This window comes from Escherichia sp. E13S3, from assembly GCF_004212325.1.
Lineage (GTDB): Bacteria > Pseudomonadota > Gammaproteobacteria > Enterobacterales > Enterobacteriaceae > Escherichia.
In genome coordinates this window covers 460,370-518,040 of sequence record NZ_RHJR01000003.1, presented here as the reverse complement: position 1 = coordinate 518,040, position 57,671 = coordinate 460,370, and the positions used below count along the sequence as shown (strand labels likewise).

Annotated in this window: 52 protein-coding genes, 5 tRNA genes and 1 pseudogene (2 of these 58 running past the window's edge); 26 read left to right on the top strand and 32 right to left on the bottom strand. The window is 49.6% G+C overall.

The genetic code is table 11. From position 1 onward, the window contains the following. The 3 genes from adiY to melR all read right to left on the bottom strand — a co-directional run. Nucleotides 1-270, bottom strand: partial view of a DNA-binding transcriptional activator AdiY gene (gene adiY / locus D9597_RS05340; RefSeq protein WP_130221796.1) — the 5' portion only. It extends 492 nt beyond the left edge of the window; the window shows 270 of its 762 coding nt (coding positions 1-270); it begins with the start codon at nt 268-270; the stop codon falls past the left edge of the window. Between the two features lie 333 nt (nt 271-603). Continuing rightward, the gene (gene adiA, locus D9597_RS05335; protein WP_130221806.1) at nt 604-2,871 is read right to left on the bottom strand and encodes an arginine decarboxylase; all 2,268 of its coding nucleotides are present in this window, start codon (nt 2,869-2,871) and stop codon (nt 604-606) included. Nucleotides 2,872-3,069: 198 nt separating this feature from the next. Then, nucleotides 3,070-3,978, bottom strand: a complete 909-nt coding sequence (melR, locus tag D9597_RS05330) for a transcriptional regulator MelR (protein WP_130221795.1) — start codon at nt 3,976-3,978, stop codon at nt 3,070-3,072. Nucleotides 3,979-4,260: 282 nt separating this feature from the next. Here melR and melA point away from each other — a divergent pair, with 282 nt between their 5' ends. After that, on the top strand, nt 4,261-5,616 hold the full coding sequence (gene melA, locus D9597_RS05325) for an alpha-galactosidase (protein ID WP_130205917.1): 1,356 nt from the start codon (nt 4,261-4,263) through the stop codon (nt 5,614-5,616). Here melA and D9597_RS05320 read toward each other — a convergent pair. The 5 genes from D9597_RS05320 to D9597_RS05300 form a co-directional block, all read right to left on the bottom strand. After that, nucleotides 5,613-6,263, bottom strand: coding sequence for a DUF2238 domain-containing protein (locus D9597_RS05320; RefSeq protein ID WP_130221794.1), 651 nt, complete (start codon nt 6,261-6,263; stop codon nt 5,613-5,615). The two genes, melA and D9597_RS05320, sit on opposite strands and share 4 nt — an antisense overlap. A gap of 122 nt (nt 6,264-6,385) precedes the next feature. Next, nucleotides 6,386-8,032 carry a class I fumarate hydratase gene (fumB, locus tag D9597_RS05315; RefSeq protein WP_130221793.1) on the bottom strand — a complete coding sequence of 549 codons (1,647 nt, stop codon included), beginning with the start codon at nt 8,030-8,032 and terminating at the stop codon, nt 6,386-6,388. Nucleotides 8,033-8,109: 77 nt separating this feature from the next. Beyond that, complete coding sequence (gene dcuB / locus D9597_RS05310) at nt 8,110-9,450, bottom strand: anaerobic C4-dicarboxylate transporter DcuB (RefSeq protein ID WP_000899528.1); 1,341 nt, start codon at nt 9,448-9,450, stop codon at nt 8,110-8,112. A gap of 556 nt (nt 9,451-10,006) precedes the next feature. Further along, nucleotides 10,007-10,726: a two-component system response regulator DcuR gene (dcuR, locus tag D9597_RS05305; RefSeq protein ID WP_130205923.1), complete on the bottom strand. Its 720-nt coding sequence runs from the start codon at nt 10,724-10,726 to the stop codon at nt 10,007-10,009. Then, nucleotides 10,723-12,354 carry a sensor histidine kinase gene (locus tag D9597_RS05300; RefSeq protein WP_130221792.1) on the bottom strand — a complete coding sequence of 544 codons (1,632 nt, stop codon included), beginning with the start codon at nt 12,352-12,354 and terminating at the stop codon, nt 10,723-10,725. Before D9597_RS05300 ends, dcuR begins: the two co-directional genes overlap by 4 nt. Before the next feature lie 179 nt (nt 12,355-12,533). Between D9597_RS05300 and yjdI the strand changes: the two genes are divergently transcribed. From yjdI to ghoT, 4 genes are all read left to right on the top strand, one after another. Further along, the gene (gene yjdI / locus D9597_RS05295; protein ID WP_130221791.1) at nt 12,534-12,764 is read left to right on the top strand and encodes a 4Fe-4S mono-cluster protein YjdI; all 231 of its coding nucleotides are present in this window, start codon (nt 12,534-12,536) and stop codon (nt 12,762-12,764) included. Between the two features lie 11 nt (nt 12,765-12,775). Next, complete coding sequence (locus D9597_RS05290) at nt 12,776-13,048, top strand: GNAT family N-acetyltransferase (protein WP_000405647.1); 273 nt, start codon at nt 12,776-12,778, stop codon at nt 13,046-13,048. A gap of 217 nt (nt 13,049-13,265) precedes the next feature. Further along, the gene (gene ghoS / locus D9597_RS05285) at nt 13,266-13,562 is read left to right on the top strand and encodes a type V toxin-antitoxin system endoribonuclease antitoxin GhoS (RefSeq protein WP_130205929.1); all 297 of its coding nucleotides are present in this window, start codon (nt 13,266-13,268) and stop codon (nt 13,560-13,562) included. Nucleotides 13,563-13,589: 27 nt separating this feature from the next. Then, a complete protein-coding gene (gene ghoT, locus D9597_RS05280) occupies nt 13,590-13,763 on the top strand; it encodes a type V toxin-antitoxin system toxin GhoT (RefSeq protein ID WP_064525730.1) in 174 nt (57 codons plus the stop codon). Nucleotides 13,764-13,881: 118 nt separating this feature from the next. Here ghoT and lysS read toward each other — a convergent pair whose 3' ends face one another. From lysS to aspA, 11 genes are all read right to left on the bottom strand, one after another. After that, nucleotides 13,882-15,399 carry a lysine--tRNA ligase gene (gene lysS, locus D9597_RS05275; protein ID WP_130216763.1) on the bottom strand — a complete coding sequence of 506 codons (1,518 nt, stop codon included), beginning with the start codon at nt 15,397-15,399 and terminating at the stop codon, nt 13,882-13,884. A gap of 237 nt (nt 15,400-15,636) precedes the next feature. Beyond that, complete coding sequence (gene dtpC, locus D9597_RS05270) at nt 15,637-17,094, bottom strand: dipeptide/tripeptide permease DtpC (RefSeq protein WP_130205935.1); 1,458 nt, start codon at nt 17,092-17,094, stop codon at nt 15,637-15,639. A 58-nt stretch (nt 17,095-17,152) separates the two neighbouring features. Beyond that, nucleotides 17,153-19,300: a lysine decarboxylase CadA gene (cadA, locus tag D9597_RS05265; protein ID WP_130216761.1), complete on the bottom strand. Its 2,148-nt coding sequence runs from the start codon at nt 19,298-19,300 to the stop codon at nt 17,153-17,155. 79 nt (nt 19,301-19,379) lie between these two features. Then, nucleotides 19,380-20,714 (bottom strand): cadaverine/lysine antiporter, encoded by a 1,335-nt coding sequence (gene cadB / locus D9597_RS05260; RefSeq protein WP_130216759.1) that lies wholly within the window; start codon nt 20,712-20,714, stop codon nt 19,380-19,382. A gap of 362 nt (nt 20,715-21,076) precedes the next feature. After that, a complete protein-coding gene (gene cadC / locus D9597_RS05255; protein ID WP_130221790.1) occupies nt 21,077-22,615 on the bottom strand; it encodes a lysine decarboxylation/transport transcriptional activator CadC in 1,539 nt (512 codons plus the stop codon). Nucleotides 22,616-23,217: 602 nt separating this feature from the next. Continuing rightward, nucleotides 23,218-23,293 (bottom strand) — tRNA-Phe (locus D9597_RS05250). 106 nt (nt 23,294-23,399) lie between these two features. Next, a complete protein-coding gene (locus D9597_RS05245; protein ID WP_001188520.1) occupies nt 23,400-23,975 on the bottom strand; it encodes a transcriptional regulator in 576 nt (191 codons plus the stop codon). A 35-nt stretch (nt 23,976-24,010) separates the two neighbouring features. After that, nucleotides 24,011-25,708 carry a protein-disulfide reductase DsbD gene (dsbD, locus tag D9597_RS05240; RefSeq protein WP_130221789.1) on the bottom strand — a complete coding sequence of 566 codons (1,698 nt, stop codon included), beginning with the start codon at nt 25,706-25,708 and terminating at the stop codon, nt 24,011-24,013. Next, complete coding sequence (cutA, locus tag D9597_RS05235) at nt 25,684-26,022, bottom strand: divalent cation tolerance protein CutA (RefSeq protein ID WP_064525746.1); 339 nt, start codon at nt 26,020-26,022, stop codon at nt 25,684-25,686. The genes dsbD and cutA overlap by 25 nt, the downstream gene beginning before the upstream one ends. Before the next feature lie 115 nt (nt 26,023-26,137). Continuing rightward, nucleotides 26,138-27,439 (bottom strand): anaerobic C4-dicarboxylate transporter DcuA, encoded by a 1,302-nt coding sequence (gene dcuA, locus D9597_RS05230; protein ID WP_130216753.1) that lies wholly within the window; start codon nt 27,437-27,439, stop codon nt 26,138-26,140. Between the two features lie 117 nt (nt 27,440-27,556). Beyond that, nucleotides 27,557-28,993: an aspartate ammonia-lyase gene (gene aspA, locus D9597_RS05225; protein ID WP_130205949.1), complete on the bottom strand. Its 1,437-nt coding sequence runs from the start codon at nt 28,991-28,993 to the stop codon at nt 27,557-27,559. A gap of 336 nt (nt 28,994-29,329) precedes the next feature. Here aspA and D9597_RS05220 point away from each other — a divergent pair, with 336 nt between their 5' ends. Then, nucleotides 29,330-29,806, top strand: coding sequence for an FxsA family protein (locus D9597_RS05220; RefSeq protein WP_130216751.1), 477 nt, complete (start codon nt 29,330-29,332; stop codon nt 29,804-29,806). Between the two features lie 15 nt (nt 29,807-29,821). On the opposite strand, the gene yjeH is transcribed toward D9597_RS05220, so the two are convergent. Next, nucleotides 29,822-31,078: an L-methionine/branched-chain amino acid transporter gene (gene yjeH / locus D9597_RS05215; protein WP_130221788.1), complete on the bottom strand. Its 1,257-nt coding sequence runs from the start codon at nt 31,076-31,078 to the stop codon at nt 29,822-29,824. 275 nt (nt 31,079-31,353) lie between these two features. On the opposite strand from yjeH, the gene D9597_RS05210 reads away from it, so the two are divergent. The 3 genes from D9597_RS05210 (at nt 31,354) to D9597_RS05200 (ending at nt 33,828) form a co-directional block, all read left to right on the top strand. After that, nucleotides 31,354-31,647, top strand: coding sequence for a co-chaperone GroES (locus D9597_RS05210; protein WP_001026276.1), 294 nt, complete (start codon nt 31,354-31,356; stop codon nt 31,645-31,647). A 43-nt stretch (nt 31,648-31,690) separates the two neighbouring features. Beyond that, nucleotides 31,691-33,337: a chaperonin GroEL gene (groL, locus tag D9597_RS05205; RefSeq protein ID WP_000729132.1), complete on the top strand. Its 1,647-nt coding sequence runs from the start codon at nt 31,691-31,693 to the stop codon at nt 33,335-33,337. Nucleotides 33,338-33,474: 137 nt separating this feature from the next. Next, nucleotides 33,475-33,828, top strand: coding sequence for a DUF4156 domain-containing protein (locus tag D9597_RS05200; RefSeq protein ID WP_000558209.1), 354 nt, complete (start codon nt 33,475-33,477; stop codon nt 33,826-33,828). A gap of 202 nt (nt 33,829-34,030) precedes the next feature. Here the strand turns inward: D9597_RS05200 and D9597_RS05195 are convergent, their stop codons facing one another. Both D9597_RS05195 and epmB read right to left on the bottom strand, forming a co-directional pair. Next, entirely contained in the window at nt 34,031-34,900 is an 870-nt protein-coding gene (locus tag D9597_RS05195; protein WP_130221787.1) for a YjeJ family protein, read from the bottom strand. 393 nt (nt 34,901-35,293) lie between these two features. Further along, complete coding sequence (gene epmB / locus D9597_RS05190) at nt 35,294-36,322, bottom strand: EF-P beta-lysylation protein EpmB (protein WP_130221786.1); 1,029 nt, start codon at nt 36,320-36,322, stop codon at nt 35,294-35,296. Nucleotides 36,323-36,363: 41 nt separating this feature from the next. On the opposite strand from epmB, the gene efp reads away from it, so the two are divergent. The 4 genes from efp (at nt 36,364) to sugE (ending at nt 37,857) form a co-directional block, all read left to right on the top strand. Then, a complete protein-coding gene (efp, locus tag D9597_RS05185; protein WP_000257278.1) occupies nt 36,364-36,930 on the top strand; it encodes an elongation factor P in 567 nt (188 codons plus the stop codon). Nucleotides 36,931-36,981: 51 nt separating this feature from the next. Continuing rightward, nucleotides 36,982-37,107 (top strand): lipoprotein antitoxin entericidin A, encoded by a 126-nt coding sequence (gene ecnA, locus D9597_RS05180; protein WP_064525758.1) that lies wholly within the window; start codon nt 36,982-36,984, stop codon nt 37,105-37,107. 110 nt (nt 37,108-37,217) lie between these two features. After that, nucleotides 37,218-37,364: a lipoprotein toxin entericidin B gene (gene ecnB / locus D9597_RS05175; RefSeq protein WP_000239596.1), complete on the top strand. Its 147-nt coding sequence runs from the start codon at nt 37,218-37,220 to the stop codon at nt 37,362-37,364. A 175-nt stretch (nt 37,365-37,539) separates the two neighbouring features. Then, complete coding sequence (gene sugE, locus D9597_RS05170) at nt 37,540-37,857, top strand: quaternary ammonium compound efflux SMR transporter SugE (RefSeq protein WP_130205961.1); 318 nt, start codon at nt 37,540-37,542, stop codon at nt 37,855-37,857. On the opposite strand, the gene blc is transcribed toward sugE, so the two are convergent. From blc to frdA, 6 genes are all read right to left on the bottom strand, one after another. Further along, nucleotides 37,854-38,387: a lipocalin Blc gene (gene blc / locus D9597_RS05165; protein ID WP_130216743.1), complete on the bottom strand. Its 534-nt coding sequence runs from the start codon at nt 38,385-38,387 to the stop codon at nt 37,854-37,856. The genes sugE and blc overlap by 4 nt on opposite strands. An 87-nt stretch (nt 38,388-38,474) precedes the next feature. After that, nucleotides 38,475-39,617, bottom strand: coding sequence for a BlaEC family class C beta-lactamase (locus tag D9597_RS05160; RefSeq protein ID WP_130221785.1), 1,143 nt, complete (start codon nt 39,615-39,617; stop codon nt 38,475-38,477). Nucleotides 39,618-39,679: 62 nt separating this feature from the next. Beyond that, nucleotides 39,680-40,039, bottom strand: coding sequence for a fumarate reductase subunit FrdD (gene frdD, locus D9597_RS05155; protein WP_001299198.1), 360 nt, complete (start codon nt 40,037-40,039; stop codon nt 39,680-39,682). Between the two features lie 10 nt (nt 40,040-40,049). Beyond that, on the bottom strand, nt 40,050-40,445 hold the full coding sequence (gene frdC, locus D9597_RS05150; protein WP_001568431.1) for a fumarate reductase subunit FrdC: 396 nt from the start codon (nt 40,443-40,445) through the stop codon (nt 40,050-40,052). A gap of 10 nt (nt 40,446-40,455) precedes the next feature. Further along, nucleotides 40,456-41,190: a fumarate reductase iron-sulfur protein gene (frdB, locus tag D9597_RS05145; protein WP_064525766.1), complete on the bottom strand. Its 735-nt coding sequence runs from the start codon at nt 41,188-41,190 to the stop codon at nt 40,456-40,458. Further along, complete coding sequence (gene frdA, locus D9597_RS05140) at nt 41,183-42,991, bottom strand: fumarate reductase (quinol) flavoprotein subunit (protein ID WP_130205969.1); 1,809 nt, start codon at nt 42,989-42,991, stop codon at nt 41,183-41,185. The genes frdB and frdA overlap by 8 nt, the downstream gene beginning before the upstream one ends. A 324-nt stretch (nt 42,992-43,315) precedes the next feature. Here frdA and epmA point away from each other — a divergent pair, with 324 nt between their 5' ends. The 6 genes and pseudogenes from epmA (at nt 43,316) to D9597_RS05110 (ending at nt 48,623) form a co-directional block, all read left to right on the top strand. Beyond that, a complete protein-coding gene (gene epmA, locus D9597_RS05135; RefSeq protein WP_071702033.1) occupies nt 43,316-44,293 on the top strand; it encodes an elongation factor P--(R)-beta-lysine ligase in 978 nt (325 codons plus the stop codon). A gap of 218 nt (nt 44,294-44,511) precedes the next feature. Then, complete coding sequence (gene yjeM, locus D9597_RS05130; RefSeq protein WP_130221784.1) at nt 44,512-46,014, top strand: glutamate/gamma-aminobutyrate family transporter YjeM; 1,503 nt, start codon at nt 44,512-44,514, stop codon at nt 46,012-46,014. 97 nt (nt 46,015-46,111) lie between these two features. Further along, nucleotides 46,112-46,426, top strand: coding sequence for a YjeO family protein (locus tag D9597_RS05125; RefSeq protein WP_130221783.1), 315 nt, complete (start codon nt 46,112-46,114; stop codon nt 46,424-46,426). 233 nt (nt 46,427-46,659) lie between these two features. Continuing rightward, nucleotides 46,660-47,453, top strand: a pseudogene (locus tag D9597_RS05120) (IS630 family transposase). Between the two features lie 142 nt (nt 47,454-47,595). Continuing rightward, a complete protein-coding gene (locus D9597_RS05115) occupies nt 47,596-48,309 on the top strand; it encodes a hypothetical protein (protein ID WP_130221782.1) in 714 nt (237 codons plus the stop codon). Continuing rightward, nucleotides 48,309-48,623, top strand: coding sequence for a YjeO family protein (locus tag D9597_RS05110; RefSeq protein ID WP_165383531.1), 315 nt, complete (start codon nt 48,309-48,311; stop codon nt 48,621-48,623). The genes D9597_RS05115 and D9597_RS05110 overlap by 1 nt, the downstream gene beginning before the upstream one ends. Before the next feature lie 30 nt (nt 48,624-48,653). On the opposite strand, the gene mscM is transcribed toward D9597_RS05110, so the two are convergent. From mscM to rsgA, 3 genes are all read right to left on the bottom strand, one after another. Then, nucleotides 48,654-51,977 (bottom strand): miniconductance mechanosensitive channel MscM, encoded by a 3,324-nt coding sequence (gene mscM, locus D9597_RS05105; protein WP_130221780.1) that lies wholly within the window; start codon nt 51,975-51,977, stop codon nt 48,654-48,656. A 21-nt stretch (nt 51,978-51,998) separates the two neighbouring features. Next, on the bottom strand, nt 51,999-52,967 hold the full coding sequence (gene asd / locus D9597_RS05100) for an archaetidylserine decarboxylase (protein ID WP_130221779.1): 969 nt from the start codon (nt 52,965-52,967) through the stop codon (nt 51,999-52,001). Nucleotides 52,968-53,063: 96 nt separating this feature from the next. Further along, complete coding sequence (gene rsgA, locus D9597_RS05095) at nt 53,064-54,116, bottom strand: small ribosomal subunit biogenesis GTPase RsgA (protein ID WP_130205979.1); 1,053 nt, start codon at nt 54,114-54,116, stop codon at nt 53,064-53,066. Nucleotides 54,117-54,210: 94 nt separating this feature from the next. Between rsgA and orn the strand changes: the two genes are divergently transcribed. The 6 genes from orn (at nt 54,211) to D9597_RS05065 (ending at nt 55,645) form a co-directional block, all read left to right on the top strand. Then, nucleotides 54,211-54,756, top strand: coding sequence for an oligoribonuclease (orn, locus tag D9597_RS05090; protein ID WP_064525781.1), 546 nt, complete (start codon nt 54,211-54,213; stop codon nt 54,754-54,756). A 210-nt stretch (nt 54,757-54,966) separates the two neighbouring features. Beyond that, nucleotides 54,967-55,042, top strand: a tRNA-Gly gene (locus D9597_RS05085). Between the two features lie 36 nt (nt 55,043-55,078). Continuing rightward, a tRNA-Gly gene (locus D9597_RS05080) sits at nt 55,079-55,154 on the top strand. Nucleotides 55,155-55,171: 17 nt separating this feature from the next. After that, nucleotides 55,172-55,247: transfer RNA gene (locus D9597_RS05075), tRNA-Gly, on the top strand. Nucleotides 55,248-55,282: 35 nt separating this feature from the next. Continuing rightward, nucleotides 55,283-55,358 (top strand) — tRNA-Gly (locus tag D9597_RS05070). A gap of 233 nt (nt 55,359-55,591) precedes the next feature. Continuing rightward, a complete protein-coding gene (locus D9597_RS05065) occupies nt 55,592-55,645 on the top strand; it encodes a hypothetical protein (protein ID WP_100699686.1) in 54 nt (17 codons plus the stop codon). Here D9597_RS05065 and queG read toward each other — a convergent pair. Then, on the bottom strand, nt 55,628-56,767 hold the full coding sequence (gene queG, locus D9597_RS05060) for a tRNA epoxyqueuosine(34) reductase QueG (protein WP_130221778.1): 1,140 nt from the start codon (nt 56,765-56,767) through the stop codon (nt 55,628-55,630). The two genes, D9597_RS05065 and queG, sit on opposite strands and share 18 nt — an antisense overlap. On the opposite strand from queG, the gene nnr reads away from it, so the two are divergent. Further along, nucleotides 56,766-57,671, top strand: partial view of a bifunctional ADP-dependent NAD(P)H-hydrate dehydratase/NAD(P)H-hydrate epimerase gene (nnr, locus tag D9597_RS05055; RefSeq protein WP_130221777.1) — the 5' portion only. 642 nt of this gene lie beyond the right edge of the window; only the first 906 of its 1,548 coding nucleotides appear in the window; the start codon lies at nt 56,766-56,768; the stop codon falls past the right edge of the window. The two genes, queG and nnr, sit on opposite strands and share 2 nt — an antisense overlap.

Below are 57,671 nucleotides of genomic sequence, written 5' to 3'. Positions count from 1 at the left end.
TAAGGCCAGGACTGGGGTGGCGCTTCGTTGCCAGACGGGTATTTTTGAGAGATCTTTATTCAGAAAACGGAGGTAATCTTTGATGATGTTATGACTAATATGCGCAACCAAAGTGTTATTAAGTGAGGAGACATCAATAATATTATTTTCACAACTTAATAACGCCATGTGGTTAGCCTTCAGGCTTATAGGTTCTTTCCCATTCACCCTTAACCAGACATCTTTTTCAGTCAATAAAACAATACAAGGTTGGTCGCTGCAAATCCTCATACATGTACTCCTGAATGCAAATAAAAGACCCGTTTTCGCCAGGAAGAGCGATACGGGGAAATGGTTATATAATTGTATGACGAATCAAAACATGCATAAAAATAACGTGTTTTACTAATATTACAAATTTTTATAGTAATTTCTCATGTACAAAAAATTTTACATGCTGAAAAAGTGTAAATAACAGGCAAAAAAAAGCGCGGGGTGGGACCGCGCAAAAAGTATGGCATTTTTGTTTGCAGCAATTTTTATGAAAACGTTGCCATACTCAAAAGGCCTCAGGCCAGGCGGCGTAATGTTATTAAAACAATTACGCCTTCAGCGGAATAGTGGTTACGCTTTCACACACATCACATGGTAAATACCGTCAATAATTTCGGTACCTTCAGTTTCGTGTTCGAAACCAGGGAAATGATGATCCCAGGATTGTAGTGAGCGTAAATAGCTTACCTGCGGACTGTTTTTATCGCCGAAGTTTTCGCCAGAGAGCAGCATTGGGATTCCTGGCGGATACGGGATGACAGAGTTCGCCGCAATACGTCCCGGCAGGTTTTCAATGGATACCAGTTCGACGTTGTTATCGACAATCGCGTTGTAGGCTTCACGCGGGGTGATTTCAGCCACCGGCAGGCCAGAATAGGCTTCGTTCAACCGTGCGCCTGGGTTGTTTTCTTTCAGCCAGGCAAACATTTTGTCACCCAGATCGTGAATCCCCATATTCGCGTAAGTGTCAGGATATTGTTCAGCAAGTTCCGGCATCACCTGCGCCAGCGGTGTATTAGCGTCGTAGTGGCGTTTGAAAGAGCAAAGTGTGTTAACCAGAGTTCCCCATTTCCCACGGGTTACGCCCATAGAGAACAGGAACATAATCTGGAAGTCAGTGGTGCGGGTTGGCACAATGCCGTGACGACCAAGCCAGGCGGTGACCAGCGCCGCCGGAACACCGGTTTCTTCCAGTTCACCGTCTTCTCCCATCCCCGGTGCGAGGATGCTGACTTTAATCGGGTCGAGCATGCTCCAGTTGTCCGGAATATCTTTGAAGCCGTGCCAGCTTTCGCCTGGATGCATTACCCAGCAGTCCTGAACGGTGGTCAGCAGTTTGCTCGGCGCGTCGGCAAAGTCATAGGTTTTGCCAGTTTCCGGGTCGGTAACCACTTCTTTATTCCACGGTTTGAAGAACCAGCTACCGTCAGCGGTGAACTCTTTATACAGCCGCGCCATCGCCTGACGGAAATCAACCGCTTCGTCGATCACTTCCTGCGTCAGAGACTGGCCGCTGTTGCCGTCCATCATCGATACTGCCACATCGTTTGATGCGCAGATGGCATACAACGGGGAAGTGGTGGCATGCATCATATATGCCTGATTAAAGCGGGAGAAGTTAATCGCTCCACGACCTTCACGCACATGAATGTAAGACGCCTGCGACAGCGCATTCAGCAGTTTGTGAGTGGAGTGGGTAGCAAAAACGGTTGGGCCGTTATGATCGCCAGGTTCACCGCGCATGGCATAGTGATCGGCATAGATCGGATTAAAGCGCGCATAACCGTACCAGGCTTCGTCGAAGTGCAGACGATCGGAGGTTTTTTCCAGCAGATCCTGCGCTTCTTTGGCGTTGTAGCATACGCCGTCGTAGGTGCAGTTGGTTACCACGCAGTAAGAGGGTTTTTGCCCAATTTTATCTTTGGTCAGCGGGCTTTCGCTGATTTTCTTCTGTAAAGTTTCAGGCTGCATTTCCTGCGGGTAGATTGGCCCGATAATGCCGTAGCGGTTGCGGCTTGGCACCATGTAGACGGGTTTCGCGCCAGTCAGCATTAAGCCTTGTTCGATGGATTTGTGGCAGTTACGGTCAACGACCACCACATCGTTATCGGTCATGCAAGCCTGCATGATGGTGCGGTTAGAGCCGGAAGTTCCGACGACGACTGACCAGGAACGATCGGCGCCAAATACGCGCGCGGCATATTTTTCACTTTCGCCAAATGCGCCAGTATGGTCAAGTAAAGAACCGAGGGAAGTTCTTTCGATGCCCATGTCGGTACGGAACAGATTTTCACCATAATAGTCATGGTAGAAACGCCCGGCTGGCGTTTTGGTGAAGCCAACGCCGCCCTGGTGGCCCGGTGCAGCCCAGGAATACTCGTGGATGTCGCTATATTTCATCAGCGCGCTGAACAGTGGCGGCAACAGTTGCTGGCGGTAGCGGGTCATCGCGGCAACGGCGCGTCCGGCGATAAAGTCGGCGGTATCTTCCAGAATCCAGGCGAATTCATCGACAAGCTCCAGCAGGTCGCGATCCATTGCGGCGAGGGCTTTTTCCCGATCGCCCAACAGGAAGACCGGCACATTTTGCTGGCGTTCGTGAAGCTTACCGATCAATTCTCTGACGTTTTGATGTTCGTCCGGATGTTTCATTTGATAGCTGAACATCAGACAATCAATGGCCTCATTTGAAGAGAGAATGGCAAAGCCGTCATCAAATGAGGTTGATTTAATGACAGTGACATTTTGCTGGCTTAAGGCATTCGCCAGACGCTCAACGGCGTTACCGACCCAGGTGTCCTGATGGAGAAACTCGCTTTCAACAATTAATACTTTCATCATTGCTTACCCGGTTATGAAGGAATCTTCGTTGCGGGCAAGTATCTTCTGGGTATTTCAGGCTGTAAAGCGAGTAAAAAACAGTCGCTTTTGTTTTTTTTATTTTTATAAACAAACAATTACATTGATTTCTAAAGTTGTTTTCACTGCTTATTATCGACAGCTAAACTATTTTTTTGGCTGATACTGATATCATCTTTATCCGGGAAGTGTCTGGCGGTGTTGTTGGCTAAGTTTGCGGTATTTTTGCGGCGACATGCCGACATATTTGCCGAACGTACTGTAAAAGCGACTGCTCGAACGAAAGCCTGCTGTCAGGGCAATATCGAGAATACTTTTATCGGTATCGCTCAGTAACGCGCGAACGTGGTTGATGCGCATCGCCGTAATGTACTGTTTCATCGTCAATTGCATGACCCGCTGGAAGATCCCCATCGCATAGTTGGCGTTAAGTTTGACGTGCTCGGCCACGTCGTTGATGGTTAGCGCTTGATCATAGTTTTCTGCAATAAAGCCCAACATCTGGCTGACATAAAACTGTGCATGACGCGAGACGCTGTTTTTGTGCGTACGCGAGGTTTTATTGACCAGAATCGGCTCCCAGCCAGAGAGACTAAATCGCTTGAGCATCAGGCCAATTTCATCAATAGCAAGTTGGCGAATTTGCTCGTTTGGGCTGTTGAGTTCCTGCTGCCAGCGACGCACTTCAAACGGACTAAGCTGCTGTGTCGCCAGTGATTTGATTACCATACCGTGAGTGACGTGGTTTATAAGGTCTTTATCCAGCGGCCAGGAGAGAAACAGATGCATCGGCAGATTAAAAATCGCCATGCTCTGACAGGTTCCGGTATCTGTTAGTTGGTGCGGTGTACAGGCCCAGAACAGCGTGATATGCCCCTGGTTGATCTTCACTTTTTCATTGTTGATCAGATATTCCACATCGCCATCGAAAGGCACATTCACTTCGACCTGACCATGCCAGTGGCTGGTGGACATGATATGCGGTGCGCGAAACTCAATCTCCATACGCTGATATTCTGAGTACAGTGATAGCGGGCTGCGGGTCTGCTTTTCATCGCTGCTACACATAAAGTTATCAGTATTCATGGATGGCTCTCTTTCCTGGATTATCAGAATTATGGCATGAGTGGGGGAGGATGACTGCGAATGGGAGCACGGTTTTCACCCTCTTCCCAGAGGGACGCGGGGACCGTCCGAGCATAAGGAGGCCGAAATATCTGCTTTTCAGTTAATTTATTCCCATAAACTCAGATTTACTGATGCTTCACTCAGGATCTGAGTTTATGGGAATGCTCGACGGGGAAGCCGGAAGTTTTCTGTGGTATCGCCTGCCATGATGAAGACATTCAAGCAAGCCTGGAGATCTGAATGATGTCTGCACCCAAAATTACATTTATCGGCGCTGGTTCGACAATTTTCGTTAAAAATATTCTTGGTGATGTGTTTCACCGTGAGGCGCTGAAAACGGCGCATATCGCTCTGATGGACATTGATCCCACACGGCTGGAAGAGTCGCACATTGTGGTGCGCAAGCTAATGGATTCAGCAGGGGCCAGCGGCAAAATCACCTGCCACAGCGAACAGAAAGAAGCCTTACAGGGCGCCGATTTTGTGGTGGTGGCGTTTCAGATTGGCGGTTATGAACCCTGCACGGTGACTGATTTTGAGGTCTGTAAGCGCCACGGTCTGGAACAAACCATTGCCGATACGCTGGGGCCGGGCGGCATTATGCGTGCGCTACGTACCATTCCACATTTGTGGCAGATTTGCGAGGATATGACGGAAGTTTGCCCCGATGCCACTATGCTCAATTACGTTAACCCGATGGCGATGAATACCTGGGCGATGTATGCCCGCTATCCGCATATCAAACAGGTGGGGCTATGCCACTCGGTGCAGGGAACGGCGGAAGAGCTGGCCCGCGACCTGAATATCGATCCGTCCACGCTGCGTTATCGTTGCGCAGGTATCAACCATATGGCGTTCTACCTGGAGCTGGAGCGCAAAACCGCAGACGGCAGTTACGTGAATCTCTACCCGGAACTGCTGGCAGCGTATGACGCAGGCCAGGCACCGAAACCGAATATTCATGGTAATACTCGCTGCCAGAATATTGTGCGCTATGAAATGTTCAAAAAGCTGGGCTACTTCGTCACGGAGTCGTCAGAACATTTTGCCGAATATACGCCGTGGTTTATTAAGCCAGGTCGTGAGGATTTGATTGAGCGTTATAAAGTGCCGCTGGATGAGTACCCGAAACGCTGTGTTGAACAGTTGGCGAACTGGCATAAAGAGCTGGAAGAGTATAAAAACGCCTCCCGGATTGATATTAAACCGTCACGGGAATATGCCAGCACGATTATGAACGCTATCTGGACCGGCGAGCCGAGTGTGATTTACGGCAACGTCCGTAACGATGGATTGATTGATAACCTGCCACAAGGATGTTGCGTGGAAGTAGCCTGTCTGGTTGACGCCAATGGTATTCAGCCAACCAAAGTTGGTGCACTGCCTTCGCATCTGGCTGCCCTGATGCAAACCAACATCAACGTACAAACGCTGCTGACCGAAGCCATTCTCACCGAAAATCGTGACCGTGTTTACCACGCCGCAATGATGGACCCGCACACCGCCGCCGTGCTGGGCATTGACGAAATTTATGCCCTGGTTGACGACCTGATTACCGCTCACGGCGACTGGCTACCTGGCTGGTTGCACCGCTAAGGTGTAATCGCTTCCGGCGCTCTGGTGATTAAGCCATAGCGCCGTAACTGGCGGCAGTGAAGACGAGCGAGCAATATCACTGTCGTTAATGCGCCAAGCAACGCACAGAACATATCGGATTGCGTGTCCCACTGGTCGCCCTGCGTACCGAGAAAATCATCCGCTCCCTGGCCCATCGCCAGTGCCGCCCACCACTCGATCAACTCATACATGGCGCTTATCGCCAGCGCTACGCAGCAGACCAGGAACGCCACCATTTTACGTCCGCGCACGTACATCCCGCGCACGAGAATTTCTCGTGCCACCAGTGCAGGCACCAGCCCCTGGAAAAAATGCCCCAGCTTGTCATACGGATTACGGCTCAACCCTAACCATTCCTGCACCTCAAAACCGATGGGGACTTTCGCATAGGTGTACTGCCCGCCGACCATCAGGATGATGGCGTGAAAGAAGATGAGCGTATAGAGCAGCGGCGTTAACGGGTAACGTCTGGCGGTGGCAAGCAGTAGCGGCACGACGATAATCACCGGTGTCACTTCCATCAGCCAGGTGAGTTTGTCATGGGCCGAAATGCCGGTATAAATCAGGATTAACGTTAGCGCCAGCGCGCCGGTGTTAAGAATTAACGGCTTGAGTGTGCGGATCATGGTGAGTTCGCAAGTCAGGGAAAATACTGACTATTCACCAGCAAGCGTGAAATTACAATCGCAAAAGAGGTGGCCCAGGGGGATCACCTGGCAGCATGCTGCCAGGCGCTGGGCCGAAGAGGTTACTTAGTGCAGTTCGCGCACTGTTTGTTGACGATCTGCTGGAAGAAGTCGTTGCCTTTGTCATCGACCAGGATAAACGCCGGGAAATCTTCTACTTCGATTTTCCAGATTGCTTCCATACCCAGCTCCGGATAAGCGACACATTCCAGATGCTTGATGCTCTGCTGCGCCAGTACCGCCGCCGGGCCGCCGATGCTACCGAGGTAGAAGCCGCCGTGTTTATGACACGCGTCGGTAACCTGCTGACTGCGGTTACCTTTCGCCAGCATGATCATGCTGCCGCCGTGGGATTGCAGCAGATCCACGTAGGAGTCCATACGACCTGCGGTGGTTGGGCCAAGTGAACCAGATGGATAACCGGCAGGCGTTTTCGCCGGACCCGCGTAGTAGATCGGGTGATCTTTGATGTACTGCGGCAGTTCTTTACCGGCGTCAATCAGCTCTTTCAGCTTGGCGTGCGCAATATCGCGACCCACGATAATGGTGCCGGTGAGCGACAAACGAGTGGAAACCGGATATTGCGAAAGCTGGGCGAGGATCTCTTTCATCGGGCGGTTAAGGTCAACTTTCACCGCTTCGCCTTCACCCGCCTGGCGCAGTTCTTGTGGAATGTACTGGCCTGGGTTGTGTTCCAGTTTTTCGATCCAGATACCTTCGCGGTTGATTTTCGCTTTGATGTTACGGTCAGCGGAACAGGAAACGCCCATACCGACCGGGCAGGAAGCGCCGTGACGCGGCAGGCGGATTACGCGGATATCGTGAGCAAAATATTTACCGCCAAATTGCGCGCCGAGGCCGAGTTTCTGGGCTTCTTCCAGCAGTTCCTGTTCCAGCTGGACATCGCGGAACGCCTGACCATGTTCGTTCCCTTCCGTCGGCAGTTCATCGTAATAGTGAGCGCTTGCTAACTTGACGGTTTTCAGGTTGGTTTCCGCAGAAGTGCCGCCAATCACAAACGCGATATGGTACGGCGGGCAGGCTGCGGTACCGAGGGTGCGCATTTTCTCGACGAGGAAGTTTTTCAGTTTACCCGGAGTCAGCAGGGCTTTGGTTTCCTGGTAGAGATACGTTTTGTTGGCAGAACCGCCGCCTTTGGCGACGCAGAGGAATTTATATTCATCGCCATCTACCGCGTACAGGTCGATTTGCGCAGGCAGGTTAGTGCCAGTGTTGACCTCTTTGTACATGTCCAGCGGCGCGTTCTGTGAATAGCGCAGGTTATCTTCGATATAGGTGTTATAGACACCTTTCGACAGTGCTTCTTCATCACCGCCACCGGTCCACACGCGCTGACCTTTTTTACCGACGATGATCGCGGTGCCGGTATCCTGGCAGGTCGGCAGCACGCCTTTGGCGGCGATTTCGGAGTTTCTCAAGAATTGCAGCGCCACGTACTTGTCGTTTTCGCTGGCTTCTGGATCGTGAAGAATAGCCGCAACCTGTTTCTGATGTGCCGGGCGGAGCATGAAAGAGGCGTCGTGGAAGGCTTGCTGCGCCAGCAGGGTCAGGGCTTCTGGTTCCACTTTCAGGATGGTTTCGCCATTGAATTCGGCAACGCTAACGTAATCGGAAGTGAGCAGATAGTATTCGGTGTTGTCTTTCCCCATCGGGAAAGGCGCCTGGTAGATAAAGGGTTTGTTTGACATAGCTTCCAGCCTGTAACTCTGTATTTGTTATACGAAAATGGCGTGCCGCACAGCGACGGGCGGCACGCAAAGTGCATTTATAAGAACCCGTACATCGCGGCGAAGATCCAGCCAAAGACGCAAGATACGCTCACGCCAATCAACCCTGGCAGAATAAAGCTGTGGTTGATGACGAAGCGACCGATGTGGGTGGTGCCGGAACGGTCAAACTGAATCGCTGCCAGATCGCTTGGATAGGTCGGCAGGATGTAATAACCGTAGCAAGCCGGTGCTGACGCCACGATGTAAGCCGGGTCAACGCCAATCGCCAGTGCGACAGGAACAATCGCCGCCAGCGCCGCGGCCTGGGAGTTTACAAACTTGGAAACCAGCAGCAGAACAATGGCATAGGCCCACGGATACTCTTTCACCATTTCGCCCAGTACGCCCTGAATTTCAGACATATGCGCACCGAACATGGTTTCTGCCATCCATGCGATACCGTACACCGCCACGATGGCGATCATACCGGAACGAAAGACTTCGTTTTTTGAGATAGACGCGGGATTGGTTTTGGTCAGGATAATAATCAGCGCCCCGGTCAGCAGCATAAACATCTGAATAACCAGCACCATCGACAGCGGTTTGCCGCCGAAGGACGGACGCAGGTCCGAATCAGCACCGAGAAGTGCGACCACGGCAATTGCCCCGAGGAAGATCCACATTGCCAGCCAGTTGCTTTTCGGCAGCTTTTTATCCAGCAGCGTCGCGGTGTCACCGTAAACGTACTCACGGTTTTCCGGTACGGAGATGAATTTCTGGAACTCTTCGTCTTTATCCAGATCTTTACCGCGGAACCAACTGAAAATACCAATCGCCAGGATACCGAGTAACGTCGATGGAATGGTGATTGCCAGCAGGTCGAGGAACTCAAGGTGACGACCATCAAAGGTAACGTTACCCAGCATTGCGACCAGTGATACTACCGCAACCGACACCGGACTGGCGATAATCCCCATCTGTGCACCGATAGAACTTGCCGCCATCGGACGTTCCGGACGGATATTGTTCTTAATTGCCACGTCGTAGATGATTGGCAGGATGGTGTAAACCACGTGACCTGTACCGCAAAGAATGGTCAGCGTACAGGTAACAAACGGCGCGACAATGGAGACATATTTCGGATTGCGGCGCAGCAGTTTCTCGGCAATTTGCAGCATGACGTCAAGGCCGCCCGAGGCTTGCAACGTGGCCGATGCCGCCACCACCGCGATGATAACCAGCATAACATCAACCGGTGGTTTACCTGGCTGAAGATGGAAGACGAATACCAGAATGACGAGGCCGATACCGCCTAATAAACCTAGCGCGATACCGCCCTTTCTGGCGCCATAGAACAGACATATCAATATTATGATAAGTTGGATAGTAAATAACATTTGTGAACCCTCGCGATAATCCCATTTAAATTTCTACTGAATAGAACGCAGTCTCGTTCTGTTTGTATGAACTTTTTTCAGAGCCTGACTAATATCCTTTTGGTCGTTACTGGCCTGAGTAATTACTTCACAGTGAATATTGGCTGATTCAGGCAGCAATAAATTAATACACTGTGATAAGCGACTTTTTCAGAGAAAAATACTCTCTGGCGATGGGGTTATAGTTTGTGCTGCGCAGATGTTAATAGTTTGTTTTCTGCTATCTTATTGATATTTATTGGTATATTTTTTGTTCTAATGACGGTTATAGATTATTCTGATCTACCCATTTATGGGTAAAAATACACATAATGCGGGTGACATAATAGTTAATTAACTTTTGTTAGCGTTTTGAAATTAAAAACACTATTTATCCTAAAGAATATTAAATCGATGAAATGAGAAGGGGATAATTATATTTGATCTGGCACAAGTTTTACTGATGGACGATGTAACTTGTGCCAGTGCTCTTTTGCATTACTGCAATAATTGTTACTTGCGGATAACCAATGGTGCGTTATTGGCAATATTGTTTCAGTAATGAGTAATGTTCCGCTTGAATACGGTAACGGTAAACCGGACGACCCGTGACGCCATAATGGATGCTGGTAAATAAGATGTGGCAGTTGACCAGCCAGATCAGATACTTGCGGCAGGAAACGCGCGAGATGTTCACCTCGTTGGCCAACTCGTCGGTTGAAAACTCATAGTCCTGATGCGCGTCAATCCACTGGCACAGCGTGCGTAACGTCTGCGGCGTTAAGCCTTTTGGCAAGCGACGAGGATCCTGCTCGTTGGCGCTGCTGCCGTGGATTAGCTGATCCAGCTCGGCCTGGTCATAATACTGATGTTTTTCCAGCGCCATTTTCTTTTGTCGCCAGCCGGTGAGTGCCTCTTCAAAGCGTGATGCCTGGAAGGGTTTTATCAGGTAATCAACAACGCCGTAATGCAGCGAATCTTTAATCGTCGCGGCATCGGCGGCGGAAGAGATGACTATCACATCGCTTTTGCAGCGAGCGTTATGCAGTACCGGAAGTAAATCGAGCCCGTTCTCCTTCTGCATATAGATATCGAGCAATATCAGGTCAATAGACGTGTCGCTGTTGAAAATTATCTCTTTGGCTTTTTCCAGTGTCGAGGCCGTTCCGCAGCATTGAAAGCCCGGGATCTGCGCCACGTATCGGCGATTCAGCTCCGCCACCATTGCGTCGTCATCGATAATTAATACATTGATCATTTGCTCGACTTCTCCCCGTCCCAGGGTATCTGGACAAAAAATTGTGTGAAAATCCCGGGTTCCGATTCTACGGCGATACTGCCGTCGAGATTTTCTACCTGTTGTTTGACAAGAGCTAAACCGACGCCTCGTTCGCTTCCTTTTGTCGAGACACCTTTGTCAAAAATGTGATCGATTTTGTCGGGTGCGATCCCCGGTCCATCATCGTTAACTTCACAGTGCAGCCAGCCGTGACGGTAGTGCAATGTTACGCTAATTTCGCCTCCGGGTTCCGGCCCTAATGCCTCCAGCGCGTTTTCTATCAGATTTCCCAACGTGGTAATCAGCGTCGCGACCTGGTCTTCACTGCCGCTGTCGGGCAACTGGCTTTCGCTGTTTAAAATCAGCGTATGGCCTAAATCGGTCGCGCGGTTAATCTTGCTGATTAAAAAACCAGCGATAACCGGCGATTTGATCTTGCCCAACAGAGAGCCAATCTCTTCCTGATAGTTATTGGCTGTTTTGAGAATGTAATCTTCCAACTGCTTATAACTCTTCAGATGCAATAATCCGAGAATCACGTGCAATTTATTCATAAATTCGTGGGATCGTTCACGAAGTGCGTCAGCATAGTTGACCAGACCATCCAGTCGCTGCATCAGTTTACGTACTTCAGTTTTATCCCTGAAGGTTGAAATGGCACCGATGATAACGCCATTACTGCGCACCGGAACGGTGTTGATCAGTAATAGCCGATCTTTGACGGTAATCTCTTCGTCGCGGCGCGGCGTACCGTCGCGTAACACTTCCGAAACATCTACTACCTGTGACCACGAGTGGCTTAGCGTCGACAGTTTCTCATCGTCCTGCGACTTACGGTAATTCAGCAATTCTTGTGCGGCATCGTTGATCAGCGTGACCTCGCCGCGATCGTCCACGGCAACGACGCCCTCTTTGATAGATTGCAACATGGCCTGGCGTTGCTCAAACAGCGTGGATATTTCGTAGGGTTCCAGGCCGAAAAGGATTTTTTTCAGCACCTTAACCAGAATACAGGTGCCGATGAGGCCGACCAGCATGCCAAATAACACCGACCAGATAATGCTCCAGCGACTGTCATTGATCTGTTGGGTCACGCGGCTTAACTCAAGGCCGATCGCCACCACGCCAATCTGTTTATTATTCTCATCATAGATGGGGGTAAATACGCGTAAAGCCTGCGCCAGAAAACCGCGATTGATAGCGACATTTTCTTCGCCATTCAGCGCTTTAAGGATGTCATCACCTTTAAATGGCTGACCAATACGTTGGGCTTCTGGATGCGAGTAGCGAAGACTTTGCATATCGGTAACGACAATAAACAGCAGATCGTTACGTTTGCGCACGGCTTCCGCGATGGCCTGGATCCCGCTCTCCTGCGGTTTTTTCTGCAAGCCCTGACGGATTTCCGGCGAATCGGCAAGGGTACGCGCCACCGCCAGCGCCTTGTTGGCCAGTCCGTCACGCGTCATATCACTGATTTGCGAGAAGTAAATCAGATGCACCACCAACAGCACCGAGAACAGCACCGCGCTGACCATTAAGATCACTGTGGTACTCAATTTCATCGGACGTTTGCGTAACTTGCGGTAGGGCAATGAATGTCTCATCAGCTTCCTTGTGTGACAAATTTCTTAAGCATTATCTCTGATGAGGCAGGTAATTCAAAGGGAGTAAGAATAATTGGCTATATAGGGGAAGAGGCTCTGGAAACTGAAACTGCCGGTGCTGTATGAAGATTTCGGGCTATGCTTATTGCGAAAACCATACTGATGAGAGAGGGAAGGTCATGGATCAGGATCTACTGGACGGTGGTTATCGCTGCTATACCGGCGAAAAGATCGATGTCTGGTTCAACACTGCAATATGTCAGCATTCTGGCAATTGCGTACGTGGCAACGGCAAGTTATTTAATCTCAAACGTAAGCCGTGGATCATGCAAGATGAAGTGGACGTCGCCACCGTAGTGAAAGTGATTGATACGTGCCCGAGCGGCGCACTGAAATACCGTCATAAATAAGCGAGGGAAAAATGGAAATACGTGAAGGCCACAATAAATTTTACATCAATGACGAGCAGGGTAAGCAAATCGCTGAAATTGTCTTTGTGCCGACTGGAGAGAATTTAGCGATTATCGAACATACCGATGTTGATGAAAGCCTGAAAGGGCAAGGGATTGGTAAACAGTTGGTTGCGAAAGTCGTGGAAAAAATGCGCCGGGAAAAACGAAAAATTATCCCACTGTGCCCATTTGCGAAACACGAATTTGATAAAACGCGTGAGTATGATGATATTCGCAGTTGATGAGTAACGATATTTTTCATGCTCTGCGTAATGCGATGCAGGGGAGTATCTGAAGGGTCGGGGGATGCACAAAGAATGGTCAGAGAGAGCTTTTTCTTGTCCCAAGTCATCCCCTTTAGTGAGCAAAAAAAAAAGAATATCTCCTATATGAGAATCATCAATCGGGGTTAATAAACTTTGCATCCCCAGGGCATTTAATATTGATAGGAGTCTTATTATGGAAGGTAAAAAAAAGTTCAATACTTATGTCGTTTCTTTTGATTATCCATCATCTTATTCCTCAGTTTTCTTAAGGTTAAGATCATTGATGCATGATATGAACTTCTCCTCTATAGTGGCTGATGAATATGGAATACCACGACAATTGAATGAGAATTCTTTCGCAATAACGACATCATTAGCCGCAAGTGAAATTGAAGATTTAATCAGGATCAAATGCTTAGACTTGCCAGATATTGATTTTGACCTCAACATTATGATAGTTGATGACTATTTCCGTCAGTTTTACAAGTAGCCAGGAAGGATAAGAAGAACATAAAAAATGACACTATTCTCTAAAATATTAATTTTTTATGTGATTGGTGTGAACATATCCTTTGTCATTATCTGGTTTATCTCACATGAGAAAACACATATTCGTTTACTTAGTGCATTCCTGGTAGGAATAACCTGGCCAATGAGTCTGCCTGTGGCATTACTTTTTTCTCTCTTTTAGGAGCTGTGGTTGAGTGGATCCGCTGGTTATCTTGAAACGAAGCGTCTCTCCTCAAAACTTGATTTGCGGAACGACGAACGAAGCAGTCGCCTGGCTGCTTCGTTCATTAAAGTGAAACTTATTTCTGTGGACGCATCGCCGGGAAGAGAATAACGTCGCGAATAGTATGACTGTTAGTAAACAGCATAATCATTCGGTCGATACCAATTCCCAGACCTGCGGTTGGCGGCAGACCATATTCCAACGCAGTCACGTAATCTTCGTCGTAGAACATCGCTTCGTCGTCACCTGCAGCTTTGGCGTTAACCTGTTCCTGGAAACGTTCAGCCTGATCTTCTGCGTCGTTTAATTCGCTAAAACCATTACCGATTTCACGACCACCGATGAAGAATTCAAAACGGTCGGTGATTTCCGGGTTAACATCATTACGGCGCGCCAGCGGTGACACTTCTGCCGGATACTCAGTAATAAAGGTTGGCTGAATCAGATGTGCTTCTGCAACTTCATCAAAGATTTCGGTGACAATACGTCCCAGCCCCCAGCTTTTCTCTACTGTAATACCGATAGATTCAGCTAATGCTTTAGCGGCATCAAAATTATCCAGGTCGGCCATCTCAGTTTCTGGACGATATTTTTTGATTGCTTCACGCATGGTGAGTTTTTCAAACGGTTTGCCGAAATCAAACACATGCTCGCCATAAGTGACTTTAGTGGTACCCAGTACCTCTTGTGCCAGGGTGCGGAACAGTGACTCTGTCAGTTCAATCAAATCGTGGTAATCCGCATACGCCATGTAGAGTTCCATCATCGTGAACTCAGGGTTATGACGAACAGAAATACCTTCATTACGGAAGTTACGGTTGATTTCGAATACCCGTTCAAAACCACCTACAACCAGACGTTTCAGATACAGCTCCGGTGCGATACGCAGATACATATCTAAATCCAGAGCATTATGATGGGTAATAAACGGGCGAGCAGATGCCCCACCTGGAATTACCTGCATCATCGGGGTTTCTACTTCCATAAAGCCGCGTGCGACCATGAACTGGCGGATAGCGGCCAGAATTTTTGAACGGACAACAAACGTTTGACGGGATTTATCGTTAGCGATGAGATCCAGATAACGTTGACGATAACGGACTTCCTGATCCTGCAGACCATGGAATTTATCTGGTAAAGGACGTAGTGCTTTAGTCAGCAGGCGTAACTCAGTACAGTGAATGGAAAGCTCACCAGTTTGCGTCTTAAACAGCGTACCGCGGGCACCGATAATGTCACCCAGGTCCCATTTTTTAAACTGATCGTTATAAACACCTTCTGGCAGGCTATCTCGTGCAACGTACAGTTGAATACGGCCACCGACATCCTGCAATGTTACAAAGGAGGCTTTCCCCATGATTCGACGGGTCATCATTCGGCCAGCAATCGAGACTTCAATGTTTAAGGATTCCAGTTCCTGGTTATCCTTCGCATCAAACTCTTCGTGCAACTGGTCAGAAGTATGGTCGCGGCGAAAATCATTGGGAAACGCCACGCCTTGCTGACGCAGCGCTGCCAGTTTTTCGCGACGATTTCTCATTTCATCGTTAAAATCAATAGCCTCATTGGCTCCCTGTGTTTCTTGTTCAGACATTTTGGTTCCTCTTAATCCAGCTTTCAATTTAGCGTAGATAAAGAGACAGATCGGTACACTGTATTATCTGCCTCGACTATTAGTAACTCAGTTCATCTTATCTAAACCAACGCTTACCTCAAGTTGATATCACTAATAAATAACCATAAAAATGGTTTAAATATCTTATTAATCTGGGATTTGCTAGTGTGATTAACTGAAAGTAAATTGATTCATAACTAATTGTTTTTACGGAAGTTAATCGTTGCTTTCCTGTATCATATTCGTCGGAGTGCTAAACAGAAATCGGGTAGCAAAGGCCAATGCCACGATGATCGCGACACAAGCCAACGTCCACTCTCCCATCTGGGAAAAGAATCGCTGGTAAGCTGCAATTGCCATACCGCTAATTTGCGACTCTGTCGTCTGTTGTGCCACTACGCCTGCCAGCCAGTTGGCGACCGCGCCTGTTGCCAGCATATAAATACCGGTTAATACGCCAGACATTTTCAGACGCGTGATTTGTGCAATCGCCACCGGGTCAATAAAGAGTTCGGCAAAGCCCATTAGCGCCAGCCCGGATATCATCACACCCATTGACGCTTGACCGCCAGCCGCTGCATGTCGGGCATCAAATGCCAGCAACATAAAGCCACAAGCCATCAGCAGTAAGCCAAAGGCAAACTTCAGCCAGACGCGCAATGTTGAATTGCCGTGGCTTTCTGGCGACGCCAGCCAGGCCAGAACAACCCCAGCGAGCATCACCGCAATTGCATTCACCGACTGGAATAGCGCAGTAGGTACTTCAATATTGAATGCCTGACGATTCACAAAGCGATCGATAAACAAGCTGATGGTACTGCCGCCCTGTTGTGCCAGTACCCAGAACAACGTCCCGACAAACATCAACAATACAATTTGCCAAAGAGCACGGCGGTGTTCGGGGAATTTGATCATCATGCGGGCAATGATTTGTGCAGCAATAAGGCAAACAATCGCCAGCAAATATCCGGACCAGTCGTTCTCCAGCAGCAAGGTAAAAAATACTGGGGCTAAACAGAGCATCACCACTAACCAGCTCCATACCGGTAAGGCAAACTTCACGCGAGTGAGCGCTTTTTTATCCATACTACGCGTGGACTGGAAATGACGATGACCGCTTAAGAAAATCAACAAACCGATAAACATGCCGCCACCCGCAAGGGCAAAGCCAACATGCCATCCATACCACTGAGCAGCCAGGCCGCAGGCGATGGGGGCTGCGATAGAACCGATATTGCCCGCAGCATACAGCAGCGAAAAACCGCCATCACGTCGATGATCGTTCTCGTCGTAGAGCTCGCCAAGCAAACAGCTGATGTTTGATTTGAATAAACCGTAGCCACAAATAATGATTGCCAGCGCCAGATACAGGCTAAAGGTTGAATTTGTATCAATGCCCAGCACCACATGGCCAAGGGTCATTAACAGCGCGCCGGCAATCACCGCAGTGCGGTTGCCGAGCAGGCGGTCGGCAAGCCAGCCGCCGAGAATAGGGGTAACGTAAACCAAAGAAGCGTATGCGCTGAACAGGCTGATGGCATGGTTATCATCAAAACCAAGCTGATGGGTGAGATAGAGAATGAGTAAGGCACGCATGCCGTAAAAACTGAAGTACTCCCAGATCTGGATCGCCACGATATAGTATATCGCGCGCGGCTGTGAGGGTGTTTTCATGTGTTCTCCTTATGAGCAAAAAAGGGAAGTGGCAAGCCACTTCCCTTGTACTAGCTAATTATTTTTTGCCTTCTTCTTTCAATACCTTAACGGTATAGCGGCCATCAGCCTGACGGTATGCACCGTGAATATCGGTTTCAAAGCCCGGATAGTGAGCGCCGATTTCACACAGCATCTGCAGGAACTCCAGAACCGGACGGCTTTCTTCGGTGATCATTTCACCCGGCATCACCAGAGGAACTCCCGGCGGATACGGAAGGATCATATTGGCGTTAATACGACCTACCATTTCGTCGAGGTAAACTTCTTCGGTCATACCGTGCAGCTCTTTCTGGAACGCAGCATACGGAGTCATTACCATAGTCGGCAGCACTTCAAATGCGCGATACATCAGATCCGGCAGATTGTGGTGAACAATCAGTTTGTGGATATTCTGAGCCAGTTCCTGAATACGCATGTTTTCATAGAATTCAGGGTCTTCACGATACAGAGACGGCAGCATGTTTTTCACACGCAGGTTCAGGTCGAACGCACGTTTGAAGTCAGTCAGAGCACGCAGCAGGCTCAGTGCTTTGGTCTTATCAATACCGATGCTGAACAGGAACAGCAGGTTATACGGACCGGTCTTCTCAACAACGATGCCATGTTCGTCGAGGTATTTCGCCACGATGCTGGCCGGAATACCAAAGTCGCTCATGGTGCCGTCTTTTTCCATCCCCGGAGTCAGCAGAGTGACTTTGATCGGGTCAAGATACATGTGCTCGTTATCGATGTTTTTGAAGCCGTGCCAGGTGCTGTCAGAACGCAGCGGCCAGCATTCAGTAGTATCGATATGATCCGGCTGCCATACATCAAAGAACCAGCCATCAGATTCCGTTCTCAGACGTTTGATCTCTTTACGGAACTTGATCGCACGTTCAATGGAACCGTCGATCAGGCGTTTACCGGCATTACCTTTCATCATCGCCGCAGCGGTTTCAGTGGACGCCACGATACCGTAGTGCGGAGAAGTGGTGGTGTGCATCATGTAGGCTTCGTTAAAGGTTTCTTCGTTTACGTCACCTTTAACGTGGATCATGGAAGCCTGAGAGAATGCCGCCAGCAGTTTGTGAGTGGACTGGGTTTCGTAAATCACTTTCCCTTCGACACGGCCACCGCTCATACCGCATTTACCTTCGTAAATCGGTGAGAAGTTGGTGTAAGGCACCCACGCGGAGTCAAAGTGGATGGATTTCACATCCAGCGTTTTCTTGATGAAGTCGGTGTTGTACAGCAGACCATCATAGGTAGAGTTGGTAATTACGGCATGTACCGGCCAGGTTGCGTTTGGTGTTTCCTTCACGCGCTTAGCAATGGTTGCGTGCTGGAATTCACTCTGTGGGATACCGCCAAGAATACCGTAAGCGTTACGGGTCGGGCGGAAATAGATTGGCGTAACATCGCTCATCATCATCAGATGGGTCAGCGATTTGTGGCAGTTACGGTCAATCAGAATGGTGCTGCCTGCCGGAGCAGAGTACATACCAACAATTTTGTTCGCAGTGGAAGTACCGTTGGTCACCATGTAGCTGCGGTCTGCGTTAAAGACGCGAGCGATATACTGTTCTGCTTCTTTGTGTGGACCGCTGTGATCCAGCAGGGAACCCAGTTCAGATACTGAAATGGAAATATCAGATTTCATGGTGTTCGGACCAAAGAAATCATAGAACAGGCTACCTACCGGGCTTTTCTGGAATGCAGTACCGCCCATGTGACCAGGAGTACAGAAAGTATATTTACCTTCACGAACATATTTAAACAGCGCTTTGGTCAGCGGAGGCAGAATAGTGTTGATATATTCGTCAGTGGTCTGCTTGATCTTGTTAGCAATATCATCAGCAGCACCCAGCGCATATTCAAAGAAGCTAATCTGTAAACGCAGATCGTTCAGGCTTACATCGAGTGTGGAATATGTATTAGCGAACGCGTACAACGGCAGGTTCTCGTTCATTTTGCTAATTTCTTCGCACAACTCGAGATTATATTTATCCCAGTCAAAAATAACGCCGCACAGACGCGCATTGTTTTCGATCAGTTTTAATAAGTCGTCACGGTCGTTCGGGTAAACAATCTGGAAGTTCAGACGTTCAAGCGCGCGATGAAGTTCACGGATGGGTTCTTCTTTAAAATAAACCCCCATGTGATTCAATATTGCAATAACGTTCATAGTCATATCTCCAGGTAAAAAAGGCCCCTCCCAACACATGGGACAAAATGAAAGGAGGAGCCTCGGAAAATACTTTTAATTAATGTGCGTTAGATGCTGTGTGGTTATCCATTGAGTGGCTCTGGCGCTCGTGCATTTTGCGAGCGTAGAACATCAGGATAATCAGGCTGACGATGAAGGTACCTGCCAGCTCGAAGGAGCTTGCGCCCATCAGAGCGATGAAGCAGAACACGCAACCCAGTACAGAGCAGATCAGGCTGACAAAGTTGCGGATGTTAACGCCTTCAAAACGAATCAGGTCAACGCAAGAGTAGAAGTACGGCAGCATAGTCAGCAGTACTGCGATACCGGTCAGTTCACCGAACAGGTCAGATGCTTTACCACCGGCAGAGTTCATCAGAGTGATGAGGATCATCAGGGCAGTCATTTTCACTGCAGCCAGCAGCAGACCTTTTTTCGGAATACCGTTGCTGTCGACTTCACCATAAATTTTCGGGAAGTTACCGTCGTTAGCGGCACGTACACCTGCCTGGCCTACCAGCATCATCCAGGAGCCCAGAGAAGTCAGGCACGCAAAGGCGGTGAATGCAGAAACCAGCGGCGCAGCCCAGTTACCGAGGATAGTTGAAGCACTGATTGCAAACGGAGCACCGGAAGCTGCCATTACAGAAGACGGATACATACCGGAAAGCACCTGAGTCGCAGCAATGTAAACAATACCTGCTAAACCAGTACCCAGCATGGTTGCCAGTGGAACGGTACGTTTCGGGTTTTTAACCATACCAGTACTTACAGCTGCGGATTCAACACCCACGAAGGCCCACAGGCAGAGCAGAATACTTTTAATGATCGCATGACCATCAGTGGTACCCGCAGTATTCCAGTTAGCTGCATAAGTTGCAGCATCAAACCAATGCCAGCCAACAATAGCAGTCATAACCACAGGAATAAGAACCAGCACCAGACCAATAGTGGTTAAACGGCTTACCCAGGTACCGCCGAGCATATTTACAAAGGTAAATACCCAGACGATAGCAATACAGGCGATACCCGCCGGAACAGGATCATTTAATACTGGGAAGAAGGTGGAAAGATAAGATACAGCGGTAATACCAATCGCCAGGTTACCAATCCAGTTAGCATGGTAATAAAGAACACCTGTCTGAAAACCAAATGCAGGGGAAATTTCTCCAGCATAAGCAATTGGGCCACCTTGTTGCGGGTTCTTTGTTGCCAGTCGGGCATATACATAAGCCAGCGACATTGCACCAATAATAGAGATGATCCAACCCCAGATAGCAATACCACCGATACTTGCAAGGTTCGCAGGTAATAATGCAATACCGCTCCCCATCATATTACCGGCAACAACACCGGTACAGGCAAATAGCCCAATCTTCTTGGCAGAACTCATGCTCTTCTCCTAATTTCATTTTAGAATTTGGAGTCCGGGTCATGATGTATAACTATTTACTGACCAGACCAAACTGGCGACAAGACTACTCAAAAAAAAAGATTAATCCTAAAGATTAGGTGAAATAATACAAAAGTTTATGTCAGTGAGGATTTTAGCTCTTCATTAACAGATCAGAATCGCAAGTTGATATCATGAAAAGATAAACATTCAATATTTACAATGAATTACGAGAAAGTTGCTGGTTAAATTTATGTAATAAAAAATTATGCAGCAAATAAATTGCTGCAACATGTTGTGTCAATAAATATACAAGCGTTTAACGCTAAAAATCCCCGCGAATGAATCAACCCAGGATTCGTTTATTCTGAAGCGAGAAATTTGTCGAGATAAGGAACAACATAAGAAACAGAAGTCTGGAATATGCCATTTTCAATCCAGTAAAGGGTGTTTGCTCCTGGGCGTAAATTAAAGGCGGTGAGATATGCATCAGCAGCTTCTCGGTTCATCCCCTTCATCTCATAAACTTTGCCAAGCAACACATAATTTAGCCAGGACATTTCAAGGTCAATGCCAGTATTTATCGCCTGATAAGATTCGTCAGTTTTTCCTTTTGTCAGAGCACTGACCGCTTTTATTTGATAGAGAATGGCCAGATTATTCATTCCTGGCAGTGTAGCAATGTTATCAATTTCTGTGTTCAGTGCTGCTAATTGTTTTTCATCTAAAGGATGCTGAGAATGACGTACTATATCAACTAATGCTTTCTCTGCTCTCGCGTAGGTAAATTCGGGAGATGATTGAACAATCTCACCTAATAACTCACTGGCACGGTTCAATGATTTATCATCACCATGCATTAAATAATCATGTGCCTGATAAAAATTAGTTAATAACACACCACGATGAGGCAAAATTTGTTGGAGCATCTCCTGCATTCGTTGTGGCCACGGTTGATTTAACGCTTTTGACAAACTCTCCAGTAAATCATTTTGAATCGCCAGCTGATTACCGTTAGTGATGACATAACGTTTATCCAGCATGGTCGAACCATCTGCATTGTCTACCAATTTCACCGACATAAAGCACTGTTGAGCGCGGTATTGGCGTTGATTAACAAACGCAATAGATAATGTTTTACCGGAACTGCTCGGTTCATCAATGTTGTAGTTGATTTTGTCATGAACCATAAAAGTGGAGAAGGTATTAAGTGACGTAGCCACCAAATCACCCACGCCTATCGCGTAAGAGAGCTGATACGGGGAAGTCCAGCTGTTACAACTCTTATTCACCATATTAATGTCAATATCGCGTGGATTGAGCAAAATACGCGATTTACTCATAGGAAGACGCGTTTCAAGACTGGAAAACGCCACCAGTGCTACGCAGATACCTAACGACAACAGGAAAAAAAACCATACCCAAAAGGTAGTGAATCGTTTGCTTTTAACTGGGGATTGTTCAGGTGGCGTTGCGGTGTTTTGAATGTTAAGACTGTGGGAAGGGGAATCTGTGTCAGGAATCGCCTCTGGTATAGGGGGAGGCGAAGATTGCATTATTTCTTCTCCCTCCTCTTCGCTGTACCAGATAACCGGCACCATTAATTTATAACCGCGCTTTGGTACAGTAGCGATATAGACAAGACTATCTTCATCATTATCTTTTAATGACTTACGCAGTTCTGAGATACTCTGCGTTACAACGTGATTGGTAACAATACTTCTCTTCCAGACATTATCGATAAGTTCATCTCTGCTAAGTACTTCGCCACTGTGTTGAGCAAAGAAAACCAGAAGATCGATTAGTCTCGGTTCAAGGGTAAGTTGACGCCCATTGCGACTAATTTGGTTTATGGACGGAGTAACAAGCCACTCGCCAACGCGAACTACAGGTTGTTGCATAATAAAAACTCATTCGAAAAAGGAATGGTGCAATGATAATTGCCATAACCTATTTTTACCATCTATAGATGGGTGCGTTTACATATTACAGGTGAATGTGAGACGTTATTTTTACCACCCGTAAACCTCTTGATTACATCGCCTTACGAAATGACTTTAATGAGAATCAGAAGTAATTTGCCTTACCACCAAGATTGATTATCTTTGCCAAAGAAAACGTTCAGAAAATAATCCCCGGAAAATTGCCTGGAACGCTTACTATTTTAATGGATTGTTAGTCTTTGCATGATCAAACGGACTGATACATTTCTCTTTGTTCGCATCCAAAAAATCTCATCAGTCGGCGTTCTGTTTATGGATGCGTTACGCTCCTGATGACGTCATTTGACGTTCAACAGCATTACGGGGCCGCACGACATTTTGCGTCAGTCAGTGTCATAGCTCCGGGACAAATTTTCTCAAACAGGGGGATACCCGCAAAATGCTGGTGATGTGGGGAGAATTTGGTTGAGTTTGGTGGGAGTGATTTGGAGGAAGAACGGTTAAATCGTCGCGTCCTGAAACGAAAAACGGACCTCCGTGGAGGTCCGTTCATATGAATTTGGTGCCCGGACTCGGAATCGAACCAAGGACACGGGGATTTTCAATCCCCTGCTCTACCGACTGAGCTATCCGGGCAACGGGGCGCATTAAACCGTAATCTGCACATCTCGTCAACCTAATTTCAGTAAAAGCGATTCAACTGCTTAAGATTGCGGCAAATCGCTTCTTTTCTGTGTTTCTGTCAGGTCAGTGCGCCACCCTGGCGGCAGCGAGCGAAGCGCAGGATATCTTCCGCCAGCCGATGTGCGGTATCGACATCCGCCTGGCTACGATTCACCAGCATTCGGCTTAAACAACCTTCCAGCACCAGTTCCATCTGCTTTGCTACCATCGCCGGATCGTCCACTTCCAGCGTGGTTAACAGTTCGTGGGTAAAGTCGTAGGCCGCGCTTTTTTGCTGATCGGCCAATTGATGAATAGGGTGGCCAGGATCGGGATAAAACGTACAGGCAGCGATAAACAGACAGCCCGGGTAGCGGTTGTTTTTAACGCACTCCGATAGCGCCTGATAACGCGCCAGCAGCTTTTGTTCGGCGGTTTGCGTTTCGTCCAGCATCAGCTGACGACGCCAGACATCTATCTGTTGGCTAAGATAGCGCAGGGCATCGTAGAGGATCGCCTCTTTGTCTGGCCAGAAGCGGCGCAGCTCGTCCAGTGGATAATCCACACGTTCAGCAACCATCTCCAGCGTGGTGTTGGCAATCCCTTGTAATTCTAATAATTTCAGGGCTTCTCCCAGTACATCTTCACGTTGCACGCTATTTTCCTCCGTCTTTCCCACTGAAGTGTCGTTCACGGTTGGCGATCGCGCAAATGTGCGCTGAAGGTTTCTGCATCCATAAAGCCCGTGACGCGCGCTTGTGGATGCTCCTGGCCTTGTCCGTCAAAAAAGAGAATTGTCGGTAAGCCAAGGACATTAAGATGCTTTAACAGCGCCACATCTTGTGCGTTGTTGGCTGTGACGTTGGCCTGAAGTAAGACCGTGTCTGCTAACGCTTTTTGCACCTGCGGGTCGCTGAAGGTGTATTTCTCAAACTCTTTACAGGCGACGCACCAGTCGGCATAGAGATCTAACATCACCGGTTTGCCTTTGGCTTCAGCGAGCGCCTGATTTAACTCATCTACCGTTTTGATTTGTGTAAAGTTGAGATGCGCCTGAGTTTGCGTGGTATGCGTCGCGCCAAATGCCCAATCCTGGAGTGGGCGCACGCTAACCAATGCTGCCGCTAGCAGGATAATTTGCACAATACGCATCCAGCCGCGTTTGGCCTGTAAGCTGGTGATAAAGGCCCAGCCAAAGAACGCGACACCCAGCGCCGACCACAAGCGTAATCCCCATATATCACCAATCACTCGCTCCAGCAGGAAGACCGGCAGTGCGAGGATCACAAAACCAAATGCGGTTTTGACCTGTTCCATCCACGGGCCGCTTTTCGGCAGCAGGCGGTTACCAAAGACGGTAATTAGAATCAGCGGCAGGCCCATGCCCAGCGCATAGAGATAAAGCGTGCCGCCGCCCAGCCACATGTTTCCGCTTTGGGCGATATACAGCAGAATCGCGCTAAGCGGTGCGGTGGTGCATGGCGAACAGATCAGCCCGGCAATCGCCCCCATCACAAACACACCGCCGGGCGAGCCACCTTGTTGGCGATTGCTCATTAGCGTGAGGCGCGTTTGCAGCGAAGAGGGGAGTTGCAGGGTAAACAAGCCAAACATCGACATCGCCAGCAAGGTAAAGACGATAGCGAGGCCGATAAGCACGTAAGGATGCTGTAGCGCTGCCTGGAACTGTAACCCTGCGGCGGCAACCACCAGACCCAGCGCCGTGTAGGTGAGCGCCATCCCCTGCACATAAATAAAAGTCAGCAACAATGCTCTGGCGGTCGATAGCCGCTGTTTACCACCCAGCACGATACCGGAAATTAGAGGGTACATCGGCAGTACACATGGCGTGAAGGCGATACCGATACCAATCAACAACGCCCAGAGCGCGGAAAAGGGCAATTGCGCGACGGGCTGCTCTTGCTGCGGAACTGATGCAGACGGTGGCGTCGCGTTGTTAGTAACCACTTCGCTTAACGGAACGGTTTTGGTTTCTGGCGGATAACAAAAACCGGCGTCAGCACAGCCCTGGTAGGTGACAGTCAATGTCGCACCCGCACTTGCCTGGTTGATGGTCACAGGAAGCGTCAGCCGCTCGCGGTAAATCTCGCTTTTGCCGTAAAACTCATCTTCATGCCAGACGCCCTGGGGCAGCTGCACGTCGGTAATTTTCGCGTGTTCCGGCGTAATGCGGATCTGTTTACGGTAAAGATAGTAACCGTCTTTGATCTGCCAGCTCAGATTAAGCTCATGTTGGTTTTGCTGAAAATCAAAAGCAAAGGCTTGATCCGCGGGGACAAATTGTGAGCGTCCCGGCGCGTCGAATAATCCGGCAAAAACGGAAGTGCTGCAAAGTAGCAGGATCAGCGTAAAGATGCGTTGAGCCATGAGAGGTAATCTGTGTCTCCGTGTGTAACAGGTAAAACCAGAAGCTCCGGGGTTTGATACGGATGATGAGACTTCAGGCATTCCAGCAGTGCCTGCTGGTGAGATACGGTGGTTTTTAAAATCATCTGCACTTCGTATTCCTGTTCCAGTTTACCTTCCCAGTAATAGAGAGAGGTAGCGCCAGGAATCAAGGTCGCACAGGCCGCCAGTTTTTCCGCCAACACTTTGGCGGCTAATTCCTGGGCCGTCGCTTCATCCGGCGCGGTGCACAACACCACGACGGACGCGGTATTCGAACTTTTTTCATCAAGCATAAACACCTCGCAAGAACAGATGGAACCGCAAGAGAGAGGTCACTATACAACGGACGGGGAAAGGATGTTAGTCGGCGGGAAAGAAAGCGGGGCGTGAACGCCCCGCGATTTGTCATTACAGCATCACGCTGCCCAGCAAGAAGCCGAAGCAAACGGCCAGGGCAACACCCAGAGTACCTGGGATAAAGAACGGATGGTTGAAGACGAATTTACCGATACGAGTGGTACCCGTGTCATCCATCTGTACCGCAGCAACCAGCGTCGGGTAGGTCGGCAGAATGAACAGACCAGACACGGCTGCGAAAGAAGCTACAGCGGTCAGTGGAGAAACGTTCAGCGCCAGAGCCATCGGCATCAGTGCTTTTGCAGTTGCAGCCTGAGAGTACAGCAGAGCAGAAGCAAAGAAGAAGATAACAGCCAGCAGCCACGGATGACCCTGAATGACTTCACCAGCGGTATCTTTGATCCAGTCGATGTTGTTGGAAACGAAAGTATCGCCCAGCCATGCAACACCCAGGATACAAATACAGGCGCTCATACCTGCTTTGAAGGTGCTGGAGTTGAGGATGTTGTCGGTGTCCACTTTGCAAAGAACAGTGGTCAGGGTTGCAACGCTCAACATGATAATCAGGATAGCGTTAGTGGTGTTCATCAGCGGTTTTTCAACCAGGCCCATGCTCGGGCTGTTGATAATCGCGTAGATAACCACGCCAACTACGCCCAGCAGGAACAGCCAGACGGACGTTTTTGCACCGGATTTGATTTCAATCTGCTTCTCACCGCGCAGTTCAACCAGACCTTCTTCCAGACGCTTGCGATAAATCGGATCGTCAGACAGTTTTGAGTTGAAAAGCATGGTTACCAGGAAGGACATCACCAGAACTGCCAGCAGGGTAGACGGGATGACCACAGAGAGCAGATGCAGGTAGCTGATGCCATGACCTTCCATCACGGAAGACATGTAAACCACCGCCGCAGAGATTGGTGATGCGGTGATCGCAATCTGCGCGGATACCACTGCAGTAGACAGCGGACGGCAAGGTTTAACGCCTTGTTCCTTCGCAACTTCAGCGATAACTGGCAGTGTTGCCAGAGAGATGTTGCCGGTACCAGCAAAGATGGTCAGGAAATAGGTTACGATCGGTGCAAGGATCGTGATGTATTTCGGGTTACGGCGCAGCAGCTTTTCTGTCTGGTGAACCAGATAGTCCAGACCGCCAGCAACCTGCATAGCAGAAATAGCAGCGATAACCGCCATGATAATGGAAATGACATCGAATGGGATGTTACCAGGCTTGACGCCGATAGCGGCAAGAACCAGCACCCCCAATCCACCTGCAAAACCAATACCAATTCCCCCTAATCTGGCGCCCAAGAAGATCGCCAGCAAAACGATGATGAGTTCTACAACTAGCATATTAGCCTTCCTTGTTTTTTAACAAGTTGATATCAGGTTGTTGTTTTTAAGTTACTACTCACAAGAAAAAAGGCACGTCGTCTGACGTGCCTCTTTTATTTGTACTACCCTGTACGATTACTGTTCGCTTTCATCAGTATAGCGTTTTGCTTTGTAAGCCGGATGCATCAGGTTCTGTACGGAGAAAATATCGTCTAGTTCTGCTTCAGTCAACAGACCGCGCTCCAGAACGACTTCACGTACGCTCTTACCGGTTTCGGCACAGATTTTACCCACGATGTCACCGTTGTGGTGGCCGATGAATGGGTTCAGGTAAGTGACGATACCGATAGAGTTGTAAACGTAACCTTCGCACACTTCTTTGTTAGCAGTGATGCCGTTAACGCATTTTTCCAGCAGGTTGTAGCAAGCGTTGGTCAGAATGTGAACGGATTCAAACATGGCCTGGCCAATGACCGGCTCCATAACGTTCAGCTGCAGCTGACCCGCTTCTGCTGCCATGGTAACAGTGATGTCGTTACCGATGACTTTGAAGCAAACCTGGTTAACCACTTCCGGAACAACTGGGTTTACTTTAGCTGGCATGATGGAAGAGCCCGCCTGCAGTTCCGGCAGGTTGATCTCGTTCAGGCCGGCACGTGGGCCAGAAGAGAGCAAGCGCAGGTCGTTACAGATTTTGGACATCTTCACAGCCATGCGTTTCAGCGCGCCATGCACCATAACGTATGCGCCGCAGTCAGAGGTCGCTTCGATCAGGTCTTCAGCAGGTACGCATGGGAAGCCAGTGACTTCAGCCAGTTTTTTCACTGCCAGCGGAGAGTACTCTTTCGGCGTGTTCAGGCCAGTACCGATTGCAGTTGCGCCGAGGTTAACTTCCAGCAGCAGTTCAGCGGTACGTTCGATGTTTTTCACTTCTTCTTTCAGCAGGATGCTGAAAGCGCGGAATTCCTGACCGAGGGTCATCGGTACTGCGTCCTGCAGCTGGGTACGACCCATTTTCAGGATGTCCTGGAATTCGACAGCTTTACGTTCAAAGCCTTCACGCAGTTGGTTAATAGCATCTACCAGTTTAATCAGAGAAGAGTAAACTGCGATGCGGAAACCGGTCGGGTAGGCGTCGTTAGTGGACTGGCATTTGTTAACGTGGTCGTTCGGGTTCAGGTACTGATATTCACCTTTCTGGTGACCCATCAGTTCCAGACCGATATTGGCCAGCACTTCGTTGGTGTTCATGTTTACGGAAGTACCTGCGCCGCCCTGGTAGACGTCTACCGGGAACTGATCCATGCATTTTCCGTTGTTCAGGACTTCATCACATGCGGCAATGATTGCATTCGCTACACTTTTAGGAATGGTTTGCAGCTCTTTGTTTGCCATAGCTGCGGCTTTTTTAACCATTACCATACCGCGAACAAATTCAGGAATATCGCTGATTTTGTTGTTGCTGATATAGAAGTTTTCAATCGCTCTCAGAGTGTGAACACCATAGTAGGCATCAGCTGGAACTTCCCTGGTACCCAACAGATCTTCTTCGATACGAATGTTGTTTGACATGTGAACCTTCTTTTTCAAGCTGCCAATGATTTGCTGTAAACACACAGAATATATGTGGTTTCGAATGTTTTTCGACCGACGATTATCCCCTGCATCGGCCGAATACCTGGGATCATATGCTGCTTGAGGATTTCTACCGTAATCTGGATCACTTTAAGTGTCGGTTTTTACCCCTTAATTATTAATTTGTGAAATAGATCACCGCTTTGGGATTACTACCAAAAATAGTTGCGCAAACATCTTGAAATTTTGCTAATGACCACAATATAAGCTGAACGCGATTCGCAACCCATTCAGGCGACCAGATTTAACTGGTTGCTATTACAGGAGAAACCTTTGCGCTGGTTACCTTTTATTGCCGTTTTCCTTTATGTCTATATTGAGATTTCAATCTTTATTCAGGTTGCTCATGTCCTGGGAGTATTGCTGACCCTCGTGCTGGTTATATTCACCTCAGTTATTGGTATGTCACTGGTACGTAATCAGGGCTTTAAGAATTTTGTGCTGATGCAACAAAAAATGGCGGCGGGAGAAAACCCAGCGGCGGAAATGATTAAAAGTGTTTCGTTGATCATTGCCGGTTTGCTGCTTTTATTACCGGGCTTTTTTACCGATTTCCTCGGTCTTCTTCTTTTATTACCGCCAGTGCAAAAGCATCTGACAGTGAAGCTGATGCCGCATTTGCGCTTTTCCCGTATGCCGGGCGGCGGATTTAGCGCCGGGACTGGTGGCGGTAATACTTTTGATGGTGAGTATCAACGAAAGGATGATGACCGCGACCGCCTTGATCATAAAGACGATCGCCAGGATTAATGACGAAACGCCGGATTATGTGGTTATGCCATTTTCCGGCGTTTTTCGTTTTGGCAGAAATAGCCATAACCCCGCCAGCATGATCAGGGCATATAAACTTTTCCAGCCGACCATCGCCAGTAACAGAACACATAACAGCCCGCCAATTACCGCCAGTAGTCGATAACGTCCTTGCAATAATTTACAGCCTGCCAGCATGCATAACAGGTAAATCATAATAAAGATGCCATTGGCATAGATGATAAGTGCGTCCAGATTGATCTCTAACATATGGATCGCCAACGTGCTCACCACGCAACAGCCGAGTACGGCATTAAGGGCATTAGTCGGGATATGACGAGAAGAGAGGCGTGCCAGGCAGTGGTCAGGATTGTGTTGCGCCTGCGACCAGACTAATCGGGCGAAGCTCTGTATATAAATGTTGAGACTGGCAAAGCAGGCCAGATAGCCAATCACGCAGGCAATCCACAACGCTCCTACACCGAACAGCTGCACCACAATTTTTGGAAGCGATGCTGCCGCCGCCATTTTTTCACCATAGGCGTCGAAGTGTAAGACGACAACCGTACAGCCCCAATAGACTAATCCTGCCAGCAACAGACCAATCATCAGAGCGCGGGGAAAATCACGCTCTGGATTTTTAAATTCCGAGGCGAGATGGGCAAATGCCTCCAGACCGACAAAACACCAGAACATCACCGATAACGCAGCAAACAACCCGGAAAGTTCGATATTACCAGGTGCCGGGAAGGGGATATTCGCAGGTTTGATATCGCCCGCCCACCAGATAGCGACAATCAGCGCGACGATAAGCCCGGCAATCACCGTTTGTAGATTGGCACTGGAACTGGCTCCGCGAGTGCCGATGTACCACACCAGCGCCAGCGTACCAAGTTCTGCCAACAACAGTTGCCAACTATGCCAGCCAAACATTGCCTGGCCAAAGCCGGCGGCAATTTGTAGTGCAGCGGGCAGGCCTACGGGAATGACCGATAAAAATAGCCAGCCAGTGACTCGCTCAAGCCGCGAGCCAAACGCTATGCCAACGAAGTGTGCGACGCCGCCCGCACTGGGATAGTGGCGTCCCAGCAGCGCAAAGACGATTGCAATCGGGAACACTAAGATAATCAAAACGGGCCACGCCCACAGGCTGGTATTGCCCGCTACCAGTGCAGCTAACGCAGGAACGGCAAACACGCCAGTGCCTAATAATGAGGTTGATAACAGGCCGATCCCCTGGGCCAGTCCCAGTTCTTGTTTGAGTCCACTCATGGGTTAATGTCCAATTGTGCCCAAAATTTGGGCAACTGCGCAGGATCTCGATGGTAGCACAATCAGATTCGCGTATGGCGGCGATGGAGAAATTGCGATGAAATGTGATGTGAATCAGGATTTTTACCCGATTTTGTACTGATCAGAATTTTTTTTCATTTGCCCCCTTGAAGGGGGAGAAGCCCATCCCCATTTCACTGGTCACCAGCCGGGAAACCACGTAAGGTCCGGCGTCACCCATAACAGATACGGACTTTCTCAAAGGAGAGTTATCAATGAATATTCGTCCATTGCATGATCGCGTGATCGTCAAGCGTAAAGAAGTTGAAACTAAATCTGCTGGCGGCATCGTTCTGACCGGCTCTGCAGCGGCTAAATCTACCCGTGGCGAAGTGCTGGCTGTTGGCAATGGCCGCATCCTTGAAAATGGCGAAGTGAAGCCGCTGGACGTGAAAGTTGGCGACATCGTAATTTTCAATGATGGCTACGGTGTGAAGTCTGAGAAGATCGACAATGAAGAAGTGTTGATCATGTCCGAAAGCGACATTCTGGCAATTGTTGAAGCGTAATCCGCGCACGACACTGAACATACGAATTTAAGGAATAAAGATAATGGCAGCTAAAGACGTAAAATTCGGTAACGACGCTCGTGTGAAAATGCTGCGCGGCGTAAACGTACTGGCAGATGCAGTGAAAGTTACCCTCGGTCCGAAAGGCCGTAACGTAGTTCTGGATAAATCTTTCGGTGCACCGACCATCACCAAAGATGGTGTTTCCGTTGCTCGTGAAATCGAACTGGAAGACAAGTTCGAAAACATGGGTGCGCAGATGGTGAAAGAAGTTGCCTCTAAAGCGAACGACACTGCAGGCGACGGTACCACCACCGCAACCGTACTGGCTCAGGCTATCATTACTGAAGGCCTGAAAGCTGTTGCCGCGGGCATGAACCCGATGGACCTGAAACGTGGTATCGACAAAGCCGTTACTGCTGCAGTTGAAGAACTGAAAGCACTGTCCGTACCGTGCTCCGACTCTAAAGCGATTGCTCAGGTTGGTACTATCTCCGCTAACTCCGACGAAACCGTAGGTAAACTGATCGCTGAAGCGATGGACAAAGTCGGTAAAGAAGGCGTTATCACCGTTGAAGACGGTACTGGTCTGCAGGACGAACTGGACGTGGTTGAAGGTATGCAGTTCGACCGTGGCTACCTGTCTCCTTACTTCATCAACAAGCCGGAAACTGGCGCAGTAGAACTGGAAAGCCCGTTCATCCTGCTGGCTGACAAGAAAATCTCCAACATCCGCGAAATGCTGCCGGTTCTGGAAGCCGTTGCAAAAGCAGGCAAACCGCTGCTGATCATCGCTGAAGATGTTGAAGGCGAAGCGCTGGCAACTCTGGTTGTTAACACCATGCGTGGCATTGTGAAAGTCGCTGCGGTTAAAGCTCCGGGCTTCGGCGATCGCCGTAAAGCTATGCTGCAGGATATCGCAACCCTGACTGGCGGTACCGTAATCTCTGAAGAGATTGGTATGGAGCTGGAAAAAGCAACTCTGGAAGATCTGGGTCAGGCTAAACGTGTTGTGATCAACAAAGACACCACCACCATCATCGATGGCGTGGGTGAAGAAGCGGCAATTCAGGGCCGTGTTGCTCAGATCCGTCAGCAGATTGAAGAAGCAACTTCTGACTACGACCGTGAAAAACTGCAGGAGCGCGTAGCGAAACTGGCAGGCGGCGTTGCAGTTATCAAAGTTGGTGCTGCTACCGAAGTTGAAATGAAAGAGAAAAAAGCACGCGTTGAAGACGCCCTGCACGCGACCCGTGCTGCGGTAGAAGAAGGCGTGGTTGCTGGTGGTGGTGTTGCGCTGATCCGCGTAGCGTCTAAACTGGCTGACCTGCGTGGTCAGAACGAAGAGCAGAACGTGGGTATCAAAGTTGCACTGCGTGCAATGGAAGCTCCGCTGCGTCAGATCGTACTGAACTGCGGTGAAGAACCGTCTGTTGTTGCTAACACCGTTAAAGCTGGCGACGGCAACTACGGCTACAACGCAGCAACCGAAGAATACGGCAACATGATCGACATGGGTATCCTGGATCCAACCAAAGTAACTCGTTCTGCTCTGCAGTACGCAGCTTCTGTGGCTGGCCTGATGATCACCACCGAGTGCATGGTTACCGACCTGCCGAAAAACGATGCAGCTGACTTAGGTGCTGCTGGCGGTATGGGCGGCATGGGTGGCATGGGTGGCATGATGTAATTGCCCTGCACCTCGCAGAAATAAAGAAACCCCCGGGCAGAAATGTCTGGGGGTTTTTCTTTTGGTCATCTTTCTAGTATAAGATTCAGACACGGACGACGCGAGTTGCGTCCAGCTCATTGATTATGGGGAATAACATGCACGTAAAATACTTAGCAGGGATTGTCGGTGCCGCGCTACTGATGGCGGGTTGTAGCTCCAGCAACGAATTGAGCGCTGCCGGACAGAGCGTTCGCATCGTGGACGAGCAACCAGGTGCAGAGTGCCAGCTGATTGGTACTGCTACCGGTAAGCAAAGTAACTGGCTTTCCGGGCAACACGGTGAAGAGGGCGGTTCTATGCGCGGTGCGGCAAACGATCTGCGCAACCAGGCGGCAGCAATGGGTGGTAACGTGATTTATGGTATCAGCAGCCCGTCGCAGGGCATGTTGTCCAGCTTTGTCCCGACTGACAGCCAGATTATCGGTCAGGTATATAAGTGCCCGAACTGATGGGATTCAGAGGCTGGGTGACAAACGTATAATTGCCTGATGCGCTTCGCTTATCAGGCCTACATCAGGCATTGCAACTGATTGAATGCTTGAGAATTTGTAGGCCGGATAAGGCGTTTACGCCGCATCCGGCATGATCAACGATCACGTTATCAGTCATTTCAGGCTGGATGGCTCCAGCCTCGCATTAGCAAAGACGGGATTATTTCGCCTGTGGTGCAGTTTTGCTGATGGATTGAACGCGTAGGTGATGTAGTGCGCGTAGGCATTGATCCTGGGTTAGTGGTTGGGCGTTATTGGCTGCCACAGTACGAACGTAGACCTGACACGGCACTCCAGCGAGCTTTTTCAGTCGAGGACTGAAACCAAGCATCCGGCGTGTAATAGCCTCAACTTCTTTACCCGCAGTCGCTTCACGCGTTTTTACTACTGCACCACTAAATTGCTCCTTGCCACCTTCATCTTTAAAGCGATAAAGTACGGCCAGATAATGACTAAACAGATTATGTTTCCATTCCGGCTGAGAATAGGTGTCGTATTCCAGATTGCCATTGTCCTGGCAGTCGACGTCATATAACGGCAGAAAATCTAATAGCGATGTAATACGTAATGCTAGCTCACGCATTTCAGCATTATTAATTGCATGAATGATTGCCCGCGCCAGCATTTCAATTTGCAGCTCATTGACCACTAATTCGCATTTGCTGCCATCATGGAGCGTTAATGCGAAATTAAGATTTTCGTCCTGGTTATCGGTAAGTTCCAGCGTGTTAACCCGGCGATTAATATCGGCATTTTTAAGCTCATCAACCAGAATTTCCGGGATGTTTTCTGCCATTTTCTTAATGACTTTATCGCGAGCTTGCTCATACTGAAGGCGTGCATCAGCATCCAGTTTATGCTTTTGATGCAGACGACTTTCCAGCGCAATCAACAGATCTCGCAGTTCCATGACAGACATAAAGAACAACGATTCTTTATTGCGAGGCTCTTTAATTTTCAGCGCCAGTGCAATGAAATTATTACTCTTGCGAATAACACCGGTATTAACACCCTTGATGCTTATGGCCATGTAGGTTCTCCCTAACCATTTCTCAATTAAATAATTAATTTTAATTTATAAGCCAGATAAATGGGCTTGGTAGTAATAGTTGTTAAAATAACATAAATAGCCGTGCTCACTCTATATAAACAGAAAAGAAAGGTTAATTATTGGTGTTGGCTATATAAAGAGTAAAAATAGCAATGTATATGAATAATTAAAGGTTATGCAACGGGCAAAGATTAAACTTCCCTGTAAAATGACAGGTCGCTGTACTGCGTTTGTTGCTCTTACCGGATGCGGCGTAAACTCCTTATCCGGCCTACAGTTCATTGAAAATTCATTCAATTTCAATGCACGATGTAGGCCTGATAAGCGTAGCGCATCAGGCAATTTTAATGTTTAACTTCCCTGTTTAATCAGTTACTGCTGGCGTAGTTGGAGATCCAGCGGCGTTTTGCTGGGTTCGCCACCAATCTCGCGCGCCAGTTTTGGCACCAGATATCCCGATACTAACGTCAGCAACTCACGCATAATCTGCCGCGCTTCATCATCGCTCACCATGAAATGCGCCGCGCCCTGCACTTTATCGAGCACATGCAGGTAATAGGGCATCACACCGGCGTCAAACAGTGCATTACTCAGATTTGCCAGCGTTTGCGCGTTATCGTTCACGCCACGTAACAGAACGCTTTGGTTAAGCAGGGTGACGCCGACACGGCGCAATTTAGCCATCGCCTGACGGAACGTTTCATCTACCTCATTGGCATGGTTGATGTGATTCACCAGCAAGATTTGCAGCGTAGAACGGGCAAAGCGTTCAACCAGCGCCTCGGTGATACGTGCCGGGATCACAATCGGCAGACGGCTGTGAATCCGCAGACGTTTGATATGTGGGATGGCTTCCAGTTGCGTTAACAACCAGTCCAGTTCGTGATCTTTCGCCATCAGCGGATCGCCGCCGGAGAAAATAATCTCGTCCAGTTCCGGATGCGCAGCAACATACTCAAGTGCCGTCTTCCAGTTTCGCTTGTTGCCCTGATTTTCGGCATACGGGAAGTGGCGACGGAAGCAATAGCGGCAATTTACCGCGCAGCCGCCTTTGACCAGCAAAAGCGCCCGGTTGTGGTATTTATGCAACAAACCAGGCACTACGCTGTGCTGTTCTTCCAGCGGGTCGGTGGAGAATCCGGGCGCGACGACAAACTCATCTTGCGAGGTAAGTACCTGACGCAAAAGTGGATCGTCTGGATTGCCTTTCTCCATGCGATCGATAAATGAGCGGGGCACGCGCAGGGCAAACAGCTTTTTGGCGCTGCGTCCGGCCAACAGTTTTTCGTCCGCGTCTATATTCAAAAGACGCAGAAGTTCATCAGGATCGGTCACAACATCGGCAAGTTGCGCTAACCAATCTTCTCTGGATGGGGTATTTAGGGTTACAATATGCGCCATTTTGTGGCTTAGCTACCAATTAATAAATTTCAGAGGGCCTTATGGCAACGTACTATAGCAACGATTTTCGTGCTGGTCTTAAAATCATGTTAGATGGCGAACCTTACGCGGTTGAAGCCAGTGAATTCGTGAAACCGGGTAAAGGTCAGGCATTCGCTCGCGTTAAACTGCGCCGTCTACTGACTGGCACTCGCGTAGAAAAAACCTTCAAATCTACCGATTCCGCTGAAGGCGCTGATGTTGTCGATATGAACCTGACTTACCTGTACAACGACGGTGAGTTCTGGCACTTCATGAACAACGAAACTTTCGAGCAGCTGTCTGCTGATGCAAAAGCAATTGGCGACAATGCTAAATGGCTGCTGGATCAGGCAGAGTGCATCGTAACTCTGTGGAATGGTCAGCCGATCTCCGTTACTCCGCCGAACTTCGTTGAACTGGAAATCGTTGATACCGATCCGGGTCTGAAAGGTGATACCGCAGGTACTGGCGGCAAACCGGCTACCCTGTCTACTGGCGCTGTGGTTAAAGTTCCGCTGTTCGTACAGATCGGCGAAGTCATCAAAGTGGATACCCGCTCTGGTGAATACGTATCTCGCGTGAAGTAATGCGGTTGTGGTGCGGCCTGTGGGCTGCACCATCACTTTTTCAGGTCAGAGATGATGAAACGCCTTATCCTTCTTGTTTTGCTTGCCAGTGCGCTGCTCACGGGCTGTAACACCGCACGCGGTTTTGGTGAAGACATTAAACATCTCGGTAATTCCATCTCCCGCGCAGCCAGCTAATTTTTCTTCTCTTCGTAAAAATCGTCAGATTTCCGTCATTTTCGGTGGTGTTGTCTATTATTAATTTGCTATAGGCAAACACAAATAACATTACCTAAAAGGAAGACGTTATGGTGAAGAAGACAATTGCAGCGATCTTTTCTGTTCTGGTGCTTTCAACAGTATTGACTGCCTGCAACACCACGCGTGGCGTTGGTGAAGATATCTCCGACGGCGGTAACGCGATTTCTGGCGCAGCGACGAAAGCGCAGCAATAAGCAATAACGGTACGACAAGTTTGTCGTGCCGTTTATTTTTTCAGCGATAGTCACTAAGGTAATAGTTGAAATTCCCCTGCCACCAGGCAAAATATCCGTTCAACCATCAGCTTTGCAGGACGACCTGCAAACGCTTCTTTTCACCGGGGACGGCCCCATTTCTCCGGAGTTTTATATGTCCTGGATTATCTTATTTATTGCTGGGTTGCTGGAAGTCGTCTGGGCTGTTGGCCTGAAATATACCCACGGCTTTAGTCGTTTGACGCCAAGTGTTATTACCGTGACGGCGATGATTGTCAGTATGGCGCTGCTCGCCTGGGCGATGAAGTCATTACCTGTAGGGACGGCTTATGCTGTCTGGACGGGGATTGGCGCAGTCGGCGCGGCTATCACCGGCATTGTGCTGCTCGGCGAGTCCGCTAACCCGATGCGCCTGGCAAGTCTGGCGTTAATTGTGGTGGGAATTATTGGTCTGAAACTCAGCACTCACTAACTACCGGGCTGCTGTATCCAAATAAACTTACTAACATCAAACCCTTCCCGGGTTGCGACTGCCAGCATCTCCTGTTTAACTTCGTCAGAAATGGTTGGCGTGCGAGAGAGTATCCACAGGTAGTCGCGGTCCGGGCCGCAAACCAGCGCGTGGCGGTACTCCCGGTCGAGCGCGATGACGTTATAACCGCCGTAGAATGGCCCAAAGAACGACACTTTCAGGGCTGCGCGACGCGGATCTCCAGTAAAGTAGGCTTTTCCTTCACTCTGCTGCCACATCTCTCTGTCCGGGTTATAGCCTTTATTAATGACATTCAGGCCGCCGTCATCCCGCAGGCTATACGTCGCGGTCACTTTCTCCAGTCCGCGTTCAAAGCGGTGATCAAAACGGGCAATCTCATACCATGTACCCAAATAGCGTTTGGTATCGAAATTATTTACCACGGTCACGCCACGCGGTGGTGTGGGAGAACTACAGGCAACCACCAGAAATGCAGCTGTCGCTGCGGCAACGAGAGGGAGCAGGCGCATAAATGTTTCCTTACTGGTTTTTTCTAAGTGTAGATGACAGCAAGGAAATGCGAAGAAAAGGTCCGAAAATTCGGACCCGATGAAATTTTACTGTAGAGCGTTGAGAATCTGCCAGGCGGCGGTAACTCTCGCTGGATTGGGATAATTTTTGTTAGCCAGCATCACAATACCCAGCTCTTTTTCTGGGATAAACGCGACATAGCTACCAAATCCGCCGGTCGCACCTGTTTTATGCACCCATGATGACCGCACAGCAGGAGCAGGGGGCGTAATTGCTTTTACTGGGCTTGTCGCCAGCGCAATTTTACTGTCGCTGCCATTGATGATGCTGTCAGGATTTACCGGCCAGTCCAGCATTTCCCAGCCCAGGCCCTGATACATATCGCCGGTTTGCCAGTAGCGAGATTGCGCCAGTTGTATCCCTTGCTGAAGTGTTTTGTCGTTGATATCACGGGGATTCATATTGCTTCGTACCCAGCGGGCCATATCTTCAATCGTCGATTTTACACCGTAAGCTTCAGCATCCAGCGCCCCTGGCGAAACATGCACTGCCTTACCTTCGCGATATCCCCAGGCGTAGTTCTTTTCTTCTGCGGGCGGCACATTAATCCACGTATGGTTGAGTTTGAGTGGCTGGAAAACACGATTTTGCATCGCCTGTTCAAAGCTCAAACCAGACGGCTTCACAGCCAGTGCGCCGAACAAACCGATACTGGAGTTTGCATACAGACGTTGTGTTCCTGGCGCCCATGCAGGCTGCCAGTTTTGATAGAAGCGCAGCAAGTCGCTTGAGGATTTCACCTCATCCGGCACCTGTAACGGCAGGCCGCCAGCGGTGTAGGTTGCGAGATGTAATAGTGTGATCCCATTCCACTGTTTAGCGGTAAGTTCAGGCCAGTATTTTGTGACGGGATCGTTTAGATTGATTTCCCCTCGAGCAATAGCGTCGCCACCAAGCACGCCCGTAAATGTTTTACTGACCGAGCCTAACTCAAACAACGTTTGCTGCGTGACGGGCCGCTTTTTTGCCGCATCCGCGTAGCCCCAGGTAAAGTAATAAGGCTTACCCTGATAAATCACTGCAACGGCCATGCCGGGGATGTTTTGTTGCTCAACAAGTGGGGTAATAGTGTGATGCACAATATCGTTGATTTGTTGTTCGCTGTGGGGCGCGGCAAGAGTGGAGCAAGAGACGGTAATCAGTAAGGCGCAAAGCGTCGTTTTGAGCATAAGGTCTGGTTTCCATACAAAACGGCCCGCCATAGGCGGGCCGGATTTACATTGGCGATACGTTAGATTGTAACGATACCAATCAGCGTGACAACTGTCAGGATAGCAGCCAGACCGTAGAAAACCCATTTGCCCGCAGGCACGTGAATTTTCAGGTCGTGCATCGCGTGGTGCATACGGTGTAAACCACACCACAGCGGCAGGACGATCATCAGGAACAGGAATACGCGACCAATGAAGCTTTGCGCGAACGCCAGAACGCGTTCGTAGCTCAGTGCGTCACCCGGGAACAGACCCAGCGGCAGCAGAATGCCAACCAGCAGGATCATTACCGGCGCAATGATCGCACTCCACATACCACCGGCCCCGAAGAGGCCCCAGAATACCGGTTCGTCAGAACGCTTTGGATTTGGATTAATCATCTCAGGCTCCTTACCAGTACAGGGCAACAAACAGGATTACGATGGTGGCAACCACGGTTACCGCCCAGAGACTTTTGATAATTGGCTCTGGTCCCATTTTTTCGTCTTTTACAATGATATTGGCCGCTTTCGGTGCCAGTTCAAACCAGGTTTTGGTGTGCAGCAGGGCTGCCGCCAGAGTAATCAGGTTAATGATCACGATAACCGGGTTTTGTAAAAAGTCGACGAATCCCGCCCAGGTTTCCGGGCCATTTTTCAGGGCAAACAGCCCGAAAATCAGTTCAATGCTGAACCACACAGCCGGAACCGCTGTGCCTTCGCGCAGCATGTAAAAGCGATAAAACGGCAATTTTTTCCACCAGGTGGACGTCATTGGCCGTACATACGGTTTACGTTTAGTCGTCATGTTGCACTCCTTAGCGTGGTTTCAGGGTCGCGATAAGAAAGTCTTTTGAACTTTCTACTTTGCCCTGCTGAATGGCCGCAGCCGGATCGACGTGTTTCGGGCAGACTTCGGAGCAGTAGCCCACGAAAGTACAGCTCCATACGCCGTTCTGGCTGTTTAACTGCGCCATACGCTCCTTCTTACCGTGGTCGCGGCTATCTTCGTTATAACGATGTGCCAGCGTAATGGCAGCCGGACCGATGAACTCTGGGTTCAGGCCGAACTGCGGGCATGCGGCATAGCACAGACCACAGTTGATGCAACCGGAGAACTGGTGATACTTCGCCATCTGCGCCGGGGTCTGGATGTTAGTACCCTGATCCGCGGTGCGGGAGTTGCCGATGATGTACGGTTTGATTGCTTCCAGACTTTCGATGAAGTGGGTCATATCGACCACCAGATCGCGTTCGATCGGGAAGTTAGCTAACGCTTCAACCTTCATGCCGTTGGTGTAGTCTCGCAGGAAGGTTTTACATGCCAGTTTCGGCACGTTGTTAACCATCATGCCGCAGGAGCCACAAATCGCCATACGGCAGGACCAGCGGTAGCTCAGGTCCGGCGCAAGGTTGTCTTTGATATAGCCCAGCGCATCCAGCAATGAGGTGGTTTCATCATAAGGCACTTCATAGAATGCGCTATGTGGTGCGGTATCGACTTCCGGGTTATAACGCACCACCTCAATTTTCAGGTTTTTCATCTCAGCCATTCGCCTTCTCCTTCTTATTGGCTGCTTCCGCCTTATCGGCTGCATCCGCTTCGCCACCGTACATGCGTTTGGCCGGCGGCAGCTTAGTAATTTTCACGTCGCTGTACTCCAGGCGAGTAGTGCCATCAGCATCGCGGAAGGCGAGGGTGTGTTTGAGGAAGTTGATGTCGTCACGTTCAGTGCAACCTTCGTCCAGACGCTGGTGCGCGCCGCGGGACTCTTTACGTGCCATTGCAGAGTGCGCCATACATTCGGCAACGTTCAGACCGTGGCCCAACTCAATGGTGTAAAGCAGGTCGGTGTTGAACACGCTGGACGTGTCGGTGATGCGAACGCGCTTGAAGCGTTCCTGCAGTTCCGCCAGCTTGTCGATGGTTTTCTGCATCAGTTCCGGCGTACGGTAGATACCGCAGCCTTCTTCCATGGCCAGGCCCATTTCGTCGCGGATCTTCGCCCAGTTTTCGCCGCCGTCCTGGTTAACCAGATCTTTCAGACGCTGTTCAACGCCAGCAACCTGGGCATTGATCGCGGCATCGTTGCCATTACCGGCAGTAGATGCGCGCTCCATTGCTTGCTCACCAGCCAGACGACCAAAGACCACCAGTTCCGCCAGGGAGTTGGAGCCCAGACGGTTTGCGCCGTGCAGACCTACAGAGGAACATTCGCCCACGGCGAACAGGCCCTTAATGCGGGTTTCGCAGTTCTGATCGGTTTCGATACCACCCATGGTGTAGTGCGCGGTCGGACGTACCGGAATCGGTTCTTTAACCGGATCGACGCCAACATAAGCTTTCGCCAGTTCACAGATGAACGGCAGACGTTCGTGCAGTTTTTTCTCGCCCAGGTGACGCAGGTCGAGGTAAACCACATCGCCACGCGGCGTGGAGATGGTGTTGCCTTTACGCCATTCGTGCCAGAAGGCCTGAGAAACTTTGTCGCGTGGACCCAGTTCCATGTATTTGTTTTTCGGCTCGCCCAGCGGAGTTTCTGGACCCATGCCGTAGTCTTGCAGATAACGGTAGCCATTTTTGTTGACCAGTATACCGCCTTCGCCACGGCAACCTTCGGTCATCAGGATACCGGAACCCGGTAGGCCAGTCGGGTGATACTGAACGAACTCCATATCACGCAGCGGAACACCGTGGCTCAGCGCCATACCCATACCGTCGCCAGTAACGATGCCGCCGTTGGTGTTGTAACGATAAACACGGCCAGCGCCTCCGGTTGCCATCACCACTGCGTTAGCACGGATCTGAACCAGCGTACCTTCCATCATGTTCATTGCCACCAGGCCGCGAACATGACCATCATCAACCAGAATATCCAGCACGAAATGTTCGTCAAAACGCTGGATCTGCGGGAATTGCAGAGAGGTCTGGAACAGAGTGTGAAGCATATGGAAGCCGGTCTTATCTGCGGCGAACCAGGTACGCTCGATTTTCATGCCGCCGAAGCGACGTACGTTCACGCTACCATCCGGGCGACGGCTCCATGGGCATCCCCACAGTTCCAGTTGGGTCATTTCGGTTGGGCAGTGGTGGACGAAATAATCCACAACATCCTGCTCACATAACCAGTCGCCACCCGCTACTGTATCGTTAAAGTGATAATCGAAGCTGTCATGATCCTGCGCGACAGCGGCGGAGCCCCCTTCTGCAGCAACGGTATGGCTGCGCATTGGGTATACTTTTGAGATTAGTGCGATTTTTGCATTCGGATTTGCCTGCGCGGCAGCAATTGCAGCACGTAATCCCGCGCCACCGGCACCTACAATGGCAAGATCGGCTTGAAAGGTTTGCACGACATTCCTCCAGATTGTTTTTATCCCACATCCACGTACTTCAGGGTAAGTGCCTGAAAGTTACGGTCTGCGAACGCTATTCCACTGCTCCTTTATAGGTACAACAGTATAGTCTGATGGATAAGTCTGAAATTTGACGAGATCGATTTTTTTAGTGCGCAAGCGGGCTAAATTATCACTGAAGATGATTAATTTAATTACTAAACCATCAGATTGTGGTTTTTTTAGTCACCCCCCCTTACTGAATGATTCCTGCGTAAAATTTGTCTCGCCGTCGCGTTGCGAGTAGACTTCGTGCCCTTGTTAAAAACTGGAGATTTCACTATGAGCGAAACGGCATCCTGGCAGCCGAGCGCATCCATTCCTAACTTATTAAAACGCGCGGCGATTATGGCGGAGATCCGTCGTTTCTTTGCCGATCGTGGAGTGCTGGAGGTGGAGACGCCTTGTATGAGCCAGGCGACGGTAACCGATATTCATTTGGTCCCGTTTGAGACACGTTTCGTTGGCCCCGGACACTCTCAGGGGATGAATCTCTGGTTAATGACCAGCCCTGAATATCATATGAAACGCCTGCTGGTTGCCGGTTGTGGCCCAGTATTCCAGCTGTGCCGCAGCTTCCGTAATGAAGAGATGGGGCGTTATCACAACCCTGAGTTCACGATGCTGGAGTGGTATCGGCCGCATTATGATATGTACCGGTTGATGAACGAAGTTGACGATCTTCTGCAGCAAGTACTGGATTGCCCGGCTGCAGAAAGCCTTTCTTATCAGCAAGCCTTCTTACGTTATCTGGAAATTGATCCGCTCTCAGCTGATAAAACGCAGCTGCGGGAAGTGGCGGCGAAACTGGATCTTAGCAACGTTGCCGATACCGAAGAAGATCGCGATACACTGTTGCAGTTGCTGTTTACTTTTGGTGTGGAACCGAACATTGGTAAAGAAAAACCGACCTTTGTTTATCATTTCCCTGCCAGTCAGGCATCACTGGCGCAAATCAGTACCGAAGATCATCGGGTCGCAGAGCGCTTCGAGGTTTACTACAAAGGTATTGAGCTGGCGAATGGTTTCCACGAATTAACGGACGCCCGTGAACAGCAACAACGCTTTGAGCAGGATAACCGCAAACGTGTGGCGCGTGGTTTACCGCAGCATCCAATTGACCAAAACCTCATAGAAGCTCTGAAAGTCGGTATGCCTGACTGCTCCGGCGTGGCTCTGGGCGTTGATCGTCTGGTGATGTTGGCGCTGGGCGCGGAGACGCTTGCGGAAGTGATTGCCTTTAGCGTTGACCGGGCATAATTCTGAAAAATCATCTAATTAACCGCACAGAATGGCGTTGTAACGCCATTCTGTAGCAGATGTTTTCATTTTTCTGCTGAAGGCCACAATTTAAGACTGGATATTTGCTATCATCCAGGTATCAATTCTGTATGGTTTTTTATTGCGGCCCGTCAATCGATGGGTAGTGCAGTTCAGTGCGCGCGTTTTATACATGTGCTAACACGAAGGATAATTTCATGCCTCACACGATAAAAAAGATGAGTCTGATAGGGCTCATATTGATGATCTTTACTTCAGTATTTGGGTTTGCCAATAGCCCGGCAGCTTATTATTTAATGGGGTATAGTGCGATTCCCTTTTATATATTTTCTGCATTATTATTTTTTATACCATTTGCCTTAATGATGGCAGAGATGGGCGCGGCGTATCGCAAAGAAGAAGGCGGCATCTATTCCTGGATGAATAATAGTGTCGGACCACGTTTCGCCTTTATCGGCACATTTATGTGGTTTTCCTCTTATATCATCTGGATGGTGAGTACCTCAGCTAAAGTCTGGGTACCATTTTCTACGTTCCTCTACGGTACCGACATGACTCAGCACTGGCGCATTGCTGGCCTGGAGCCAACGCAGGTAGTGGGTCTGCTGGCGGTGGCATGGATGATCCTGGTTACCGTGGTTGCCTCAAAAGGGATTAATAAAATTGCTCGTATTACTGCAGTAGGTGGTATTGCAGTAATGTGTCTTAATTTAGTATTACTGTTAGTGAGCGTTGCCATTTTGTTATTAAATGGTGGCCATTTTGCACAGGATATTAATTTCGTGGTATCGCCGAATCCAGGATATCAATCCGGTCTGGCGATGTTATCGTTTGTGGTATTTGCCATTTTCGCTTACGGCGGAATTGAAGCGGTTGGTGGTCTGGTAGATAAAACAGAAAACCCAGAAAAGAACTTTGCCAAAGGTATTGTTTTTGCCGCTATTGTTATTTCAATCGGTTATTCGCTGGCGATATTTTTATGGGGCGTCAGCACTAACTGGCAGCAGGTATTAAGTAATGGTTCCGTTAACCTTGGCAATATCACCTATGTACTGATGAAAAGCCTGGGGATGACGCTGGGTAACGTGCTGCATTTGTCACCTGAGGCGTCATTGTCGCTGGGCGTATGGTTTGCGCGTATTACCGGGCTTTCGATGTTCCTGGCTTACACCGGCGCGTTCTTTACACTTTGCTACTCGCCACTAAAAGCGATCATCCAGGGTACGCCGAAAGCGTTATGGCCGGAACCGATGACGCGCCTGAACGCCATGGGCATGCCGTCTATCGCCATGTGGATGCAGTGCGGGCTGGTTACTGTCTTCATCCTGCTGGTTTCGTTTGGCGGTGGTACCGCATCAGCGTTCTTTAACAAGCTGACGCTGATGGCGAACGTTTCCATGACGCTTCCCTATCTGTTCCTCGCGCTGGCTTTCCCATTCTTTAAAGCACGTCAGGATCTCGACAGACCATTTGTGATTTTCAAAACACACATGTCGGCAACGATCGCGACAGTGGTGGTGGTACTGGTGGTGACGTTTGCGAACGTTTTCACCATTATCCAGCCAGTGGTTGAAGCCGGAGACTGGGATAGCACATTGTGGATGGTTGGCGGCCCTGTCTTCTTCTCGCTGTTAGCGATGGCGATTTACCAGAACTATTGCAGCAGAGTGGCAAAAAATCCGCAGTGGGTGGCTGAGTAATCAGATGCCCTATCGTCGGCCTGACGATAGGGCGTAATGACAGGGAATGAGTGGGATTTCGTATGCGCTATAGCGAAATTAAACTACGGGTTACCTCATGAGTGCGCGCATGTTTGTCTTGTGCTGCATCTGGTTTGTTATTGCGATCCCCTGGATACTCATCACTTCCACGCTGGACAAAGAGTGGATGATTGATGAAGGCGGGGTTAAAAACATCTGCGATGTGCTGGAGTATCTGGAAAATGACGATACCCGTGATGTCGGTGTGATATTGACGTTGCCGCTCTTTTTCCCTTTTCTCTGGTTCGCGCTGCGGCGAAAAAAAGGCGGCTGGTTTATGTACGTCACCGCACTTGCGATCTTCGGCTATTGGCTGTGGCAGTTTTTCCTGCGCTATCAGTTTTGTTTGTAGCCGGATGAGACAATCCGGCTACAAAACCTTATATACCGCCGTCCTGGCGCGCTTTAGCCGCAGAGGTCAGCGTTCACCCCGTTTGCTTACCGTTCTGAAGTATGACGAGTATATTATCCAGCTTGCAGTCACTCTGTAAGTTGGGCAAGCGATTTTTATATTAAAAACAATAAATATTCACCTTATATACCCGTGAACATTGAAGATGCTTGATTTTTCAGCAACAGAAGATCATGCTGTCCAACATGAAAATATTCATTACTGAGCAACAAAAAGCTGAACTTGAACGCCTTCATGATTCCAGTCGTGACGGGCGAGTCAGAGATCGTATTAAAGCCATTCTTCTGGCTTCCGAAGGTTGGAGTTCTGCCATGATTGCTCAGGCTTTACGCCTGCATCAGACAACGATTGATCACCATATCAGCGAATTCCTGAATAAAGGAAAACTGAAGCCCGAAAAAGGCGGCTCAGACAGCAAACTCAGTGCTGAACAAACGGCCTTTTAATCAGCCAGTTATGCGATAATTTATTTCACCATACCCGCGATGTTATTGCGTTTATCACCCGGACATGGAACATCATTTTCAGCATTCCGGGGATGAATAAGTGGCTGCATCGTAATGGTTTCACCTACAAAAAACCGTCAGGCGTCCCCCATAAATTCAGTGAAGAGAAACAAAGGCAATTCATTGAATATTATGAGGAACTGAAAACAACTGTGGGTGATGAACCGGTTCTTTTTATTGATGGAGTCCATCCGACTCAGGCCACTAAAATCAGCTATGGCTGGATATGTAAAGGCCAGAAAAAAGCAGTAAAAACAACAGGATGCCGCACACGCCTGAATATCATGGGGGCGCTGAATCTGAAAGCACTGACGTCACCGCTAATCTGCGAATATAAAACCATTCATGAATATAATGTATCCCGTTTTTCTGTCTTTTTTAACCAGACGCTGCCGGATATAGCGGACTCACTGACATCCCGAATTAACGATCACTTTCAGGTGCTCACACCCGCATCTTGAGGTTTATTGGGTATATATGTTTTATCTTGATTATCTTAAGCCGAACTCTTTTTTATATTTTTTGTCTGTCCCATCACAAATCAGTTTTTCTGATGATAGTACTATTCTTCATTCTGGGAATGATTTTAATAAAGGACTTTAAATGAATAATCTTATTTTTTGCGAAGTTGATGAATTAGGCTTTCCTAAATGGAATGGCATTGATTATTTTCGATGGCGTTTTCTTCCGACTAATTGGACATTCAGCACGGGGACTGCACACTTATGGTTATATAAAACATCATGGTTGATTTATCACCGTGATATGTTGTGGCAATATGCCAAAGAGGCGCAAATCCCGTTATTATTACTTGCGGGCGTTGCGGCTGCTGAGGTTGGCGGAATGCCAGAAAGATTTAAACCAGTGGGGGTGCTGCAATTAAAAATAATCCTAGAGGCCGTTTCAAAGAGAGGAGGCAATACCTACTCAAACTCTACTTCAGTCGGTTCTATCGCAATACAGTTAGGCGTTGCAGCCAGGACTATAGGGATACATCCAGATCTTTTGTCATCCTTTGAGCAGTTCCAACTTTCCCAGTGCTTACTAAATGACCGCTTCAACATTAGAGTGGTAGCATTTCATTTACGAGACCTTATACATTATGACTATCCGGAAATAGGTGACACCACTAATTTAACGGATGAGCAGTTAATTGTAGTCGGCTCCCGATACAACCGTGGTATTGAAAGAAATAAACAAGATATTATAGACTCCATTGCAGCACCGAAAGGATCCCATCAGAGAGAATACAGTGAATATGGTCGGCGTATTCTTGAAAAGAAAACTGCTTTAATGAAAATAATGAATAATCTATGATGAACTGGAAATCATTTTCCCTTAACCTTATCTGGTTTGTTATAAGCATATTTTGGATAGATTTTTTATCTGTTCAAGACAAAGAGTGGTTTATCGACGGTAGAGGAATTAATAATATTTGTGATGTTATGACATATCTTGAGAATGATGATATTCGCCCAGTTGGTATTATAATGACCTTACCATTATTCATCCCATATATTTATGCTGTTATTTGGAAGAAACAGCACTCTCTTTGGCAATATTTTGTTATTTCAATAATGCTCTTCTATTGGCTGTGGCAATTTTTCCTGCGCTATCAGTTTTGTTTGTGAGCCGGAGTGGTTCATCCGGCCACAAAGACCTTACAAACTTCCCGCCTGACGACCTTTGCCCGCAGAAGTTAATGTTCTCCCCGTTTGTTTACCATTCAGGCTTTCCAGACGCATCTGGAAGGGCGGGAATGGCATATCAATACCGTGGGCGTGGAAGCCCGCCAGAATCAGTTGATGGATTTCATGGCGCAGCGGCATGCGGTGACCCATTTCTGCGGCGTAAATACGCAGCTCGAAAATCTGGATCCCTTGCTGTAGATCCACCAGGAAGACTTCCGGTGCCGGATTGTCGATCACCAGCGAGCAGCGACGCGCTGCGGTGAGTAGGATTTCCGTCACTTCTTCACTGTTGGCATCGGCAGGGGCCGGAATTGTTAGCACCACGCGCGTGACCGAGTCAGAGAGCGACCAGTTGATAAACTGCTCAGTAATAAACGCCTTGTTCGGCACGATAATCTCTTTACGGTCCCAGTCGCTGATGGTGGTGGCGCGGGTGTTAATTTTCGTCACGCTACCGGTAAGATCGCGGATCGTTACCGTATCGCCAATGCGAATCGGTTTTTCGAACAGGATAATCAGGCCAGAGATAAAGTTGGCGAAAATCTCCTGCAAACCAAAACCGAGACCAACACCGAGCGCGGCGACCAGCCACTGCAATTTCGACCACTCAATACCAATCATTGAGAAGCCGACCAGCCCGCCAATCAGCATCAGCAGATATTTGGTGATGGTGGTGATGGCGTAGCCCGTACCCGGCGTTAAATCGAGATGCTGCAAAATCGCCAGTTCCAGCAGCGCGGGCAGGTTGCGCACCAGCTGCGTGGTGATGATAAACACCAGAATGGCAATCAGCACCGCGCCGAGGGTGATCGGCTCCAGGCTTTCTACGCCCTGTACCGTGGACGTAACATCCCACAGCGAAATATTTTCGAGGAAGCCGAAAGCGGAATGGATTTCTGACCACAGCACAATGACCGAAAGCAAGGCGATCAACATCAAAATTGAGCGCACCAGCCGCAAGGATTGTGCACTGATAGCATCGAGATCGACTTCGCTTTCATCGACTTCAATTGCCCCTTCCGGGCTACTGTGATGATGCGCTTCCTCTTCGCCACGCGCTCGCTGCGCTAACATCTCTGCCCGGCGATGCTTCGCCCGGTCAAACGCCAGTCTGCGTCGCTGGATTAGCATCCAGCGGCGGATAACGTGATAAACCACCAACAGCAGGAACCAGATGGCGACCGAGGTTTCAAGCCTTGCTAACAGCGCCTGTGCCGTTGCCAGGTAACCGACTGCCGCCGCCAGAATAGCGACCAACGGCGCGCCAATCATCATGTTCCACAGCATATGGTTGGTAATGTTGTCGCCGCTGCCTTCTTTGTTGAGATACAGCGGAATCCCGGCCTTTTTCAGGCTGAGGGTGACCACTGCCAGTGCACCGCAAATGAGGATGAAGCAAAGACGTCCCAGCGAACCGGAAAACTCGCGGTCGTCGAGATTATCGAACATCATCAGCGCCATAATCAGTGGCACAATAAGCCCGATGCTCATCAGGTAGTAGCGCATCCCGCGGGAAACACGTTCGCGCGGCCAGCCAAAATGGGCAATAAACAAGCCGTTAGGGCGGGCAAAGGTGGCGCAAATCATCACTACCCACAGCAGCGGCACGGTGGCCGTTACGCCATCGCCAATCGCTACCGCCAACGGATAAGGCCACGCCTCGCGCAAGCCGTAACCCAGCGTCATCCACAGCACCGGTAGCGGTGACGCGACGAGAATCGACCAGAAAAGAGTGCGTAATGTCAGCCAGAAGTGATCCTGAGTCACTTTGCCGACTTTCGCTGCCGAACGTTCGAGAAAACGGGTGAAATAGCGGCGCGAGTAGATACTGCAACCGACCAGAATCAACGCGCCAAACAGCGGCAAAATCGTCTCTTTGCTGGTCAACATCATGATGCTGGCTTTACCTAACTGACTGAAGGTGTCCAGCGAAATGAGACGACGCAGATCCTGGGCGCTCTCCAGTGGCCAGGCGATGGTCATCGGGCGCACGTCAGAGGTCCAGAACAGATAGCGGTGCGTCGCTTCGTTCACCTCTTTCAGCGCATCTTCCAGTTGCCCGTTGGAGACTTTCAGCTTGGTCAGTTCCAGTAGTAGCGTGTCGCCACCCTGCAACAATGAGTTCAGCAACTCACGCTGAGTGCGCAGTTGTGCTTCGAGAATACGGTTTTGCTCGGCGGTCAGCGGCTGACCGTCAGTCTGAAGGATTTGTCGCAGTTGCGGTTGTTTATTGAGGAGATCCTCATAATGCAACCGTTGCACGCGCAACTGCGCCATTTCGGTATCAAGTTGTTGCGGTTTCGGCATTTCCGGCAGTCGTGCCACCTGCGCTCGCAACGCTTCGCCGAGCAGGTTGGACGCTCCCAGCCATTGTGACTGCTCGCGCAGGGTATTCAGCGCCTGCCGGACCTGTAATGTCTGGCTGGCAGCCTGACGCTGTTGCGAAGCGACGAGATCCATTCGCTGCGCCTGCTGATTCAGCGCCGCCGACAGTTCGCGGTTAATTTTGAATTGCGCGACGATATCTTTCGGTAAATCGGCACTGCTTTCTGCCAGCAGTTCGGTGCTTTCCAGCGCCCGCTCCGCCTCAAGCTGGCGTTGGCTGTTCAACTGATTACGTAAGGCCTGCAAATACGCATCCAGCTGCTGGCTCTCTTTTTCCGCCAGCTCAGAGCGCAAGCGCGCTAATTCCTGGCGGTTATTGGCAGACAGCTGCGCCAGCTCCAGTTCATCAACGAGGGCTTTCAGACGTGCGGAGTCAGACTGTAACGCGAAATTTTGTGCCTGATTAAGCGGGGTATTGCCGGTAAGCGTTCCCAGGCGGCGCTCGATTTCATTTAACTGACGACGGGCATCGGTTTGCTGTTGCGGCAGTTGATTCAGTGAATCGGCAATCTCGCGGGCGCGTTCCTGCTCTTGCTGGGCCTGACGGCTTTTATCCAGCAACTGACTGCTGACCTGGAGAATTTCCTGATTCAGCGCGTCGGTAGACATTCCCGGCGACACGCTGCGCGGCTCGTCACGCATGTTGTTTAATTGTGCGCGCAGAGTAGCGGAGAGTTTCGGATAATTATCAATAACTTCTTGATATTGCTTGATGCGCTCAAGGGAACTTTTTCGTTCCTCAAGCGCATTTAAGGCAGACTGGAGCGCCTCTACAACTTCCGGCTGCACGGGTTTCGCCGCTTTTGCCTGCTCCAGTTCCTGGGTGATTTGTTTGCTATCGGGGGCCGTCGCGGCGTACGCCCCCCAACTGAGGCACCAGGCCATCAGAAAAGTGATAATCAGGCGCACGTCAGCGTTTCCTTTGATGGATTAGACCTGGTCTTTTTTATCGTCAACCAATGGGCTGGCGTCGTGTTCTGCTTCGATCTCTTCAGCAGGAAGCGGGGCTGGTTCAGCGTCTGGCGTAACAAAGGTTTCGGTAGATACTGCCAGCGGCTGGCCAATTTTCGTGACAGACAGGCTTTCCAGTTGCTCAACCAGATTCACTTTACCTGGTGCAAACAGGTTGATAACGGTAGAGCCAAGTTTAAAGCGCCCCATTTCCTGGCCTTTCAGCAGCGCCACAGAACCGTCGTTTTCCCCGGCAGGCCAGGTCCAGCGTTTGATGATGCCTTCGCGCGGTGGTGTAATGGTACCCGCCCAGACCGTCTCAATGCTGCCAACAATCGTCGCACCGACCAGAATCTGCGCCATCGGGCCAAATTCGGTATCGAACAGGCAGATCACGCGTTCGTTACGGGCAAACAGATTCGGCACGTTCTGAGCAGTGAGATGGTTAACGGAGAAGAGATCGCCCGGTACGTAGATCATCTCACGCAAAATACCGTTGCACGGCATGTGTACGCGGTGATAGTCACGCGGGGAGAGGTAAGTGGTCACAAACGTACCATTGCGGAAAAGATCCGCCATCAGATAGTTGCCCGCCAGCAGGGCTTCGAGGCTGTAATTGTGGCCTTTGGCTTGCAGGATTTTATCTTCTTCAATTTTACCTAGCTGGCTGATAACGCCATCGGCAGGCATGACCAGAACATTCGGATCGGTATTGATTGGGCGTACTTCGTCACGCAGCGGACGGACAAAAAATTCGTTAAAGGTGCGGTAGCTGGCAGTATCCGGCTTCTGCGCCTCTTGCATGTCGACTTTGTAGTATTTAACGAACAGATCAATAACCAGTTTTGTCAGCCATCCTGCTCGCTTGCTTGCGCCCCAACCCGCCAGGCGAGTAAGCCATAGTTTCGGCAGAATGTACTGTAGCGAAAGTTTAAATGAATTTAACAAAGTAGCCTCCAGGCCATTGTTTTGTCGTTCCTGATCCGGCGTACATGCCGGATCCTGAAAAAAAGGGGACGATTCTAACGACGGTTAGCTTAATTGTCAGTCATCCGTATCAGAAAAGTTTTTACGCGTTTTTACCTGCGCCATGCTTTCCAGAATACGGTGATAGTTTTCGAAACGGGTTTCCGCGATTTTCCCTTCGTCAACGGCTTCACGGATAGCGCAGCCCGGATCGGTATCGTGTTTACAATCGCGGTATTTGCACAGACCTAAGTAGTCATGGAATTCGACAAAACCGTGAGTGATTTGTTCCGGCTCGAGATGCCAGAGTCCGAATTCGCGTACCCCAGGAGAATCAATCACATCGCCGCCGTGCGGGAAGTGATACAACCGAGCGGCAGTAGTGGTGTGCTGGCCCAGACCTGAGTTGTCAGAGACATCGTTGGTAAGGATCTCTTTTTGCAGCCCCAGCAACGCGTTCAGCAGGCTGGATTTGCCGACGCCAGATTGCCCGGCAAAAATGCTGATGCGTCCGGTCAATGCCTCTTCCAGCGGTTTCAGCCCATCCTGAGTATGGCTGGAAACCATCAATACGCGATAACCGATGTTGCGGTAGATATCCATCTGTTCGTTGACGAACGCCATGCCTTCGTCGTCCAACAGGTCTATCTTATTGAGCACAATAATCGGCTCAATCTGCAAGGTTTCGCAGGCTACCAGGTAACGGTCGATGATATTGAGCGACAGCTCCGGCAAAATGGCGGAGACAATGACAATCTGGTCGATGTTGGCGGCGATGGGTTTCACGCCGTCATAGAAATCCGGGCGTGTTAACACCGAGGTGCGCTCATGCACCGCTTCCACGATCCCTTTGACATTTACGCCTTCCGCCGCCGGTTTACCCGGACGCCAGACTACGCGGTCGCCGGTTACCAGTGAACGGATGGTGCGGCGAATATTGCAGCGGTGAACGTCGCCATCGGCGGATTCCACATCAGCGTGCATACCAAAGCGGCTGATGACGATACCTTCATCAGGCTCGCCAAACAGATTGTCGTCGTAGTCGGGCTTCTCCTTAGACGTTTTAAGACGACGCTGGTGATTGGCGTTCACGCGGCGCTGCTGGCCTTTGGAGAGTTTATTTTTACTCAATCGTACAGACTCCTGGTCGCCCCTGATGGGCAAAACATCTATGATACACGCAATTGTGGATCAATATAGTCACTGTGAATGGGTGGAAAATAGCATGAGTGCCAATGAAAACAACCTGATTTGGATCGATCTTGAGATGACCGGTCTGGATCCCGAGCGTGATCGCATTATTGAGATTGCCACGCTGGTGACCGATGCCAACCTGAATATTCTGGCAGAAGGGCCGACCATTGCAGTACACCAGTCTGATGAACAGCTGGCGTTGATGGATGACTGGAACGTGCGCACTCATACCGCCAGCGGGCTGGTGGAGCGCGTGAAAGCGAGCACGATGGGCGATCGTGAAGCAGAACTGGCGACGCTCGAATTTTTAAAACAGTGGGTGCCTGCGGGTAAATCGCCTATCTGCGGTAACAGCATCGGTCAGGATCGCCGCTTCCTTTTCAAATACATGCCGGAACTGGAATCGTACTTCCACTACCGCTATCTCGATGTCAGCACGCTGAAAGAGCTGGCGCGCCGCTGGAAGCCGGAAATTCTCGACGGTTTTACCAAGCAGGGGACGCATCAGGCGATGGATGATATCCGCGAATCAGTTGCGGAACTGGCTTACTACCGCGAGCATTTCATCAAGCTGTAAAATTCTTCCTGGTCACGTAACCGCCGGAATCCACTTGCGGCGGCGTGATTTTGACGCTAAATTGAACGCCTTGCTGATAATTTCAGCACTTGAGATAAAAATTCGAAAAATTTTTTTTAGGGGGGTTGCAGAGGGAAAGATTTCTCGTATAATGCGCCTCCCGTAACGACGCAGAAATGCGAAATTACGAAAGCAAAAATTAAGTAGTACGCGGGAATAGCTCAGTTGGTAGAGCACGACCTTGCCAAGGTCGGGGTCGCGAGTTCGAGTCTCGTTTCCCGCTCCAAAATTTGAAAAGTGTTGCAAAGCACAGACCACCCAAGCGGGAATAGCTCAGTTGGTAGAGCACGACCTTGCCAAGGTCGGGGTCGCGAGTTCGAGTCTCGTTTCCCGCTCCAAAATTTGAAANNCCCAAGCGGGAATAGCTCAGTTGGTAGAGCACGACCTTGCCAAGGTCGGGGTCGCGAGTTCGAGTCTCGTTTCCCGCTCCAAAATTTGAAAGTGCTGCAAAGCACAGACCACCCAAGCGGGAATAGCTCAGTTGGTAGAGCACGACCTTGCCAAGGTCGGGGTCGCGAGTTCGAGTCTCGTTTCCCGCTCCAAATTCTTCTCCCAATAAAATATCCACAGCGACGCGATGCGTTATTGCTGGTTTTTGTTGCCTCTGACAAACTCTTGTAAACAGAGTTATCCACAGGTCCGGGCTGTAATCTTAATTTCAGAAAAACTTCGCACGGTGAATAGTAATTTTTTAACTTGTTAATATATAAGTTGAAAATTAAGATTGTATTTTGTCGTATTGATCACTTGACGATGATATTCGTCTTGAATTGCAATGCGTTTTTATTTTTATTCACAAGCTGTGGATGAATCAGGCGTCACGTGGTAGTCCCTTTTCAATTACACGAACCAGACGCTGTTTTTTTGGTAATAGCACTTCGACCACGCACGCATTTCGTCTCTCGATTTGCTGCGCAATCGCCCACGCTATATGCTCATCAAGAAGTGGGTGCTCACCTTTACGACTTTCCAGCGCCGTCAGAATCGCTTCATCCCAGGGCGCATTGCCTAATGCTACGGCGATATTACGCAGCCAACGCAGGTGACCTATACGGCGAATCGCCGATCCTTCCGTGACTTTTAAGAATTTCTCTTCGCTCCATGCAAAAAGCTCAATGAGTTCCGGTGCGTGTAGTGGTTTGCGCGGGCTGAAATCGTCTTCAGTTGTCAGTTGTGAATAGCGATTCCACGGACAAATAAGCTGACAGTCATCACAGCCGTAAATACGGTTTCCCATTAACGGTCGCAACTCTTCCGGGATAGCCCCTTCCAGCTCAATCGTCAGATAAGAAATACAACGGCGAGCATCGACGGTATATGGCTCGACGATGGCGCCGGTCGGGCAAATTGTCATACAGGCCACGCATTTACCGCATCCTTCCTCGACCGTTTGATCCACGGGCAGAGGAATATCGACCAGCAATTCACCTAAAAAGAAGAACGAACCGGCCTCGCGATTGAGGATAAGTGAGTGCTTACCTGTCCAGCCAAGTCCAGCTTTTTCAGCTAACGGGCGCTCGAGAATAGGCGCAGAATCGACAAACGGTCTAAAATTCAGCGAAACACAATGTTGCTGAATCATCTCGCCCAGCTTTTTGAGTCGGTTGCGCAGAAGCTTGTGATAGTCACGGCCCAGCGCATAACGGCTAACATAGCCGAGTTTGGGATTTTTCAGCGTGCTGGCAAATGCGGCGTTGGCAGGAAGATAATTCATCCGCACGCTGATCACGCGCAGCGTACCGGGCAATAATTCGTGAGGGCGAGCGCGCAGCATACCGTGACGCGCCATCCAGTCCATTTCGCCGTGGTACTGTTTGTCCAGCCATGCTTGCAGTTTGGGCTCGGACGCGCTGAGATCGGTATCGGTAATACCTACCTGCTGAAAGCCCAGTTCCAGCCCCCACTGTTTAATTTTTTGCGCTAACTGATTGAGATCGAGGGGCTCTGACATGACGGACCATACAATGAAGAAAAACCCCGTAAGTATACCACACACCGTCTGGCACGCCGACGATATCCGCCGCGGAGAACGTGAGGCGGCAGATGCGCTGGGGCTCACTCTCTATGAGCTGATGCTTCGCGCTGGCGAAGCCGCATTTCAGGTGTGTCGTTCGGCTTATCCTGACGCCCGCCACTGGCTGGTGCTGTGTGGTCATGGCAATAACGGTGGTGATGGTTATGTGGTCGCGCGGCTAGCCAAAGCCGTCGGCATTGATGTCACGCTGCTGGCCCAGGAAAGTGACAAGCCGTTGCCGGAAGAGGCCGCGCTGGCACGCGAGGCATGGTTAAACGCGGGAGGCGAAATCCATGCGACGAATATTGTCTGGCCCGAATCGGTGGATCTGATTGTTGATGCGCTGCTCGGCACCGGATTGCAGCAAGCACCTCGCGAATCCATTAGCCTGTTAATCGACCACGCTAATTCCCATCCTGCGCCGATTGTGGCGGTTGATATTCCTTCCGGCCTGTTGGCGGAAACCGGCGCCACGCCAGGCGCGGTGATCAACGCCGATCACACCATCACCTTTATTGCGCTGAAACCTGGCTTGCTCACCGGGAAAGCGCGGGATGTTACCGGACAACTGCATTTTGATTCGCTGGGGCTGGATAGCTGGCTGGCAGGTCAGGAGACGAAAATTCAGCGGTTTTCTGCTGAACAACTTTCTCACTGGCTGAAACCGCGTCGCCCGACTTCGCATAAAGGCGATCACGGGCGGCTGGTGATTATCGGTGGCGATCACGGTACGGCGGGGGCGATTCGTATGACGGGGGAAGCGGCGCTGCGTGCTGGCGCTGGTTTGGTCAGAGTGCTGACCCGCAGTGAAAACATTGCGCCGTTGCTGACCGCACGACCG

Excerpts from the sequence above, each read along its gene's own strand:
- adiA (WP_130221806.1), bottom strand. The coding sequence starts at position 2,871 with ATGAAAGTATTAATTGTTGAAAGCGAGTTTCTCCATCAGGACACCTGG.
- melR (WP_130221795.1), bottom strand. The coding sequence starts at position 3,978 with ATGAATACTGATAACTTTATGTGTAGCAGCGATGAAAAGCAGACCCGC.
- melA (WP_130205917.1), top strand. The coding sequence starts at position 4,261 with ATGATGTCTGCACCCAAAATTACATTTATCGGCGCTGGTTCGACAATT.
- D9597_RS05320 (WP_130221794.1), bottom strand. The coding sequence starts at position 6,263 with ATGATCCGCACACTCAAGCCGTTAATTCTTAACACCGGCGCGCTGGCG.
- fumB (WP_130221793.1), bottom strand. The coding sequence starts at position 8,032 with ATGTCAAACAAACCCTTTATCTACCAGGCGCCTTTCCCGATGGGGAAA.
- dcuB (WP_000899528.1), bottom strand. The coding sequence starts at position 9,450 with ATGTTATTTACTATCCAACTTATCATAATATTGATATGTCTGTTCTAT.
- dcuR (WP_130205923.1), bottom strand. The coding sequence starts at position 10,726 with ATGATCAATGTATTAATTATCGATGACGACGCAATGGTGGCGGAGCTG.
- D9597_RS05300 (WP_130221792.1), bottom strand. The coding sequence starts at position 12,354 with ATGAGACATTCATTGCCCTACCGCAAGTTACGCAAACGTCCGATGAAA.
- yjdI (WP_130221791.1), top strand. The coding sequence starts at position 12,534 with ATGGATCAGGATCTACTGGACGGTGGTTATCGCTGCTATACCGGCGAA.
- D9597_RS05290 (WP_000405647.1), top strand. The coding sequence starts at position 12,776 with ATGGAAATACGTGAAGGCCACAATAAATTTTACATCAATGACGAGCAG.
- ghoS (WP_130205929.1), top strand. The coding sequence starts at position 13,266 with ATGGAAGGTAAAAAAAAGTTCAATACTTATGTCGTTTCTTTTGATTAT.
- ghoT (WP_064525730.1), top strand. The coding sequence starts at position 13,590 with ATGACACTATTCTCTAAAATATTAATTTTTTATGTGATTGGTGTGAAC.
- lysS (WP_130216763.1), bottom strand. The coding sequence starts at position 15,399 with ATGTCTGAACAAGAAACACAGGGAGCCAATGAGGCTATTGATTTTAAC.
- dtpC (WP_130205935.1), bottom strand. The coding sequence starts at position 17,094 with ATGAAAACACCCTCACAGCCGCGCGCGATATACTATATCGTGGCGATC.
- cadA (WP_130216761.1), bottom strand. The coding sequence starts at position 19,300 with ATGAACGTTATTGCAATATTGAATCACATGGGGGTTTATTTTAAAGAA.
- cadB (WP_130216759.1), bottom strand. The coding sequence starts at position 20,714 with ATGAGTTCTGCCAAGAAGATTGGGCTATTTGCCTGTACCGGTGTTGTT.
- cadC (WP_130221790.1), bottom strand. The coding sequence starts at position 22,615 with ATGCAACAACCTGTAGTTCGCGTTGGCGAGTGGCTTGTTACTCCGTCC.
- dsbD (WP_130221789.1), bottom strand. The coding sequence starts at position 25,708 with ATGGCTCAACGCATCTTTACGCTGATCCTGCTACTTTGCAGCACTTCC.
- cutA (WP_064525746.1), bottom strand. The coding sequence starts at position 26,022 with ATGCTTGATGAAAAAAGTTCGAATACCGCGTCCGTCGTGGTGTTGTGC.
- dcuA (WP_130216753.1), bottom strand. The coding sequence starts at position 27,439 with ATGCTAGTTGTAGAACTCATCATCGTTTTGCTGGCGATCTTCTTGGGC.
- aspA (WP_130205949.1), bottom strand. The coding sequence starts at position 28,993 with ATGTCAAACAACATTCGTATCGAAGAAGATCTGTTGGGTACCAGGGAA.
- yjeH (WP_130221788.1), bottom strand. The coding sequence starts at position 31,078 with ATGAGTGGACTCAAACAAGAACTGGGACTGGCCCAGGGGATCGGCCTG.
- D9597_RS05210 (WP_001026276.1), top strand. The coding sequence starts at position 31,354 with ATGAATATTCGTCCATTGCATGATCGCGTGATCGTCAAGCGTAAAGAA.
- groL (WP_000729132.1), top strand. The coding sequence starts at position 31,691 with ATGGCAGCTAAAGACGTAAAATTCGGTAACGACGCTCGTGTGAAAATG.
- D9597_RS05200 (WP_000558209.1), top strand. The coding sequence starts at position 33,475 with ATGCACGTAAAATACTTAGCAGGGATTGTCGGTGCCGCGCTACTGATG.
- D9597_RS05195 (WP_130221787.1), bottom strand. The coding sequence starts at position 34,900 with ATGGCCATAAGCATCAAGGGTGTTAATACCGGTGTTATTCGCAAGAGT.
- epmB (WP_130221786.1), bottom strand. The coding sequence starts at position 36,322 with ATGGCGCATATTGTAACCCTAAATACCCCATCCAGAGAAGATTGGTTA.
- efp (WP_000257278.1), top strand. The coding sequence starts at position 36,364 with ATGGCAACGTACTATAGCAACGATTTTCGTGCTGGTCTTAAAATCATG.
- ecnA (WP_064525758.1), top strand. The coding sequence starts at position 36,982 with ATGATGAAACGCCTTATCCTTCTTGTTTTGCTTGCCAGTGCGCTGCTC.
- ecnB (WP_000239596.1), top strand. The coding sequence starts at position 37,218 with ATGGTGAAGAAGACAATTGCAGCGATCTTTTCTGTTCTGGTGCTTTCA.
- sugE (WP_130205961.1), top strand. The coding sequence starts at position 37,540 with ATGTCCTGGATTATCTTATTTATTGCTGGGTTGCTGGAAGTCGTCTGG.
- blc (WP_130216743.1), bottom strand. The coding sequence starts at position 38,387 with ATGCGCCTGCTCCCTCTCGTTGCCGCAGCGACAGCTGCATTTCTGGTG.
- D9597_RS05160 (WP_130221785.1), bottom strand. The coding sequence starts at position 39,617 with ATGCTCAAAACGACGCTTTGCGCCTTACTGATTACCGTCTCTTGCTCC.
- frdD (WP_001299198.1), bottom strand. The coding sequence starts at position 40,039 with ATGATTAATCCAAATCCAAAGCGTTCTGACGAACCGGTATTCTGGGGC.
- frdC (WP_001568431.1), bottom strand. The coding sequence starts at position 40,445 with ATGACGACTAAACGTAAACCGTATGTACGGCCAATGACGTCCACCTGG.
- frdB (WP_064525766.1), bottom strand. The coding sequence starts at position 41,190 with ATGGCTGAGATGAAAAACCTGAAAATTGAGGTGGTGCGTTATAACCCG.
- epmA (WP_071702033.1), top strand. The coding sequence starts at position 43,316 with ATGAGCGAAACGGCATCCTGGCAGCCGAGCGCATCCATTCCTAACTTA.
- yjeM (WP_130221784.1), top strand. The coding sequence starts at position 44,512 with ATGCCTCACACGATAAAAAAGATGAGTCTGATAGGGCTCATATTGATG.
- D9597_RS05125 (WP_130221783.1), top strand. The coding sequence starts at position 46,112 with ATGAGTGCGCGCATGTTTGTCTTGTGCTGCATCTGGTTTGTTATTGCG.
- D9597_RS05115 (WP_130221782.1), top strand. The coding sequence starts at position 47,596 with ATGAATAATCTTATTTTTTGCGAAGTTGATGAATTAGGCTTTCCTAAA.
- D9597_RS05110 (WP_165383531.1), top strand. The coding sequence starts at position 48,309 with ATGAACTGGAAATCATTTTCCCTTAACCTTATCTGGTTTGTTATAAGC.
- orn (WP_064525781.1), top strand. The coding sequence starts at position 54,211 with ATGAGTGCCAATGAAAACAACCTGATTTGGATCGATCTTGAGATGACC.
- queG (WP_130221778.1), bottom strand. The coding sequence starts at position 56,767 with ATGTCAGAGCCCCTCGATCTCAATCAGTTAGCGCAAAAAATTAAACAG.